Source organism: Kribbella jiaozuonensis (genome assembly GCF_005233875.1).
Classification (GTDB): Bacteria; Actinomycetota; Actinomycetes; order Propionibacteriales; family Kribbellaceae; genus Kribbella; species Kribbella jiaozuonensis.
Genome location: NZ_SZPZ01000004.1, coordinates 113,251 through 168,969, shown reverse-complemented (window position 1 = coordinate 168,969; position 55,719 = coordinate 113,251). Strand labels below are relative to the sequence as shown.

Genomic DNA, 55,719 nt, shown 5'->3' with positions numbered 1-55,719 from the left:
GCCGTGGCGAGGTCAGGGGATCGCCCTACTGATCCACGACGAACTTCTCCGCGATCGCCCCGAGGAGCAGGTCTCGTTGCTCGTCAACGCGCTCAACGGCGACGGGAAGGTCAAGGCGCTGTACGAGTCGTGGGGTTACGAGCCGATCAGCACGCAGCAGCCGTCGGTGGACGGCCCGGTTTTGACCGCCATGCTCCGCCGGACTCAGCCTGCGGCCGGAGGCGTTGAGTAGCGTTGAGAAGCATTGACTACTGTGTGTAGCTCATGCGTTGAGCAGGCATGGAGAAGCCAGATGTGGACGGTGTGGGTGAGGATCCGCAGATTCGGGTGAGCCTGCCGGGCAGGTCCCCGGTGCTGTATCCGCAAGCTGCTCGTGTGTTGCGCCGGATCGTTCTCCGACTGGCCCGGTCGAAGCGCAGGAGGGCATCTTGAGCGGCGACGAGTGGGCGACGCTGGACGAACTGCTTGGTCTCGAGGCACTGGCAGCCTGTCCGACTAGTCAGGTCGGGATCGGACGGTTGGCCTTCTATGGACGTTGCTCGACTGAAGACAACCAGGATCCGCGGACCTCGCTGGCGTGGCAGATGGGGGAGGCAAGTCGCTTCGTTGAGCCGCTCGGCGGCGAGATCGTGGAGCAGTTCTTCGACATCGGGCAGTCTCGGTCGTTGCCGTGGGAGCGTCGCGGTGAGGCCGGCAGGTTGCTGCAGGAGTTGAAGAACCCGCAGCGTGGCTGGGATGGGCTGGTCGTGGGCGAGGCGACCCGTTGCTGGTACAGCAATCAGTTCAGCTTGACCTGGCCGAAGTTCCATCGGTACGGCGTCGCGCTGTGGATCCCGAGTCTCGGTGGGCGGTTCGATCCCGAGAACACGGTGCACGACATGGCGATGACGATCACGGGCGGCTTGTCGAAGTCGGAACGGCAACATGTACAGCGCCGGGTTCGGGCCGCGATGGCGGCGCAGGTCGTGATGGACGGGCGGTACCAAGGCGGTCGAGCGCCGTACGGATATGTGGTCGTTGACGCAGGCCCCCATCCGAATCCGCGGAAGGCTCAGGAGGGTTATCGGCTTCGGGCGCTGGCTGTCGACGAGGAGGCGGCGGCAGTTGTCGAGCGAATCTTTGAGCTCTATCTCGGTGGGTTGGGGCTGAAATCAGTCGCCGAGACGCTCAACCGCGAAGGTGTTCCCTGCCCGTCTGCCCATACTCCTCAGCAGAACCGGCATCGGAGGGGCGATGGCTGGCAGCACAGCACCGTGAAGGCGATCCTCGAGAATCCGCGGTACACGGGGTTCGCTATCTACGGCCGGTGGCGGAAGGTCGAGGAGTTGCTGGATCCCGACGATGTCGCGGCGGGACATGTTGTGCGGTTCCGGCGTTCGCCGCAGTCGAAGATCGTACGGTCGCGCGAGCCGGCGCACCCCGCGATCGTGTCCGTCGACGTCTTCACGCGGGTTCAGTTGGAGATCCGTGCTCGTCGAGGTGCGGATATGGCGGCCCGGGCGTCCCAGCCCCGGACGCGGGTCGGGCCGAAGTCGGCGTACCTCTTCAGAGGAGCGATTTGCTGTGAGACGTGCGGGCGCAAGATGGAGGGCGCTCGGCGCAAGCATGGGGTGTTCTACAGGTGTGCCGCGAGGACGCTGGTCCCGGGATCGAGCGCAGCCTTAGGCCATCCGCCGACCGTCTACGTCCGCGAGGATCAACTCTCCCGCGGCGTGAATGAATGGATCGCAGGTCTCTTCAGCCCCGACAATCTTGATGAGACTGTTGCAGTCCTCGTCGGCGCCCAGGACGTCGAGGATCCTGCGGAGGCGACCGAGCGAGTCTTCCGGGAACGGATCGCTGCGGCGGAAGCGAACATGAACAGACTGCAACGGGCTTTGGAGGCTGGTTGGGATCCCGAGACCCTGACGAACCAGTACAACGCGGCCGTGGCCGAGAAGAAGGCTGCTCTGGCCGGCCTTGAGGCGCTTGAGCCTGCCGAGCGTCTGAGTCCTGCTGACATCCGCGGCATGGTTGAAGAGCTGGGCGCAATGAAGACGGTGCTGGATCAGGCCGGTCGAGCGGATCTGGCCGAGCTGTACGGCGCCTTGGCGCTGGAAGTGTCCTATAACCACAAAACGCGGGTGGCTGATGTCTCCATCAGTCCAACCCCGCGTGTGGTTAGCATGCGTGTCCGAGGGGGGACTTGAACCCCCACGCCCCGTAAAGGGCACTAGCACCTCAAGCTAGCGCGTCTGCCTATTCCGCCACCCGGACGAGTGGTCTGCACCGGGGTGCGGTGCTGACCGGAGAACAGTAGCAAACTCCAGGGGTGGAATTCACATCGGGCGGGTGGGGGTGGTGACGGAGTGTTGGGGGCGGGGTAGTTTCGGGTTCAAGGAGAAGGGTGGGGTGGGATGACGGAGATCGAGCTGGGTGCGATCGAGGCTGAGCGGGACCGGATCCGGAGTGCTTATCTGAAGCCGGGTGGGGTCAGTTCGGCGCGTGGGTTGCATCACACCGCGTTGTTGTGTGCGGACGTCGAGCGGACCGTCAAGTTCTACCAGGACGTGCTCGGGTTCCCGCTGACCGAGATGGTCGGGAACCGGGACTACGAGGGCTCGACGCACTTCTTCTTCGACATCGGGAACGGGAACCTGCTGGCGTTCTTCGACTTCCCGGGGCTGGATCTCGGGCCGTACGCCGAGGTGCTGGGCGGGCTGCACCACATGGCGATCTCGGTCGAGCCGGAGCGCTGGGGGCAGCTCAAGGAGAGCCTGACCGCGCACGGCGTCGAGTTCCAGGAGGAGAGCGGTACGTCGATCTACTTCCGCGACCCCGACGGGGCGCGGATCGAACTGATCTCGGATCCGCTCGGGGAGATGTACGGGCTGAAGGTCCTCTGAACCGGCTGAGCCGCTGAGCCGTTGACCAGGCGATGGGTCGGCGGGATCCTCGTCTCGGGGTGAGACCGGCGTCGGGCTGGGTCTTGGGGTGGTGGGGCGGCGATGGGGCAGCGAAGTCCGTTGGTGACGTTGGCGGCGACGGCCGTCGGGCTGGTCGCGTTCATGGTGGTCAACAGCACCCAGACCGGCAATCCAACCCAGGCGAGCAACCCGGCACCAACAGTGACGCCGGTGGGAACAGTCACCCCCTCCGCGACCCCGCAGACGCCGAGCAAGCCTGCCACGACAGCGCCGGCCAAACCACCCGCGGTCTACGCGGGCCGGACCAACGAACGCGAGGCCTCGCTGGCGATCGCGACGAAGGGCGAGCGAGCCGCGGCGTACGTCTGTGACGGCCGGAGCCTCGAAGCCTGGCTGACCGGCACCTACCGCAACGGTCGGCTCGTACTGCGTTCCAAGACCGGCGAGCGCCTGACCGCCGCCGTCGCCGGCAACACCGCCAGCGGCGCCTTCACGCTCAGTGGTCGCACGCTGCGGTTCGCGATCGCGAAAGCCGGCCCACCCGCCGGCCTGTACCGCGCACGGAACTCCACCAGCACCATCGGCTGGATCGTCCTGCCCGACGGCAAGCAGGTCGGCGTCGACAACGACGGTACGCCGGCCCCCGCCCCGCCCCTCGACACCACCACCCGTGCCGCGACGGTGAACGGCGTACCCGTGACAGCCCAAGCAGTCAGCGGAGATGAGGCGTTCTGATGAGCACCGCACAGGTCCAACACGCGACCAGGATCGCGGTACCGCTCGCGGTCGGCACTGCCGTCGCCGTAGCGCTCGGTGTCTACGGCCGCCTCCACGACCCGGCCGGCGTCGCGATCAACCTGGCCGGCTTCTCCAGCTTCCAATCGGTGAAGACCTGGCTCGCGACCGTCGCTCTCCTCTTCGGGATCGTGCAGCTGATCTCGGCCATGTCGCTCTACGGCCGCCTGCCCACCCGCCCGTGGGTCGCGCCGCTGCACCGCTGGTCCGGCCGCATCGCCGTGGCGTTCACCCTCCCGGTGGTCGCGCACTGTCTCTACGCACTCGGCTTCGAGTACGGCGAACCGCGCATCCTGATCCACTCCCTGCTGGGCTGCTTCTTCTACGGCGCGTTCGTCGCGAAGATGCTGACCCTCAGCCGAACCGACGCCCCCAAATGGCTCCTGCCCGTCGTCGGCGGGGCCGTGTTCACGGCGCTGGTCGGCCTGTGGCTGACCTCGTCGCTCTGGTTCTTCACAACGTTCGGAGTGATCCGATGACACAGCAACCTGGCCGCCGGACGGTCCTGGCCGTCGCGATCGGAGCGACCGCCGCCGGCTGCTCGAAGTACGGCGAACCGAAGAACCCACCATCGCAGACGGCACCCGCGAACGCCGTACTCGGGAAGACCGACGAGATCCCGGTCGGCGAAGGGAAGATCTTCGACCAGAACCAGGTCGTCGTCACGCAACCGGTCAAAGGCACGTTCAAGGCGTTCAGCTCGACCTGCACGCACCAGGGCTGCCAGGTCACGACTGTTGCCAACGGCACCATCGACTGCCCCTGCCACGGCAGCAAGTACTCCGTGAAGGACGGCTCGGTCGTCGCCGGGCCCGCGCCGCGACCGCTCCCGCCGAAACAGATCACCGTCTCCGGGGACTCGATCACGCTGGTCTGACCGACCTCGGGATGCCATCACCGGGGCGGTGAGAGAGGATGGTCGGCATGACGACCTCCAGCGACCGTACGTCGTACACGCCCGATGCCGAGGTGGTGGAGCTCTGCAGTGAACTGATCCGGATCGACACCACGAACTACGGGAACGGCAAGAGCAACGGGGAGCGGGTCGCGGCCGAGTACGTCGCCTCGAAGCTGGACGAGGTCGGCATCGAGTCGACGATCTACGAGTCGGAGCCGGGGCGCGCGACACTGGTCGCCCACTGGGACGGCGAGGACCAGAATGCGGACCCGTTGCTCGTGCACGGGCACCTGGACGTCGTACCGGCGGACCCGAAGGACTGGAAGGTCGACCCGTTCTCCGGCGAGATCTTCGACGGCTGCGTGTGGGGTCGCGGCGCGGTCGACATGAAGGACTTCGACGCGATGGTGCTGTCGGTCGTCCGGGCTCGTCAGCGCGCGGGCGTGAAGCCGCGGCGGCCGGTCCGCCTTGTGTTCACCGCCGATGAAGAAGCCGGCGGTGTGTACGGCGCGCAGTGGCTGATCAACAACCACCCGGACACCGTCGCCGACTGCACTGAGGGCATCGGCGAGGTCGGCGGCTTCTCGATCACGGTCAAGGACGACCTGCGCCTGTACCTGATCGAGACGGCCGAGAAGGGTATGAACTGGATGCGGCTCAAGGCCCGGGGTACGGCGGGCCACGGGTCGATGGTGAACAACGACAACGCCGTCACCAACCTGGTCGAGGCGGTGACCCGGATCGGCGGGCACGAGTGGCCGCTGCGGGTCACGCCGACGGTGCGGGAGTTCCTGAAGACGCTCGAGGACGTGCTCGGGACCGAGCTGGACCCCGATGACATGACGGCGACGCTGGCGAAGCTGGGCAGCTTCAGCCGGATGTTCGGCGCGACGATCCGCAACACCTCGAACCCGACGATGCTGAACGCCGGTTACAAGGTGAACGTGATCCCCGGCGACGCCGAGGCGCACATCGACGGACGGTTCCTGCCCGGGTACGAGGACGAGTTCTTCGCGACGATCGACGAGCTGCTCGGCGACAAGGTGCAGCGCGAGACCGTCGTACAGGACATCGCGTTGGAGACCGAGTTCAGCGGCGGGCTGGTCGAGGCGATGAAGGCGTGCCTGGCGGCCGAGGACCCGCAGAGCCGGACCGCGCCGCTGCTGATGTCGGGTGGTACGGACGCGAAGTCGTGGAGCCGGCTCGGGGTGCGGTGCTTCGGTTTCGTACCGCTGCAGCTGCCGCCGGACCTGGACTTCATGGGCATGTTCCACGGCATCGACGAGCGGGTCCCGACGTCGGCTCTCGAGTTCGGCTCGCGGGTGCTGGACCGGTTCCTGGACCAGGCCTGAGCTCGCGCCGGCGGCCTGAGAAGCTAGGAACGTGATCGCAGACAACGCCAACGACGAGCTCGCCCGGCTCCGCAGCAGCATCGACAACATCGACGCCGCGCTGATCCACCTGCTGGCCGAGCGCTTCAAGTGCACCCAGCAGGTCGGTGCCCTCAAGGCCAGCACCGGAATGCCGCCGGCCGACAAGTCCCGCGAACAGGCTCAGGTCGCCCGGCTCCGCGCGCTCGCGGCCGAGTCCGGTCTCGACCCGGTCTTCGCCGAGAAGTTCCTCGCCTTCGTCATCGCCGAGGTCATCCACCACCACGAACGCCTCGCCGAGACCCGCGCCGCGGACTAGCCGGTCTGAGTGATCGTCGGTACGGCGAGCAGCCCGGAGTTGAGGTAGTCGGCCGCGTGCTCGATGTGCTGGAGGTCGAAGCGGTGACCGAACTCCGCGGTGACGTCTTCCGCTGCCCTGAGAAGGTGCTGGTCGGCGGACAACGCGTTGGCGGCCGTGTTGTGTACGACGATGCGTAGATCGTTGGCACCCGGTCGCGCGGCGTCGGTGATGTCGACGCGGTACGGCGGGGCCCAGACGGTGCCGCAGCGGGTGTCGTTGAGGTAGATCTCGGCGGCAACGCCTACCGGCGGGGTGATCAGGGCGCGGTAGGAGTTGGGTGGGAGGTAGGGCTCACTGTCGGCGTCGACCGGTGTGCCGGGGCCGAGGTCGAGGAAGAGTCGGCCGTCGGTGTCTGGTAAGTGAAGGTCGGTCTGGTAGGTCGCGGAGCCGGAGTAGGTCGCGAGTTCCGGGGTGTCTTCCCAGCGGTGGGGGATGGTGACCGGACGGATGTTGTTGTCAAAGGCAACCGACCATTCGCCCAGAGCTGCTTCGACAACATCGGACGGCTCGGCTGTTGCAGAGGTGGTCGTCTTGGTGAGGACCGCTGACTCGTAGGGATGCAGGGTGAGGGAGCGGGTGACGTCGTTCGAGGTCCAGCGTTCCATCGGCTCGTCGAAGGTGAGGGTTCGGGCTTCGGGGCCGGTGTTGGCGACGAAGTAGATGTCGCCGTCGTCGAGGCGGCGGTGGACCACGCCGACGTCCTGCTGCGGGGTGAATGGCGCCGGCGGGAGGTGCTCGGCGAGCGTGGCGATGTCGGTGACGACCGTGCCGCCAGCCGCGCGGACCGCGTCGAGCCAGCGCGTGGTCTCCGCGGGCGTGGTGGTTCCGTCCGGTACGACGACCAGCGGGACGTCGGCGGGATCGACGACCGAGACGGCGTCGTCATCGATCAGGTCGTAGTCGAGTCCCGCCTCGCGGATCGTGCGGGGGATGCTTTCCGGGATCAGTCGGCGGGCGACGCGGTACAGGTTGTTCGGCTCGCTCAGGCCCGTCTCGGCGTACGCGTCGGAGGCCGGGATGTAGATCTTGACCGGGCGGACCGGCGTACCTTGCTGGAGGAGCCAGGACAGGCGGTGGAGGGACGCGAACAGATCCGTTGCCAGCGGCCACCATGGGTTGCGGTCGTCGAGGGCGCCGGCCGCGTAGAAGATCCAGCCGAGGCCGGGGCCGTTGGACGGTGAGTACGGCCAGCCGTGGCCGATGAGCTGGTTGACGCCGGACAGGAAATGCTCGTGCGCCTCGCCCTGGAGATCGAGCGGCGTCGCGCGGAACGACGGCGAGTGCACCCAGGTCCACACCTCCGCCGACACCACCGACCGGCCGTAGATGTTGGCAGCCGACGACGCCCACCGTGTCTCCGGGATCCGCGTCCACCCCCAGCCCTCGCCTTCGAAGATGTCCGCGAACCGGTAGCTGCTCATCGTCGCCGGCGGCTCGCCGTAGCTCTGGATGCGGAACGGTACGCCGTACCCGGCCGCCCACTGCTGGAACACCTTCAGGAAGTTGTCCTCGTACAGCTCCGACAACGTCCGCCCGAAGTCGATCCGCAGTTGCCGCGACTCATCGGTGTCGACGAGCAGCTCGTACAGCCGCGGCCGCAGCTCGTACCCCCGGCGCTTGGCGAACTCGTCGAAGATCCCCGGCGTCCAGTCCGCGCCGTACACCTCGAGGCTGTCGCAGAACACCGACCCGAGCAGCTCAGGCGTCGCCGCCTGCAGCAACGGCTCCGCGACGCGGCGAATGTGCTCCGAGGCCGCGGTCGCCGAGTAATGGTCGAGCGTGTGCCCCTCGGCGCCCGCAGCCGTCCGCTTCACCTGCTGCCCGGTGACCCGCGACGTGGCGATCAGCACCTCACGCGGCTGACCACCGGCCGGGACGTGGATGATCCCGTCGCGCACCGGCACCTCGACGTACGACGACCCGTCGCCCACGAAGGCTGCGACGAACTCATCTCCCGGCCAGGCCTCGACCACAGGTACGTCGTACGCCGCGCCGCCGATCCCGCGCCGATCCCAGCGCAGCTGCCGCGCGGCGTGCTCGGGCCCGATGTGGCCGCCGCCGTACGACCAGCCGCTGCCCAGCGTCACGTCGAACCGCAGCCCCAACGAGTGCGCCGTCCGAGCCGCATGCCCGACCAGCTCGAGCAGCTCGGGCGAACCGAACGGTGCCGTCACCGGACCCATCGGATAGACGAACGCGACCTCGACCCCGCCGAGTCCGGCCGCTGCCATCGCGTGCAGCTCCCGGTCCAGCTCGTCCCGCGTGGCCGACGGACCGAACCACCACCAGCGCATCATCGGCCGCCCCTCGGGCGGCGGGTTCCGGAACTGTCGTCGTACGTCGTCGACGGTCGCCATACCCTTCACCCCACAGCGGAGGCGACCCGCGGTCAACGACGATGACCACTACCGGTCAGATTTGCTCACGCCTGACGTCAGCAGGTACTGCCCGACGGCGTACGTCGACATCGTCAGCGCGCCGCGTCCCGGGAAGTCCCGCCCGGACATCCGCAGCGCGATCAACGCATCCGAGACCAGGAACAGCGCCCCGCCGAGACCGCTCCGCGAGTTGTGCCAGCGCGACGCGACCGCAGTTGCCGTGAGCAACAACGCGTACGCCGCCACCGGCACCCGCTGGCCACCGAGCCCGGGAGACAGCACCGCGATCAAGGCAGCCCACAACGCCGCGAACGCCGCGAGCACCCGCCACGACCGCTGCGCCGGATTGGCGAGGAACACCGCGAGGTAGCACGCATGTGCCGCCGCGAACGCCGCCATTCCGGCGAGCTGCGCATCGGTCTCCAGCAGCAGATCACCGGCGGCCGACGCGAGCAGCGCCGCCTGGATCAGCGGCGGCGCGTCCTGCGTGCGCGACCACTGCCAGAGCAACGGCATCAGCGTCGCCTTGCTGGCCTGTTTGAGGATGTTGACGTCGAGGGCAACAGCCGCGACCTGCACGACCGTCGCACCCCAGAACCCCGCCAACACCCGTCGCCCGCGCGCCAACCGCCCCAGGTTCATGCGTCCGAGTCTGCCTGCTCCTGGCCGGCGACTCACCGGTGTTCACGACAAGTTCAATGTCGCGCGCAATTGGGGGAGGTGTTTGATCAGGGCGCGCGGCGGGGTTGGCGTGGTGACGATGGAGAGGGTGAGGCGGTAGGTGAAGGGGGAGGCGGCGAGGTGTTCGCCGGGGCGGAGTTCCGCGGCGAGGGCGCTGCGCGGGACCAGGGCCAGGTGAGAGCGGCGGCGGGCGATGGCGACCGTCGTGCTGAGCGTGACGCCGCGGCGGGGGATTGCGCCGAGGGCGGCGAGGCGGGCGTGGATCTCCTCGGTGCCGCGATCATAGGTGGAGAACACGATCGGGCGGTCGTTCAGCGGCTGACGGCCGCGGCCCGGTGGTCGGGCTCCGGGCGGGATGAACAGGACGAGGTCGTCGCGACCGACGCGGCGGGCGACGGCGCCGCGGGGGAGGGTCATCTGCTCGGCGATCGCGATGAACGCGGCGTCCATCGTGCCTTCGGCGACGCGTTCGACCAGGAACTGGCCGTGGTCGACCTGCTGCTGGATCTCGAGGTCGGGCAGGTCCGAGTCAAGGACCGGGAACAGGATCGGGGCGAGGCTGGCGAACGTGCCGATCACGAGCTGCTGACCCACGGAAGCCGCGCGGGTGGCGTCGTACACCTCCTCGAGGTGGCGGAGGATGTGGTCGGCGCGGCGGCTGAGCTCGGCGCCGGCTGGTGTGGGGCGCGCGCCTCGGGTATCGCGCTCGAAGAGCTTGGTGCCGCAGAGGCGTTCGAGGCGGGCCAGGCGTTGTGATGCCGAGGGTTGCGAGATGCGGAGCTCGCGAGCGGCTGTGCCGACTGCGCCGGTGCGGGTGACGGCCTGGACCAGCCGTAGGTCCTCGACCGAGGGTAATGAGGCCATAGGTTCAGCCTATGGCAAGCAGTCAACGATCAGCGGCTACCTGCGGAGTGGTGGAAAGCCAAGAATCAAGGGTGTGAAGGCGAGATTCGAGGCGTTGGCGTTGCTGGCCGGCAGCGGTACGGCGGACTTCGCGATGCGGATCACGCAGGTCGCGTTGCCGTTGGTGATCCTGCGGGAGACCGGGTCCGTTGCGGCGACGGGGTTGGTCGGCGGCGCGTCCGGCATACCTGTGCTGTTGTCGCCTTGGTGGGCGCGGAAGGCGCGGCAGTGGGTGGACTCCGGGCCGCGGCTGGCCCTGGTCGCGCTGGTGACCGCGATCGCGTTGGCGTCGGTCCCGGCGGCGGCCGGACTTGGGTTGCTGACGCCGGAGTTGTTGGTGTTCAGCGGTTTGCTGCTGGGCTGCGGTACTGCGCTGGCGGATCCGGGCCGGTCCGCGTTGCTGGCCGACACGGGGGATCGGTGGGGTCCAGATCGCGCGGTCCTGCTGCTCACCTGGCAGGACGGCCTTCGCCGGGTCGGCATGCTGATCGGACCGACGGTCGGTGCGCTGGCGGTGTCGGCCGGGTTCACGAACCGGCTGCTGTGGATCGAGGCGGTGGCAGTCGTCGGCGCCGGGCTGCTGGCCTGCACAGTGCCCGCCCAGCGAGTGGTTGTTAGAACAGTTGAGGTCCCCTCCATTCGGGGCAGCCTCAAGGGTCGTCCAGAGGTGCTGTACGGCTGGCTGATCCGTGGGACCGGGTGCGTGACCTGGTTTGCGTTCACGTTGGGTTTGTCAGTGCTGGGAGAGCAACGCGGCCGGCCGGGCATCTACCTCGCCGCCGGTATGACGGGGTACGGCGTGGGCTCGCTGATCGGGACCGCGATCTCACTGGCCGTCGTACGCCGGATCCCGCCGGTCGCCTGCGCCGCGATCGCCTGGTCCTGGAGCGGACTGTGCTGGATCGCGATGGGTTTGTGGTCGACCCCGGCGGTGGTCGCCGTCGCGGGCGCGTTCTCCGGCGTGACCGTGGTGGTCGGTATCGCGGCCATCTCGGTCATCATCACCAGGTCGTCGGCCGGGGCAGAGCGACGTACGTTGCTGAGCGGGCAGGCGGTGGTCGTCAGCGCGAGCAGTTCGGCGGGGTTGCTGATCGGCGGACCGATCATCGCGACGGTCGGCGCGCAGGTGACGCTGGTCGGTGCTGGGACGCTGACGGCGTTAATCGCTGGACTCGTGCTGCTGCGGTGTCAGACTGCACTACATGCCAGGGATCGCGATCACCACGTTGGCCGAGCGGCCTGAGTACCTCGAGCGGATGTACGAGTTCGCCGACACCTGGCCCAAGTTCATGTTCAACGACCCGATCGGCAACGCGCTGATGGGCCAGGTCGCGGCGAACTTCCCTGACCAGTGCCTGGTCGCGACCGAGGACGGCGAACCGGTCGCGCACGGCCGGAGCATCCCGTTCGTCTATCCGGACGAGAACCGCACGAAGCTCCCGGCCGACGGCTGGGACCGGGTCCTGCAGTGGGGCTTCGCCGACAAGCGCAACGGCCGCGAGCCGAACGTATCGAGCGCTCTCGAGATCCTGATCCGCCCGTCGCATCAGGGCCGCGGCCTGTCCCACGCGATGCTCGACGCGATGCGCCAAGCCGTGAAAGCCAAGGGCCACACCACCCTCTACGCCCCGGTCCGCCCGAACGGCAAGGCCGACCCGCACCAGTCGATGACGGAGTACATCGAGCAACTGCGGCCGGACGGTCTACCGGTTGATCCCTGGCTGCGCGTCCACGTCAAAGCCGGCGGCAAGATCATCCAGGTCGCACCACGGTCGATGGTCATCACCGGAACACTCGACGAGTGGCGCGACTGGACCGGCCTCCCGTTCGACACCACCGGCGACGTCGTCGTACCCAAGGCGCTCGTCCCCGTCCACGTGGATGTCCGCCACAACCACGCCGTGTACGTCGAACCGAACGTCTGGGTCCAGCACGACCTCTAACGCGCGAGGCGGCTGAGGAGAGCCGAGGCGGCGCAGATGCCGGCGATGGCCGCGACGATGAGGACGCCGAAGTCGAGCCAGTAGTTGGTCGGTTGGCCGATGAGGAGACCGCGGAGTGCGCTCACCTCGTAGGTCAGGGGATTGGCGTGGCTCAGCACCTTCAGCCAGCCGGGCATGATCGCGATCGGATACAGCGCGCTGGACGCGAAGAACAGCGGCATCGTGATTGCCTGGCCGATGCCCATCAGCCGATCGCGGCGCAGTACCAGACCGGCGATCGTCATCGAGAGGCACGAGAAGAACGCTGCACCGAGTACGACGACCACGAGCACCGCGAGCAGCTTCAGCGGGTTCCAGGTCAGGCTGACGCCGAGCAGCGCGGCGACGATGATCACGACGATCGCCTGCGAGATGGTGCGGACGCCGGCCGCGAACGCCTTACCTGCAACGAGTGCGGAGCGCGGGCTGGGCGTGACGAGGAGCTTGGTGAGGATGCCGGCGTCGCGTTCCCAGATGATCTGGATGCCGTAGAAGATCGCGACGAACAGCGCGGACTGGGCGATGATGCCCGGCGCGAGGTAGTCGAGGTACGGGACGTTGCCGGTCGGGATCGCGCGGATCCGGCTGAAGGTCTGGCCGAAGATCACCAGCCAGAGGATCGGCTGGATCGCGCGGGTGATGAGCTCGGTCCGGTCGTGCCGCAGCTTCTGCAGCTCGACCAGGCAGAACGTGCCGATCCGCGAGAGCAGCCGGAGCGCCGCTCGCGGCCTCGACTCAACCCATGCGCTGGGCGGTGCGACGGGTGCCACGGACATCGCGCAGGCCTCCCTTCTCCGAAGCCGCGAGGCTTTCGCCGGTGTGGTGCCGGAACACGTCCTCGAGGCTCGCCTCGGGACCCAGTTCGGCCTTGAGATCGGTCGGTGTGCCGACGGCGCGCAGCCGGCCGAGATGCATCAGAGCAACCCGGTCGCAGAGGACGTCGGCCTCTTCCATGTAGTGCGTGGTCAGCAGCACGGTCATCCCGTACTTGTCCTGCATGTCCTGCACCCGCGCCCACACCGAGTCCCGCGCGACCGGGTCAAGCCCGACCGTCGGCTCGTCGAGCACGAGCAGCGCGGGCCGGTTGACCAGCGCCTGCGCGAGCTCGAGCCGCCGTACCATGCCGCCGGAGTACGTCGACGCGAGTCGATCCGCTGCATCCGTCAGATCAACGATCTCGAGTACTTCGGCCACGCGGGCCGCCCGTTCACGCCGCGGTACGTCGAACAAGCGCGCGAACCAGGACACGTTCTCGCGACCGGACAGCGCGCCTTCGATCGACAACTGCTGCGGGACGTAGCCGAGCAGGCGGCGTACCGACATCGCGTCCGTACGCACGTCGAGGCCGAAGACCCGGACCGTGCCGGACTGCGGCGGATACAGCGTGTTGAGCACCCGGAGCGTCGTCGTCTTGCCGGCGCCGTTCGGCCCGAGCAGACCGAAGCACTCGCCGGGGGAGACGGTCAGGTCGAGGCTGTCGACCGCGAGATGGTCGCCGAACTTGTGACTCAGCCCGATGATCTCGGCGGCCGGCGCCGGCTGTGCTGCGGTATCCGCACTCATACGCGCTCCTTCACGTCCTGCTCGGATGGGGTGAGCCGTTCGGCGAGTACGCCGAGAATCGGCAAGGCGGCCCGCAATGCGTCACGGTCGGCGGGTCCGAGTCCGTCGAGGGCTTCGTTGACGAGCGCGGCGCGGCGGTCGCGCCAGGCCTCGACCTGCTCGCGGGCCGGCTCGGTCAGCGTCAGGCGGGCGATCCGGCGGTCGCTCTCGTCCGACGTACGCAGCAGCATGCCGCGCTCGGTGAGCTGACCGACGAGGGTCGACACGGTGTTCGGAACCAGGCCGAGCTCGGCGGCCGCCTCGGCGACGGAGATGCCCGGGTTGCGCCGTACGAGCCGGATCAGCTCTGCCTGCGAGCCGGTCAGCGTGCTCAGCGCCAACGGTCGGCCCGCGGATCGGCGGAGGCGGCGGCGCACCAATCCGATCGCGGCGAGCAGGTCCTCGGCGAGAGTCTCGGTCACGGTTCCGAGAATACCTCTGTCGCAGAGATATTTCATCGGGAGAACCCCAACTAATCGGGGTACCTGGCCGGACCTGGCCCGCGCACGATCGAGGCATGAGCACAACAGAGAGCAACAAAACCGTCGTCAAGGACTTCATCGACGGACTGTTCACCAAAGGGGACCTCGGCGCTGTGGATACCCACCTGGCCGAGGACTTCATCAACCACGACCCGCCGTTCGGGGTCACGCCGGACCGGGAGGGGATGCGGGACGCGGGGAAGATGATGCGGGCCGCGTTCCCGGACTGGCACAGCGATACGCACGCGCTGATCGCGGAGGGGGATGTTGTCGTCGAGCGGTTCACGGCCGGCGGGACGCAGCGGGGTGAGGTGCTGGGGGTGCCGCCGAGCGGGAAGGCGGTCAGCCTGCCGGGGATCAACATCTGGCGGCTGCGGGACGGGCTGATCGTCGAACGCTGGGGGCTGCTCGATGACCTCGGGTTCCTGCGGCAACTCGGCGTAGCATCCTGATTATGGGGGCGGGGGATCGCCTTGAGGTGCTGATCCAGCGTTGTTATGCGGGGCTGGGTGCCGATGAGTTGCGGTCCGAGGTGCTCGGGCGGCTGCGTGGTGTGCTGTCAGTCGACGCGACGTTCTTCGCGACGGTTGATCCGGCGACGGTGTTGTTCACGTCGGCGATGGTCGACGAGCCGCTCGGGGCGGTCACGGAGCAGTTCATCGCGAACGAGTTCGGGCAGGACGACGTGAACAAGTTCGCCGTACTGGCCGGCGGCCGGGATCCGGTCCGGTCGCTGGGCCAGGCGACGAAGGGCGACTGGGGGAGCAGCCCGCGGTACGCCGAGGTGATGCGCCCCCTCGGCCTCGGCGACGAACTCCGCGCCGCCCTGATGTCGAACGGCCGCTGCTGGGGCGTCCTCTGCCTCCACCGCGAAACCGCCGAATCCGGCTTCGCCGACCAAGAGATCCAACTGGTACGCCGCCTCGCACCCCACCTGGGCGAGGGCCTCCGCCTGGGGCTCCGATGGAGCCCCGCGGAGGTGGCACCGGAGCCGGACCTCGGCACCGGGCAGGGCTCGGCCGCAGAACGCGGGCTGACGTCAGCCGCGCGGCCTCGGTCCGCGGTCGGTCCTGGAGTGGTGGTGCTCGACCGGATGCTGCGGATGCATTCGCTGACGGCTGAGGCGGAGTACTGGATCTCGGAGCTGGGGGCGGTGGAGCGGTTGCCGGTGGCTGTGTTGTCGGTGGCTGGTCGGATGCAGCTCGGCGGGGTGACCGCGCGGGTGAAGGTGAGGACTCGCGGTGGGGAGTGGTTGGCGCTGCAGGCCTCGCGGCTGGGGGACGACGGGCAGATCGTGGTGGTGATGGAGCCGGTGTCACCGGCTCAGCTGGGGTCCTTGCTGCTCGATCTGCACGGGCTCACGCCGGCTCAGCAGCGGGTCACCGAGTTGCTGTTGCGCGGCTACTCCACGCGGCAGATCGTCGAGCGGTTGTGTCTGTCACCCCACACCGTGCAGGAGCACGTGCGGGCGTCGTTCGACAAGGTCGGCGTCGGGAGCCGACGGGAACTGGTGAGTGCGTGGCTCAGAGGGTCCGCATCACACGGATGATGCGGCGGCGGAGCCAGACGCGGCGGGTGCCGTCGGGATAGCGGCGCAGACGGGCCAGCTCCCACCCGCCGTACTCCGCGTGCTCGGTGAGCAACCTGCGCACCGCACCGCGGGACTCCGTCCTGGACACCTCGAACTGCTGCAGCTCGTATTCGGCCATCCGCACCTCCTGCCACATTCAACAATGCAGCCTGAACAACAACAACCTCAAGAAACATCCTCCAACGCCGCCGAAATCGCGGGCGGCAGGGTGAGCTCCTCTACTCCCAGCACCGACTTCAATTGCAACGCAGTCCGGGCTCCGACGATGGCCGCCGACACGCCGGGCCGGTCCCGCACCCAGGTCAGCGCGACCTCGAGCGGGGTCCAGCCGAGCCCGTCCGCTGCCCGGGCAACCGCTTCCACGATGCCCGAAGACCGCGCGTCGAGGTAGGGGTCGACGAATCTGGACAGATGCTGAGACGCCGCCCGCGAGTCCGCCGGGATGCCCGTGCGGTACTTCCCGGTCAACACGCCGCGGCCGAGCGGGGACCACGCCAGTACGCCGATCCCGAGCCCGGCGGCGGCGCGGAGCGCGTCCACCTCGGCGTCCCGGGCGAGCAGCGAGTACTCCACCTGGTTCGACACCGGGACCGCGCGGCCCGGCCACGCCTGCTGCCAGGTGACGGCCCGGGCGGACTTCCAGCCCGCGTAGTTCGAGATCCCGACGTACCGCACCTTGCCGGAGCTGACCGCGTGATCGAGCGCGGAGAGCGTCTCCTCCAGCGGGACGTCGTCGGACCAGGTGTGCAGCTGCCAGAGGTCGATGTGGTCGACGTTCATCCGACGCAGCGAGCCCTCCAGATCGCGCAGCAGGGCGCCGCGGGAGGTGTCGGTGATCCGCTCGCCCCGGCGGACGCTGAACCCGGCCTTGGTCGCGATCACCAGGTCGTCACGGTCGACCACGTCGCCGAGCAGCGACCCGATCAGCAGCTCGCTGTCACCGTCGCCGTACGCCGCGGCCGTGTCGATCAGCGTCCCGCCCGCGGAGACGAACGCCGCCAGCTGCTCGCGCGCCTCATGCTCGTCGGTGTCCCGGCCCCACGACATCGTGCCCAGGCCTAGCCTGCTCACCGCCAGTCCACTGTGACCGAGATAGCGCTGCTGCATGACCCGAGCCTATTGCGGGCCACCGACAACCTCTCGCTAGGCTCGCCAGTCATGCGACTCGGACTCAACATCGGCTTCGTGTACGGCGGCGACGATCACCTGGACCACCTGAGGCTGGTGAAGGAGGCCGAGGCACTCGGTTTCGCGGTCACCTGGGCCGCGGAGGCGTACGGCTCGGACGCGGCGACCCTGCTCAGCTGGATCGCCGCCCAGACCACCACGATCGACGTCGGCGCGGCCGTTTTCCAGATCCCGGCCCGGACGCCGGCCATGACCGCGATGACCGCGGCCACCCTGGACCGGCTGTCGAACGGCCGGTTCCGGCTGGGTCTCGGCGTGTCCGGACCGCAGGTTTCGGAGGGGTGGCACGGCGTCCGGTTCTCTCAGCCTCTGCTCAGGACGCGTGAGTACGTTGACATCGTGAACGCGGCTCTCCGGCGGGAGACCGTCGCGTACGAGGGGAAGTACTTCACGTTGCCGCTGCCCGACGGACCGGGCAAGGCGCTGAAACTGACGGTGCGGCCGATCCGCGACCATGTGCCGGTGTACCTGGCGGCGGTCGGTCCGAAGAACCTCGAGCTGGCCGGCGAGATCGCCGACGGCTGGCTCGGCATCCTGAACGATCCTGCCTATCTGGGAGAGCAGTTGACGCACATCAAGGCGGGCCGCCGAAGGAGTTCGGCAGAGCCCCGTCAGCAGGACCTCGACGGCTTCGACGTCGTGGTCACGACCCCGCTGATGACGGGTGACGACATCCAGGCCGCGGCCGACCCGGTCCGTGGGTACGCCGCGTTGTACATCGGCGGCATGGGCAGCCGGGAGAAGAACTTCTACAACGCGCTCGCGGTCCGGATGGGGTACGCCGAGGAGGCCAAGCAGATCCAGGACCTGTACCTGGACAGGAAGCACCGCGAGGCGATGGCCGCCGTACCGTTCGGGTTCCTGGACTCGATCTCGCTGCTCGGTTCGAAGGAGCGGATGGCGGACAAGCTCACGGCGTACGCCGAGGCCGGGGCGACGACTGTCGCGCTGACGCCGTTCGCGTCGACGGTCGAGCAGCGGATCGCCGACCTGCACACCGCCGCGGAGGCGCTGGAGCTGGCCGGGGTCGCTGGCTGATGACGATCTGGGACTCCATCATCCTCGGCATCGTCGAGGGCCTGACCGAATTCCTCCCGGTCTCCAGCACCGGGCACCTGACCATCGTGTCGAAGATGCTCGGACTGAAGATCGACGACCCGTCGATCACCGGCTTCACCGCGGTGATCCAGGTCGGCGCGATCGCCGCCGTCGTCCTGTACTTCTGGAAGGACATCTCCCGGATCGCGGTCGCGTGGGTGCGTGGGCTGGCCAAGCCCGAACACCGCGGCGAGTTCGACCACCGGATGGGCTGGTACGTCATCGTCGGCTCGGTCCCGATCGTGATCGTCGGCTTCCTCGCCCGCGACCTGATCTCAGGTCCCCTGCGCAGCCTGTGGTGGGTGGCCGCGGCCCTGATCGGCTGGTCCATCGTCATGGTCGCCGCCGAACGCCTCGGCACAAAGGAACGGCCGCTCACCCGCATCACGTTCGTGGACGCGTTGGTCATGGGCCTGGTCCAATGCCTCGCGCTGATCCCCGGAATCTCCCGCTCCGGCGCCACCATCTCCGCCGGCCTCTTCCGCGGCCTGGACCGGGTCGCCGCCACCCGCATCTCTTTCCTGCTAGGCATCCCGGCCCTGGTCGGCGCTGGCGTCTACGAACTAAAAGACGCCCTCCACGGCAACGTCGGCGCGGTTCCCCTGCTGGTCGGCACAGTCGTCAGCTTCATCGTCGCCTACGCCTCAATCGCCTGGCTCCTCCGCTTCGTAGCCAAACACACAATCGAGGTCTTCGCCTTCTACCGGGTCTTGCTCGGCATCGTCCTGGTAATCCTCCTGGCCACCAGCACCATCACAGCTACTTAAGCTGTACTGCGGACTTCGCGGGAGTCGGCGACATCTGACGAGGTGTCGCCGGCCCTGCTGTTTATCTGAGGCACGCCCCTCGGTCCGATATGCCGGCTGCCGGTGCATCCGACGGCTCGTTCCCCCGAGCAGCCCACAGCACAAGCCCACCAACGCGAGCGCGCCCCGGCGCATGCCTGCCCGGCGACACGAGCAGCCGAAGGTGCGGCGCCCGCCGCGCCACGCGAGCGGTCCACGCCACGGGTTCGTGGCCGCGGGTTCACCCCCCGGGGAGCGGGTCGCCTCGATGGCGCGAGTAGGCCGCATCGCGAGGCGGTCGCACCGCGCGGCAGCGCGAGATCGCGAGCGGCAGCTCGCAAACCCCGGCGATAGCCGGAAAAGGATGCTCCGGGCGATGAGCCCGGGGGTGGGTGGCGCGCGTAGCGGGCGCGCCGAGGAGCGGGGCGACGAGAGGCGGCCGCGGAGCACGTCGGTGGCGCGCGAGCACGCGGGGGATTACAGCCAGCCGACCTTGCGGAAGAAGCGGTACATGGTGGAGCAGACGACGGCCATCAGGAGGAGGACGCCGTAGTAGCCGAAGTGCCAGCGGAGTTCTGGCATGTTGTCGAAGTTCATGCCGTAGATGCCCGCCAGCATCGTGGGGACCGCAGCGATCGCGACCCACGCGGAGATCTTGCGCATGTCGTCGTTCTGCTGGACCGAGACCCGGGCGAGGTGTGCGTTCAGCGCCGACTGGAGCAGGGTGTCGATCGACTCGGTCTGGTCGGAGACCCGGCTGAGATGGTCGGCGACGTCGCGGAAGAACGGGCTCGCCTTCGGCCCGAGCCCGGCGACCCCGTGCGCGAACTCCTCCATCGGCTCCCGCAGCGGATCGATCGCCCGCCGCATCTCGAGCACCTCGCGCTTCAGGCGGTAGATCCGCTCCGCGTCGCTCGTCCGCTCGGGGGAGAACACCGAGCTCTCGATCTCGTCGACGTCGATCTCGACCTGTTCGGCGACGGTCTCGTACTGGTCCACGATCGCGTCGCAGATCGCCCACAGTACGGCGGCCGGCCCATGCCCGAGCATCTGGGCGCGCTCCTCGAGTTCGTGCCGCGTGGTGGCGAGCTCACCGCCTTCCCCGTGCCGCACCGTCACGACGTACCGCTGCCCGATGAACGCGGTCACCTGCCCGGTCTCGACCGCGTCGCCCTCGTCGACGTACCAGAGCGTCCGCAGTACGACGAGGATCATGTCGCCGAACCGCTCGACCTTCGGCCGCTGGTGGATCTGCAGCGCGTCCTCGACGGCCAGATCGTGCAGGTCGAACAGCCGTTGGACCCGCTCCATCTCGGCGTCCGACGGGTCGTGCAGCCCGATCCACCCGAACGATTCGTGGTCGTCGTCGATGGCCTGGGCAACGGTCTCGGGGTCCTTGGGCAGGTCCCGCCGTTCCCCCTCGGCGTACACCCCGCAGTCGACGATCACAGCACCCATCATGGCACTCCGACTTGTCGGACCGGATAACGTGCACACCATGCCCACGGTGATTCTGGTCCGCCACGGTCGTAGTGCTGCGAACACATCCGGCACGCTGGCTGGTCGTACTCCCGGTGTGAAGCTGGACGAGACCGGCGTCAAACAGGCCGAGGCGGTCGCGCAGCGACTGGCCGACCTGCCGCTGGCCGCGATCGTCACCTCACCCCTCGAGCGGTGCAAGCAGACCGCGGCCGCGATCGCCAAGCAGTACGCCGAACACCACCCCGACCAGCACCCCGCGTTGCGTCCGGCAACCGACCGCCGACTGACCGAGTGCGGGTACGGCGACTGGACCGGCAAGAAGATCGCGACCCTGGCCAAGGACCCGCTGTGGGCCGTCGTCCAGCAGCACCCATCCGCGGTCACGTTCCCGAACGGCGAGTCGATGCGGGCGATGCAGCAGCGCGCGGTCGACGCGATCCGGGCGCACGACGCGGCGCTTGCGAACAGCCATGGCAACAACGCGATCTGGGTCGCGGTCTCGCACGGCGACGTGATCAAGGCGATCGTGGCGGACGCACTCGGCCAGCACCTGGACACGTTCCAGCGGATCGTCGTCGACACCGCCTCGACCACGATCATCACCTACACCGCGACCCGGCCGTTCCTGGTCCGCCTGAACGACTCCGGCAGCGAGTTGGCGTCGCTGGTCCCTAAGCCGACAGCGAAAGGCAAGCCCAAGAAGCAGTCCTCGGACGCGGTCGTCGGCGGACGGTAATAGGGTCTAGATATGGCGCGAGTGGTACATACCTACGACGACCCCGAGCGGTTCGTCGCCGGCACCGTGGGGGAGCCCGGTGCGAGGACGTTCTTCCTGCAGGCCCGGGCCGGGCAACGGCTGACGTCGGTCGCGTGTGAGAAGGAACAGGTGATGGCGCTCGCGGAGCGGCTCGACGTGATGCTCGACGAGGTCGCCCGGCGGTTCGACCGCGACCCGGTGACGCTGACCTCGGCGGACGACACCGCGCCGCTGGAGCAGCCGATCGAGGAGGAGTTCCGGGCCGGCACGATGACGCTGGCCTGGGAGGCCGACGCCGAGCGCGTGGTGATCGAGGTGTTCGCGGTCGTCACCGGTGAGCAGGCCGACCTCGAGGAGACCGACCCGGTCGCCGCCGCGATGGAGTCCGACGACGCCGAGGTGTTCATCGTCCGGATCACGGAGGAGCAGGCCAGGGCCTTCGCCCGGCGTGCCGTCGCGCTGGTCGCGTCCGGTCGCCCGAGCTGCCCGTTCTGCGGCCGGCCGATCGACGCCGACGGCCACATCTGCCCCCGGGCCAACGGCTACCGCAGGCATCTGCCGGAATGACGATCGATCCGGAGCTCCTCGCTCTCGGCGAACTGTCGTTGCACGGTCGCCTCGTCGCGGCGTCGAACGGCACGTACCAGGGCTCGGTCAGCCTCAACGGCGAGACCGCGACCGTGGTCTACAAACCGGTCGAGGGCGAGCGGCCGCTGTGGGACTTCCCCGACGGCACGCTGGCCCAGCGCGAGTTCGCGGCGTACGTCGTCTCCGAGGCGCTCGGCTGGTCCGTGGTGCCGCCGACCTTGTTGCGGGACGGGCCACTCGGCGTGGGCATGGTCCAGCTCTGGATCGACGAGGCCGAGCTCGGGCCGGGGGAGACCGAGCTGGTCGACATCGTGCCGCAAGGTCGCGTGCCGAAGGGCTGGGTCGGCGTACTCGAGGCGCTCGACGGCCGCCACAACCCGGTCACGCTCGTGCACGCGGACAACGAGGCGCTGAAGCGGATGGCCGTATTCGATGCCGTGGTCAACAATGCCGACCGCAAGGGCGGCCACGTGCTGAACCCGGGCGACGGCCGGGTGTACGGCGTGGACCACGGCGTCACGTTCAACGCCGACGACAAGCTCCGCACGGTGCTGTGGGGCTGGGCCGGCGATTCGATCCCGGCCGACCTGCTGGACGACGTACGCCGGTTGGCCGATCAGCTCGCTGGTGGCTTCGGGCAACAATTGTGCGAGCTGATCACCACGGTCGAGCTGACCGCGACCCGCGAGCGCTGCGCGACGCTACTGAAGACCGGCACCTTCCCGTACCCGAGCGACGACTGGCCCGCGATTCCCTGGCCCGCGTTCTAGACCGTCGGCTCGACGCTCACGTTGCCGATCCGGCCGAGGTCGTCGAAGGACGCGAGGACGACGCTGCCGTTCGGCGCCGTACCGCGGATCGCGTCCGGGCCTTCGTCGTACTGCAGGCCGAAGTGCTGGAAGTACCCGCGGACGACCTGCCGATGGTCGGACGGGAACACACTTACCGCCGTCATCAGCAGCCGCGGCGTCGCGATCGCGTCGAACCCGGCCAGCGGCAGCTGCTCGTCCGCGACATGCAGGTACACGTGCCCGAGACCCTCGTTGATCGCGGTCGACCAGACCCCACGACCACCGAGTACGGCGCCTGCGGTGATCGCGAGCGTGATCGCGGCCTGCGCCGGTTGCGGGAACCCGCTCAGGTCCAGGCTGCCGGTGGTGAACTCGTCGATCCCGTGCCTGCCGCCGAACTGCCGGATCGCCTCGGTCGGCGCGACTGCCGGCGCGTCCGGGCCGAAGCCCGGGTTCGCCCAGCCCCACAGCCAGGTGTTGTCCTGGTGCGAGAAGCTGCCGAGCAACGAGACGCCGCCGAGCGCGGTCCGGTCGCCGGTGAGCGTCCGCGCGTCGAGGTCGGCGTGCAACGAGCCAGGGCCGACCACCTCGTTGAAGAGGTCCTGTTGCTGGATCGCGGCCGCGGCGATCCAGCCGCCGTACGCCTGGAAGTCGGAACTGAAGTCAGCGCTCATCGCTGGCGACGCTAGCGGGACCAGGGGGCCAGCCGATGGACGGACCACGGATTGGAACCGTGTCGCGTCATTGAAAATCGGACTGGCATAAGCTCCGACACATGCAGGCGTGGACGAAACCAGACATCCCGGTCGTACCCGGGCCGGCCCGGCGGCTGCGCCTCTACGACACCGCTTCCCGCGGCCTGGTCGAGGTGCCGCCGACCGACAGCGCCACCGCGCGGATGTACGTGTGCGGCATCACGCCGTACGACGCGACGCATATGGGCCACGCGGCGACGTACGTCACGTTCGACCTGATCAACCGCCTGTGGCGGGACAGCGGGTACGACGTCCACTACACGCAGAACATCACTGACGTCGACGATCCGCTGCTCGAGCGGGCGACGGCGACCGGGGTCGAGTGGACCGACCTGGCGGCGCAGGAGATCCAGCTGTTCCGCGACGACATGACCGCGCTGCGGGTGATCCCGCCGCAGAACTACATCGGCGTGGTCGAGTCGATCGACCTGGTCTCGGACGCGGTCGAGGACCTGCGCCGGGCCGGCGCGGTGTACTCCGTCGACGGCGACCTGTACTTCGCGGTGAAGACCGACCCGCTGTTCGGCGGCGTGTCGAACTACGACCGCGAGACGATGACCGAGCTGTTCGCGGAGCGCGGCGGCGATCCGGACCGCGAGGGCAAGCAGGACCCGCTGGACAGCCTGCTGTGGCGGCACGAGCGGCCGGGGGAGCCCGCGTGGGACTCGGCCCTCGGACGCGGCCGGCCGGGGTGGCACGTGGAGTGCTCGGCGATCGCGCTGAAGTACCTCGGGATGACGTTCGACGTCCAGGGCGGCGGGACCGACCTGATCTTCCCGCACCACGAGATGTCGGCCAGCGGTGCGCAGGTCGCGACCGGCGAGCACCCGTTCGCCCGGGCGTACGTGCACCAGGCGATGGTCGGGCTCGACGGCGAGAAGATGTCGAAGTCCAAGGGCAACCTGGTGCTGGTGTCGAAGGAGCGGCTGGCGGGCGCGGATCCGATGGCGATCCGGCTGGCGCTGCTCACCCACCACTACCGCACGGACTGGTTCTGGATGGCGTCGGACCTGACCGACGCGCAGGCCCGACTGGATGTCTGGCGCGGTGCGATCGGTCGCGGTTCCGGGCCGGACGGTGCTGCCGCGGTCGACGCTCTACGGGCGGCACTGACGAACGACCTGGACACCGTGGCCGCACTGGCCGCGGTGGACGCCTGGGCGGAGAGCGAGGGCGACGATCACGAGGCGCCTGCTCTCATCGCCCAGGCAGTGGATGCCTTACTGGGCGTGAAGCTGTAGAAGAACAGGCCGTCAGCCGGTGACGGCCTGGTGGGTCTTCACCGGGGTCGGAACCGGCGCGGCCGGCGGGGTGTCGAGCTGCGGCGGGGCCGGGTTCGCCGGCTTGGGGGTCGGCTTGGGCTTCGGCTTCGTGGCCGGCTTGGCGCAGGTGGCCGAGGCCAGGTTGATGACCTCGGCGCCGCCGCCGAGGTTGATGCTCAGGCCGGTGATCGTGAACGAGCCGTCCGAGTGCTTGCCCTGGCTGTTGACGCTGATGGCCGCCAGCGGGTTCGACGGCAGCGACGCGCCCTGCTTGGTGCTGGGGAGCTTCAAGGTCTGACCGAGTAGCGTCACCGCGCCGAGGTCGACGCCGCCGGAGTCACCCGAGCAGTAGACGTTCAGCGAGTCGATGGCCAGCAGCGAACTCGGCGGGTTGAGCAGCAGGTTGCACAGGTCGGGGAGGTTCTTGACCGGCAGGTCCTTCGTGCTCAGCTGCGGCAGCGGCAGACCCAGGTCGGGCAGCGCGATATCCGGCAGCGGCAGGTCGTCCGCGCCGGTCTTCGGCAGGCTCGCACACTGCTGCTTCAGCTCCGGCGGGATCTGCACCTGGCTGAGGATGTCCGGACCGACCACGATGTCGAACAGCTCGACCGAGGCCGAGTCGTTGCCCGCGGTCGCCGTACCGGCGCGGACCGAGATCAGCGGGTTCTTCGGGAGCTCCAGCGCGGAGGTCGTCTGCCGCTTGCCGTCGAGCGATTCGGCGTACGGCGTCTTCGCGATCGGCACCTGGCCCTCCGCGCTCACGGCGTACGCCGACGAGGGCCGGGCCGCGGCGTTGCCGGCCGGCGCACTGGCGACCAGGCTGAACGTCACGACGCCTGCCACGGCCGCGGCCGTGAGAATCGTCGGAGCCAACTGTCGTCGCATCGGAATCTCCTTATTTGCTGTCGATCAGGACGAGCGTCCCGAGCGGAACCTTCTGCAGATCGGCGAGGGCGGTCTTCGGCACCCGGACGCAACCGGCACTGATCGCCGCCCCGAACACGTGGGGATTCGGCCAGCCGTGGATCGCGACCGTACCAGGCCCGCCACCGAACGTGTCCAAGGTGGGACTGTGCGCACCCAACGGGAGCACGATCGGCGACGCCGACCGCTTGTGGTCGATGATCGAGCCGAGCAGGAACGTCCGGCCGGGCGGCGTCGGCGTCTTCTTCGCGCCGACCCCGGCCTTCCAGGTGCCCAGGCTCTTGTTCTTGTCGAACAGCTCGATCGTCCGTGAGCTGGTGTGCACGCGGATCAGGTACGACGAGAAGGCCCGGTCGAGGTCCTCGTCCTGGAGCCAGCCCGTCGAGCGGTTCGGCTTGGAGGGGAGCAGCACCCGGACCCAGCCGTCGGTCTGCTCGACCACCGGCAGCCAGGTCGGACCGAACTGGGTCGGGCCGACCTTGCCGAACGCGTCGGCGTCCGGTGCCGTGAACAGCGCGGCCTCGGCGCGGGGGTGAACGACGAGCCCGCTGGTCCCGGTGAACGGCTGCGTGTCGAGCGGTGCGGTCGCGATCGTGGTGGCGGTCGTCGAGGCCGTCAGCGTGGTGAGGTCGACGGTGACGTGCTTCGTCTTGTTGCCGAAGATGCCGACCGCGGCGACGATGCCGAGCAGCAGGAGCACGGCAAGGGCAGGGATCGAAGTACCGCCCCGCTCGTTGCGCATCTCGTTACTCCCCGTGCTCCCGGTGACGGCGCGCCGTCACCCCCCAGTTATCCGGACGAGAATAAACCCATTAGTAACAACGCGCCATGCCCACCCGGGTTACGTGGTCAGGTAGTGCGCGGCGATCTCGTCACTCGTCGTCAACCAGACGTCGCTCTGCGCGGCAATGTACTCCAGCGCGAGGTTCAGGTACTTCGCCCGGAACGGCTGCCCGATCACGAACGGATGCAGCGCGAGCGCCATCACCCGGCCGCCCTCTTCGCGCAGTACGTCGTACTGGTCCTTCACCATCTGCAGGAAGTCGGGGCCGGACAGGCCGCGGAGGAACAGCCCGAGGTCGTTGAGCTCGAGCGTGTACGGGACGCTGAGCATGCCGGGGACGTTCAAGCGGTACGGCTGGTCGTCGTTGGTCCAGTCGAGGACGTACTGGTAGCCGAGTTCGCCGAGCAGCTCCGGGGTGTTGTGGGTCTCGGTCAGCGCCGGCCCCATCCAGCCCTTCGGACGCTTGCCGGTGGCGGTCTCGATCGTCGTCGTGATGTCGGTGAGGATGCGGCGTTCCTCGTCGGGCTCGTAGCCGGTGTGCAGGATCGAGTTGGTCTGGCCGTGGGCGAGCCACGCCCAGTCGCGTTCGACGCCGGCCTTGATGATCTGCGGGTTGTGCTCGGCAACCATCGAGTTGACCAGAGCGCTCGCGCGGACGCCGTGCCGGTCGAGGATGTCGATGGTGCGCCAGATGCCGACGCGGGAGCCGTACTCGCGCCAGCCCTGGTTCAGCGCGTCGGGTTTGACGTCGAGCGGCCAGATGCTGGTGGAGGGTTCGTCGGGCAGGAAGTGTTCGATGTTGAGCCCGACGTAGAAGGCCACACGCTTGCCGTCGGGCCATTCGAGGGCGGGTCGTTCGGTGATCGGGCTGTAGTCGTAGAGCGTCATACGAGGACGGTAAAGTCTGACATGAGTGTCAGGTTCAAGTCCTGGAGGCGACGTGCGGATCGGGGAGCTCGCGGAGCGGGCCGGCGTGAGTGTCCGGTCGCTTCGGTACTACGAGCGCAGGGCCTGCTCGTGTCGGAGCGAACCACCGGCGGCCAGCGTGAGTACGCCGAACGAGCCGTCGACCGCGTCATCTTGATCCAGGAGCTGTTCGCGGCCGGCCTGCACAGCAAGAAGATCGCCGAGCTGCTGCCGTGTATGCGGGACCCGGACGGCGGCCCGAACGAGAGGGCCACACCCGAACTCGTCACCGAACTCACCGCCGAACGGGACCGCATCGACCAGATGATCGCGGACCTCACGACGTCCCGCGCCGTACTCGACGACGTCATCACCACCGCAACGCGGGAGATGCCTGCTTAGTCGCTCGGGTGGTTCTTGTTGCGCCGCCTGAGGTACCGCTCGAACTCCGCCGCGATCGCCTCGCCGGTGGCTTCCGGCAGGTCGGCGGTGTCGCGCTGCTCCTCGAGCGACTGCACGTACTCCGCGACCTCGGGGTCCTCTTCGCTGAGCTCGTCCGCTCCGCGCTGCCAGGCGCGGGCCAGCTCCGGCAGCTCGCCCTCCGGGATGGCCAGGTCGAGCAGCGCCTCGATCTTGCCGAGCAGGGCGAGTGAGGCCTTCGGGCACGGCGTGCCGGCGATGTAGTGCGGGATCGCGGACCAGATCGAGACCGACGGAACGCCGAGCGTGGTGCAGAGATCGGCGAACACACCGGTGATGCCGGTCGGACCTTCGTACGTCGACGCCTCGAGGCTCCACGACGCCGTCAGCTCCGGGTCCGACGACGTTGCCGAGACCGGGATCGGCCGGGTGTGCGGCGAGTCCGCGAGCAGCGCGCCGAGCACGACGACGATCTGCGCGTTCGACTCGTCGACGATCTCCAGCAGCTCGCGGGAGAACGCCCGCCAGCGCATGTTCGGCTCGATCCCGCGGATCAGCAGCACGTCGCGGCCGGTGTCGTCGGGCCGGGCCAGGTAGATCCGGGTCGTCGGCCAGGTCAGCCGCCGTACGCCGTCCTCGTCGAGGCCGACCTGGGGACGGTTCACCTGGAAGTCGTAGTAGTCCTCGGGGTCGATCGCCGTGACGAGCTCCGCGTCCCACTCGTCCACGAGATGGTCGACCGCTCCGGTGGCCGCCTCGGCCGCGTCGTTCCAGCCCTCGAACGCGGCGATCACGACCGGGTCCCTCAGGTTCGCGAGGTCAACCACTCGCAGGCCCCCTGTCGTCTCTGTAGGCAATCCGGCGGGAAACCGGACTGCCAGCCTACGTGTTCCGGCCCGGCCGTGTGCCCGGTTTCACGCGCAGCGGAACGTGTCGGTGAGACCCGAAATGTCCGGACCTGACGTGACCAGGGAGAATGGGCACGAGCTGATCGGTGGAGACGGCCATCGACGACGTGTGAGGAGCGGTAGTTGCCGGCCCTGCAAGCGGTGCTGTGGGACATGGACGGGACGTTGGTCGACTCCGAGAAGGTCTGGGCGGAGGTGCAGCTGGAGCTGCTGGCCGAGCTCGGCGCGACCTGGACGATCGAGGACTGCATGTCGCTGATCGGCAGCGACCTGCGCGACGCCGTCCAGGTCTGGATGGCGCGCATCCCGGCCGGTGTGATCACCGCCGAGGAGCTGGCCGACCGGATGTTCTCCGAGGTGATCGAGGCGCTCCGCAAGGACGTCACGTTCCAGCCCGGTGCGCTCGAGCTGCTGCAGGCGTTGCGCAAGGAAGACGTGCCGTGCGCGTTGGTCTCGGCGTCGTACCGGCAGATGATCGACGCCGTACTCCTGCACCTGCCGCCGGATCCGTTCGACGTGATCGTCGCCGGTGACGAGGTGACGCTGGGCAAGCCGAACCCGGAGCCGTACCTGACCGCCGCCGCCAAGCTCGGCGTCGACCCGGCCAACTGCGTGGTGATCGAGGACTCGATGACCGGCACCCAGGCCGGTACGGCGGCCGGCGCGTACGTCGTCGCCGTACCGCAGTGGATCACGATCCCCGAAGCGTCCCGCCGGCTCGTGGTCAAGTCGCTCGAACCGCTCACCCCGGAGTCCCTGCGCGCTCTGCTCCATTGACCGGCTACCGTCACTTGGTGCCCTCGGGGGCGTTGTTCGGGTAATGGCTGGGGAGAGTGAGACGGTGAGCAAGTGGGTGCGCCGCATGTCGGCGGCCGTGGCAGTGGGCGCCCTGGGGGTGTCCCTGGCTGCCTGCGGTCAGCCGGACGACAATGCGCCGCACCCGGGGGAGTCGTCGCCGAAGCTGATGCTGCTGAAGGTGGCGACCACCGACCCGATCTCGTCGCTCGACCCGGCCGGGTCGTACGACGTCGGCTCGCGCACCGTCCAGGCGAACCTGTACCAGACGCTGCTGACGATCCTGCCCGACAGGCCGACGCCGGTGCCGGACGCCGCGGACTGCCAGTTCGACTCGCCGACGACGTACACCTGCAGCCTGAAGGAACACCTGACCTTCCCGAACGGGCACGAGTTGACCTCGTCGGACGTGAAGTTCAGCTTCGACCGGATGATCCGGCTGAAGACGCCCGGGGGAGCGGCGCACCTGTTCTCGTCGGTCAAGTCCGTGAGTACTCCGGACGACCTGACCGCGGTGTTCAACCTGACCACCCCCGATGCGCGCCTGCCGTACCTGCTGACCATCACCGCCGCGTCGATCGTCGACGAGCAGTCGTACCCGGCGAACCAGCTGCTCGACACGAAGGCGATCGGCAGCGGGCCGTACCAGCTGGCGGCGTACAAGCCGGGTGCTGAGGTCAGGCTCGCCAAGTTCGCGGCGTACAAGGGTCCGCGAGCGGCGCAGAACGACGGCGTGACGATCAGCGTGATGAAGGACTCGACCGCGCTCTACCAGGCCGTCACGAACGGCAAGGCGGACGTCGCGTACCACGGGTTCGGGCCGAGCCTGCTGGACAAGTTGCGCAAGTCCGACCAGGTGCAGGTGGTCGAGGCGAACTCCGCGGAGATCCGGTTCTTCGCCTTCCAGATGAAGTCGCTGCTGGCCCGCAAGCCGGCCATCCGGCAAGCGGTCGCCCAGCTGATCGATCGCCCGTCGATCGCGAAGAAGGCGTACGGCGACCACGTGTCGCCGCTGTACTCCGTCGTGCCGCCCGGGTTCGGCGGTCAGACGGACGCGTTCAAGACCGAGTACAAGCAACCGAGCAAGACGGCGGCCGCGGCGATCCTCAAGGCCGCGAACATCGCCGCGCCGGTCCCGCTGACGGTCGGCTGGACGCCGACGCAGTTCGGCACCGGCGCGAAGGCCGAAGTACTCGAGCTGAAGCGTCAGCTGGAGGCGTCGGGGTTGTTCCGGGTGACCCTGCGGAGCGCGGAGTGGCCGCAGTTCCAGCAGGCGGCGAAGGCCGGGGCGTACGACCTGTACCAGTTCGGGTGGATCCCGGAGTACCCGGACGCCGACGACTACCTCGCGCCGTTCGTCACCGACGTACCGTTCCAGAACGGGTACCGCTCGGCCGCGGCCACGAAGCTGCTGCAGCAGCAACGGACCGAGCAGAACGGGCTGAAGCGCGACGAACTGATCGGTCAGCTACAGACCGTGATCGCGCGAGAGGTGCCGGTGATCCCGAGCTGGCGGGGCCGGGTCGCCGTGGTGGCCCGCAACGACATCGAGAACGTCCAGCCGGCCATCGACGCGCTGTCGTTCCTCTACCTGTCCGGATTACGGCGCTGAAAACCGCCGAATACCGCCCTGATCACGGCACTGACACAAAAATGCCATGGCAGTAACGGTTGGCGAGGTCCCGGCGACCGAGGGTGCGACACCGTGGTTTACTGCGGAACGTCCACGATACGGGACGATTTCCTGACGATCACGATCGGGCAACGCAGCACTTTCCGCGTTTGACTCCGCGCTGTAATGGCGGCAGGTTAAGGCCGCAGCCATACGGGATTTCGTTCCTGTTCAAACCGAACCAGGCAGGGGTACCCATCGCGTGAGCGCGCCACTCGAGGTCGAGCCCGGAGCATCGTCGGCCCAGCCGGACGCCATCCTCGAGGGCGTCGGCAAGATCGAGGGCCGGTCGCTCTGGCAGATCTCCTGGATGCGGCTGAAGCGCGACAAGATCGCGATCGCCGGCGGCATCTTCGTGGTCTTCCTGATGCTGGTCGCGATCTTCGCGCCGCTGCTGTGCAAGCTCGTCGGGGTGACCCCGAACGACTTCCACCAGGACCTCGTCGACGCCTCCCTGCAGACCCCGATCGGCAAGCTCGGCGGGATCAGCTGGGACCACCCGTTCGGCGTTGAGCCGGTGAACGGCCGCGACATCTTCGCCCGGATCGTCTACGGCGCCCGGATCTCGCTGCTGATCGCGTTCCTGGCGACGCTGCTGTCGGTGGTCATCGGCGTTGTGATGGGCATCATCGCCGGGTACTTCGGCGGCTGGGTCGACACACTGATCAGCCGCTTGATGGACATCTTCCTGGCCTTCCCGCTGGTGCTGTTCGCGCTGGCGCTGGTCGGCGCCATCCCGGACTCGGTCCTCGGGCTGACGGGTGACCCGCTGCGGGTCGCGCTGATCGTCTTCATCATCGGCTTCTTCAGCTGGCCCTACATCGGCCGGATCATCCGCGGGCAGACGCTGTCGCTGCGGGAGCGGGAGTTCGTCGACGCGGCGCGCAGCCTCGGCGCGCGCCGCCCGTACATCCTGTTCACCGAACTCCTGCCGAACCTGATCGCCCCGATCCTGGTCTACGCCACGCTGCTGATCCCGACCAACGTCCTCTTCGAGGCCGGCCTGTCGTACCTGGGTGTGGGTGTCCGCCCGCCGACGGCCAGCTGGGGCGACATGCTGTCGATCGCCGCGAAGTGGTACCAGGTCGACCCGATGTACATGGTTCCGCCCGGCCTGTCGATCTTCATCACGGTGCTGGCCTTCAACCTGTTCGGCGACGGACTGCGTGACGCGTTGGACCCGCGGTCGCGATAGGACTTCTCTCCAACCAGGGAGCCTGGGCTCTCACGAAAAAAGGGGTGCAACAAGAGATGAGATGGAATCGCATCACGACGGCGACCGCCGTCAGTGCGGCCGTCGCCTTGAGCCTGGTGGCTTGTGGGGGACCCAAGGCCACGCCCGGAGGGTCCGGGAGCGCTGGGGCCTCGGCCAAGCCGGAGTTCAACGCGGCCGTCGGCAAGGTGTACAACCCGAGCGACAAGAAGGGTGGCACGCTGCGGATGGCGATCACCCAGAACTGGGACTCGACCGACCCGGGTGACACCTACTACGGCCTGTCCTGGAACCTGGTTCGCAACTATGTCCGGCCGCTGATGACGTTCGCGGCGAAGCCGGGCGCCGAGGGTGCCAAGCCGGTGCCCGACCTCGCCGAGGCCGCGGGCGTGCCGAGCGACGGCGCGAAGACCTGGACCTACAAGATCCGCAAGGGCGTGAAGTTCGAGGACGGCACCGAGGTCACCTCGGCCGACGTCAAGTACGCCGTCGCCCGGTCGCTGGACAAGACCACGCTGCCGAACGGCCCGACGTACTTCAACGACTTCCTGCTGGACATCCCCAAGGGCTACAGCGTCTACAAGGACCCGAGCCTGTCCGGGGTGGCGAAGGCGATCACGACGCCCGACCCGAACACGATCGTGTTCCACCTGAACAAGCCGTTCTCGAGCTTCGACTACTTCGCGCAGCTGCCGTCGACGGCCCCGGTGCCGAAGGCGAAGGACACCGGTGCGAAGTACAAGGAGCACCCGGTCTCGACCGGCCCGTACAAGTTCGAGAGCTACAACGCGAACACCGGCCTGAGCCTGATCCGCAACGACCAGTACGACGCGTCGACCGACCCCGACTCGGGCCGTAAGGCGCTGCCGGACAAGATCACCGTCGCGTTCAACGTCGAGGGCACCGACATCGACAACCGGCTGCTGGCCGGCGACCTCGACGTCGACATCGCCGGTACCGGCGTGCAGCCGGAGACCCAGGCGAAGATCCTGGCCGACCCGAACCTGAAGGCGCACGCCGACAACGTGCCGGCGCCGCGGCTGAACTTCACCGTTCTGAACAGCCAGGTCGCTCCGCTGGACAACGTGAACTGCCGCAAGGCCGTTCTGTACGCCGCCGACCACGAGGGCTACCAGCGTGCGTACGGTGGTCCGATCGGTGGCGACATCGCGACGAACCTGATGCCGCCGGGCGTGACCGGGTCCGAGAAGTTCGACGACTACGGCTTCGAGACCGACAAGAACGGCAACGTCGACAAGGCCAAGCAGGCCCTGCAGGCGTGCGGCCAGCCGAACGGCTTCGCGATGAACATCGCGTACCGCGCCGACCGGGCCAAGGAGAAGGCGGTCGCCGAGACGCTGCAGCAGTCGCTGAAGCGGGTCGGTATCAACCTGACCACCAAGCCGTACCCGACCGGTGACTACACCAAGCTGTACGCCGGCAAGCCGGACTTCGCGAAGGCGAACAAGCTCGGCCTGATCGTCTACAGCTGGGGCGCGGACTGGAACGACGGCTTCGGCTTCCTGAGCCAGATCGTCGACAGCCGGGTCATCCGGGACACCGGTGGTAACACCAACCTGGGTATCCGCATCCCCGAGGTCGACAAGCTGATCGACCAGGCGATGTCCACCACCGACGAGACCGCCCGTAACAAGTTGTGGGTCGACGTCGACAAGAAGGTCATGGAGCAGGCGGCGGCGCTGCCGGGCATCTGGGCCAAGGGCCTGCTGTACCGCCCGGACACGGTGTCCAACGTCTTCACCAACGACGGTCAGAACATGTACGACTACGCCGCGATCGGTGTCGCGCAGAAGTAGTTGCTCTGACCAACCATCATTTCGCCAGCAGAGGTAGGTGAAGGCTGATGGTGGCCGGTGATCAGCGATGATCACCGGCCACCACGCCGCGCACGGTGCTCGCATATCTGATCCGCCGGGTGATCGGGGCAGTGGTCCTGCTCTTCATCGTCACGGCCGTCACGTTCTCGATCTTCTTCCTGGTTCCGAAGCTCGGCGGCGCGACCGCCGACGACCTGGCCTCGCGTTACGTCGGCAAGAGCGTCGGCAAGGAGCAGATCCACGAGACCGCGGTGCGGCTCGGCTTCACCGATCCGCTCTACGTGCAGTACGGCCGGTTCGTCAAAGGCCTGGTCGTCGGGTCTGACTACAACTACGGTCCGGCCACCGAGCACTGCCCGGCGCCGTGCTTCGGCTACTCGTTCCTGACCCAGACGCCGGTCTGGCCGGACCTGGTCGCGCGAATACCGGTCACCGCCTCGCTGGCGGGTGGTGCGGCGTTCATCTGGCTGATCACCGGGGTCGGCACCGGCATCATCTCGGCACTGAGACGTGGCTCGGTCCTGGACCGATCACTGATGACGGTGGCACTCGCCGGTGTGTCACTGCCGATCTTCTTCACCGGCCTGCTGTCGCTGTCGATCTTCAGTTACGGCCTCGGCTGGACCGTCCAGGGCGGTACCAACCCGATGGACGAGACCAATCCACTGTGGTGGGCCTACGACCTGATCCTGCCGTGGGTCACGCTCGCGTTCCTGTACGCCGCGGCGTACGCGCGACTCACCCGGGCCGGCATGCTCGAGACGATGAACGAGGACTTCGTCCGGACCGCCCGGGCCAAGGGCCTGACCGAGCGGGACGTGGTGATCAAGCACGGCCTGCGGTCCGCGCTGACGCCGATCCTGACGATCTTCGGTCTGGACCTGGGCCTGTTGCTCGGCGGCGCGATCCTGACCGAGACCACGTTCTCGCTCCCCGGCCTCGGCCAGTACGCCGTCATCGCCCTGCAGGCCAACGACCTGCCGAAGGTGCTCGGCGTGACGCTGATCGCGGCGTTCTTCATCGTGGTCGCGAACCTGGTCGTTGACCTCCTGTACGCCGTTGTCGACCCGAGGGTGCGGATCTCGTGACCGAGCCGAACGAAGCGGTACAAGACGCGGTACAAGACTCGGTCCAGCGGGTGGAGCGCGGCGAGGCGTTCCTCGACGTACGCGACCTCAAGGTGCACTTCCCGACCGACGACGGTCTGGTCAAGTCGGTGGACGGGATCTCGTTCAAGCTGGAGCGGGGCAGGACCCTCGGCATCGTGGGGGAGTCCGGCTCCGGCAAGAGCGTGACGAGCCTGTCGATCATGGGCCTGCACCCGCCGGGTGTGGCCAGGATCAGCGGTCAGATCTTCCTGGACGGACAGGACCTGGTCTCGGCCAGCCGCGAAGAGGTCCGGTTGCTGCGCGGCAAGCGGATGGCGATGATCTTCCAGGACCCGCTGTCGGCGATGCACCCCTTCTACACGGTCGGCCACCAGATCGTCGAGGCGTACCGGGTGCACAACCAGGTCAGCAAGCAGGTCGCGCGGAAGCACGCGATCGAGATGCTCGACCGGGTCGGCATCCCGCAGCCCGACCGGCGCGTCGACGCGTACCCGCACCAGTTCTCCGGCGGTATGCGGCAGCGCGCGATGATCGCGATGGCGCTGTCGTGTGACCCGGACCTGCTGATCGCCGACGAGCCGACCACGGCCCTCGACGTCACCGTGCAGGCGCAGATCCTGGACCTGATCCGGGACCTGCAGCGCGAGTTCAACTCGGCCGTCATCATCATCACCCACGACCTCGGCGTGGTCGCGGAGCTGGCCGACGACATCCAGGTGATGTACGCCGGTCGCGCGGCCGAGTACGGCACGGCCGAGGAGATCTTCGACGAGCCGCAGCACCCGTACACCTGGGGTCTGCTCGGCTCGATGCCGCGGATCGACCGGGAGCGCAGCGAGCGGCTGATCCCGATCAAGGGCACGCCGCCGAGCCTGATCAACGTCCCGACGGGCTGTGCGTTCAACCCGCGCTGCAACTACGCGCACCTGAACGGCGGCGCAAGCGAGACCGACCGGCCGGAGCTGCTCGACACCGGCAACGGCCACATGGTCGCCTGCCACCTCTCCCCGCAGAACCGCCAGCAGGCGTGGGAGACCGACATCAAGCCGAAGCTGTGAACGGGACGACTGTGACCACTACTGACGCCGAATCCACTCCAGCCGTACCGAAGATCGGCGAGGAGATCCTCTCGGTCACCAGCCTCGTCAAGCACTTCCCGATCCGCAAGGGCGTCCTGCAGCGCCAGGTCGGGGCGGTCCAGGCGGTCGACGGTCTGACCTTCAGCGTTACCCGCGGCGAGACGTTGTCGCTGGTGGGCGAGTCCGGCTGTGGCAAGACCACCACCGGCCGGCTGCTGACCCGGCTGCTCGAGCCGACGTCCGGCGAGATCATCTTCGAGGGCCGCGACATCAGCCACCTGCGCGAGGGGCAGATGCGTCCGCTGCGCCGCGACGTACAGATGATCTTCCAGGACCCGTACGGTTCGCTGAACCCGCGGCACACGGTCGGCAAGATCGTCGGCGCGCCGTTCAAGCTGCAGAACGTGAAGACCGAGCACGGCGTGAAGAAGGCCGTGCAGGAGCTGCTCGAGCTGGTCGGTCTGAGCCCGGAGCACTACAACCGGTACCCGCACGAGTTCTCCGGCGGTCAGCGCCAGCGCATCGGCATCGCCCGGACGCTCGCGCTGCGGCCGAAGCTGATCGTCGCGGACGAGCCGGTGTCGGCGCTGGACGTGTCGATCCAGGCCCAGGTGGTGAACCTGCTCGAGGACCTGCAGGAAGAGTTCGATCTGACGTACGTGATGATCGCGCACGACCTGTCCGTCGTACGGCATGTGTCGGACCGGGTCGCGGTCATGTACCTCGGCAAGATCGTCGAGCTCGCCGACCGGGTCGACCTGTACGAGAAGCCGATGCACCCGTACACGGTCGCGCTGCTCTCGGCGGTCCCGGTGCCGGACACCAAGCGGAAGGCCAAGCAGGAGCGGATCCGGCTGCAGGGCGACGTCCCTTCGCCGATCAATCCGCCGCCGGCCTGCCGGTTCCACACCCGCTGCTGGAAGGCCCAGGACATCTGCAAGTCCGTCGAGCCGCCGCTGGTCGAGCTGGCCCCCGGCCACCAGACCGCGTGCCACTTCCCGGAGAACCAGCCCACGGACAAGCCTGCCGCGCAGGTCGATCAGTAGACGTCGTAGATCGACGCACCGGTCGGCATCGCGAACGGCAGAATCCGCGGTGCCGTCGTGCTGAAGGTGTACGTCGAGAACTCCGGCGCCACGACTGTGTGCGCGCCGGTCTCGGCGTTGATCGTGAGCAGGTCCACGACATCCGAGCGCACTCCGGCGGCCGTGAAGGTCGTGTTGTCGAGCCACTGACCGAACAGGAACTTCGCATACGTGCCGGGCAACCGGCCGACGGTCCGGGTGGTCACACCGAACAGTTGGAGGTCGGACCAGACGGGCTGATCGCCCATGCGGGCGTCGGCGGGCTGGGTCACGAGGTAACGGGCGTCGGGTGACAGGAACGCCTGCTGCCCGGTGAAGGTGGTCCTGGTTCCACTGGTGAGGGTCGGGCCGACCCTCAGTGTGTGGCCCATGATCGGTTGCACGAGCGGTTGCTGGTAGACGAGTTGGCCCGCAGTCACGGTCCGGACCGCGTTCGGGGCTACGTTGGCGATCAGGTCGCCTCTGTTGGTCCCGAGGTTCCAGCGGTAGAGGCCTTTGAGCGTGCCGAAGTACGCGGTGTTGCCGTCGAGCGCGACGATCGTCGGACTGAACGCGAGGCTGACGTTGGGCGGGATCGCGTTGCCGATCGGGGTCCGGACGAGCTCGCGCTGCTCGGCGACGTCGTACACCACCGATTCGGCGTGGTCGTTGAAACCTTCGACCCAGGCGACCAGGTTGCCGCGGTGGTCCGCCGTCAGGCTCCACGCGCCTTTGCCGGTCGCGCGGTCGGCGACGTGGATGTTGTTGCCTTCATCAAGGAAGACGAAGCCGGCGTCGGTCTGTACGAAGGCGTTGATCCGGGTGGACTGCGTCGTGATCACGTCGGCGCCGTAATGAATCTTGTTGCCGACCGCAAATGTTGCCGCCCGGCGCTCGACGTAGGGAGCCGGCCGGACCGGTTGGGGGCGCCGGGAGCGGATCAGGGTTGCGCCGCCGACGGCAACCGCCGCGGTGGCGACGGCGCCGCCGAGGACGGTCAGGGCGCGGCGGCGGGAGATCTGACGATTGCCTGCCGCAACAATGCCGTCCAGGTCCAGCGGCGGTGGTTCGAGGTTGTCGGCGCGCTCGGTGAGGGTGTCCCGGAGTAGGTTCGTCATTCCGTCATTCCTGCCTTCAACACCACGTCGGACCGGAGCTTCTTGAGTGCGTCGGAGACCTGGCTCTTGACGGTCCCGACGCTGCAGCCGAGCACCTCGGCGGTCTGGGTCTCGGTGAGGTCCTCGTAGTACCGCAGTACCAACGCCGCTCGTTGTCGCGGTGGGAGCTTCTGTATTTCGTGCCACAGCCAGACGCGGGCGGTCACGTCATCGGGGTCGGTCGGCCGGTCAGGTACGTCGTCGTTGGGGAGCTCAGCCCGCCAGGACTTACGGCGCCACCAGCCGATCGCGGTCGTGGTGATGACGCGGCGGGTGTAGGCCTCGGCGTTGTTCGGGTCGCGGAGGCGGTGCCAGCCGACGTACGTCTTGACCAGGGCCTCCTGGACGAGATCCTCGGCCAGGCCGCGGTCTCCGGCCAGCAGGTAGGCGTACCGATAGAGCGCGCCGTGCCGGCTGGTCGCGAAGTCGGCGAAGCTCATCTGGTTCCCCTCGGGTCGATCTACCCTCCCTGACGTGGGGACGCCGTCAAAGGGTTGGGTGTTGCGGCGAGAAGGGTTCGGGCGATCAGGGTGTGACCGGCCGCGTTCGGGTGGTCCCCGTCGGAGGCGAGCAGGCTGGTGATGTCGGTGCTGTCCTCGAACGGGGTGTAGATGTCGACGTACGTCGCGTCGTCCGCCTGGGCCGCGGCGGCGATCGCGGCGTTGGTGCGGACGGTGAGCTGGTCGCTGGCGATCCGGCCGCTCGGGGTGTACTGGCGTTTGGCGACGTCGCCGTCCTTGAAGACGTTCCAGTACCCGGTCATCAGGATCGTGGTCGGCAGGTTGGCGCGCAGGACGTGGATCCGGTCGAGGATCTTGCCGAGGTTGACCTGGAGCTGCTCGAACTCGTCCGACACGCAGTCGCCGGTGCACTGGCCGCTGGTGACGTCGTCGTGGTGGTCGCCGAAGTCGTTCGCCCCGATGGTGATCAGTACGACGTTCGCCGCGGCGGTGGCCTGCTCGGCGGGGGAGTTGCGCTGGTTGAGCAGTTGCAGCAGACCGTTCGAGTCGAGGCCGGCGACGCCGAGGTTGTTGACGAGCACGGGTACGTCGGAGCGGTCGTGGAGCAGGTCGCCGTACATCTGGGGGAACGCTGCGCAGTTGCAGTTGTGGCCGGACGTGACCGAGTCGCCGAGGGCGACGACCCGGACCTGACCGGCAGCCTGCGGCTGCGGCCGGAGGACCTCGCTGATCGTGTCGGCGCTGCTGATCGCGGTGACGATCAGGAGAACGACCAGACCGATCGCGAGTCGTCGGAGTGTCTGGATCACGCCGGTTTCGTGTGCCTCGTTTCGTGACGCGGGCCCGCCGGGAGCGCGAGTTGGTTCGCGAGCCAAGGATAGGCCGTCGCGAACGCCGGAGCGGCGAACTGCCACACGTGCGTGCCGGGCGAGATCTCGACCCGGGACCAGATGCCGACCTTCGCCGCGGCGGTGGACAGCTCTTCCGACTCGTGCTGGTGCCGCAGCTCCTCGGTGCTGGTGAGGAAGAGACCGTTGACGTTCGTGTACTTGCCATGGGCACGCATCACGAGCAGCGCCTCGTTGGCCTTCTCGAGCGCCACGTTGCCGCCGTACAGGTCGTGCAGGCTGGCGGCCGGCGTGCTGGTGTACGGCGCGAGGTCGCCGGAGATGTCGATGAAGTGGTCGAAGACGTCCGGGTGCTCGACGACGAGGTCGAGGGAACAGGTGCCGCCCATCGAGAACCCGGCGACGGCCCACTGCCGCGGGTCGTGCGAGGCGCCGAACATCTTCTCGATGAAATGCGGGATGTCCTGGTCGAGGTGGTCGGCGGAGTTGCCCCGCGGCCCGTTCACACACTCGGTGTCGTTGTCGAACCGCGAGGTCGCGTCCGCGAAGACCAGGATCGGGGCGTATCCGTGATGCCGGTGCGCGTACGCGTCGGACACCTGCACGGCGTTCCCGAGCCGCACCCAGTCACCCGGCCCACCCCGCTCCCCGCCGATCAACTCGACGACAGGCAACGCCGGCCGCCGCTCCCCGCGGAACCAGATCGGCGGCAGGTAAACCAGCTCCTGCCGATGCTTGAAATGGCTGTACGTCGCCGGGATGTTCACCGCGACCAACCGCCCCACCGGCGGCAGCTTCGTCGTACCCGCCGTGTGGGCGAGACCCGACATCGACACCTGCCCCGGCAATGGTGTGTCGGTCCAGTCGTTCACCGCCGAGTCGATCGTCGGGTAATACCCGACGAACCGGTTGATCTGGTTCGCACACACCAACCCCGCGAGCGCCACCGCAACCACCGCCGTACCCCGCCGCCACCACCCCGCAGTCCGCCACCCGACCGCGAGCACGATCACCCCTGCCAGCCCCACCCCGAACCACAACCACACCGAGAACGGCAACGGATCCGTCACCCCCGCCAACTTGGCCCCCGGGTACGCCGCCACCAGCGTCAGCAACCCCGCCCCAACCCCCACCAACGGCACCACCCGCCCCCGCCACCGCCGATCCCGCCACCCCACAGCCGCCACCAACACCCCCGCCGCAACCACCTCAAGCCCCGCCGGAAACCATCCCCCAAGCAGCGAAACGCTCATCCAACCCCTCCAGAAACCGAGTTGATCCACAGGCGAGACGCCGAACAACAGCACCCGGTTGGCATGTTCCGTTGAGTGATCAGGAGATTACCGTGTGTCGCAGCTCATAAGCCGGGGATCGTCGTTCGACAATGTCGAACGGCGGGCGTTGTCACGTCTGGTTATCGCTCCTAGATTCCAGCCAGCCGTGGTCGTCACGGCGGGGAAGGGAGGTTCGGTATGGCTACGACCGAAGCGGTCAAAGCGAAAACCCTTCTGGGGGAGTGTTCCGCGGAATTCGCGGGCACGTTCATCCTGATCCTGTTCGGCGTCGGGGTGGTGGCGCAGGTGGTGGCCGGCGGGATCGGTGACCACGACTCGATCGCCTGGGCCTGGGGTATCGGCGTGACACTGGGCATCTACGTTGCGGGCCGGATGACCGGCGCGCATCTGAACCCGGCGGTGACGGTCGCCCTCGCGGCGTTCCGCGGCTTCAGCTGGCGGAAGGTACTGCCGTACGCGCTGTCGCAGTTCCTCGGGGCGTTCGTGGCGGCTCTGGTGGTCCGCTGGAACTACACCGAGGCACTGCACAAGGTCGACCCCGGTCTGACCATCAAGACCCAGGGCGTGTTCTCCACGCTCCCCGGCAACGGCAGCCTGGACCTCGGCGTCCACATGTGGGGCGGCTTCCGCGACCAGATCATCGGTACGGCGATCCTGATGATGGTGATCCTGGCCATCACCGACCTGCGCAACACCGCCCCGGCGGCCAACCTGGCGCCGTTCATCGTCGGCCTGCTGGTGGTCGGTATCGGCATGGCCTGGGGCACCAACGCGGGGTACGCGATCAACCCCGCCCGTGACTTCGGGCCGCGGGTAGCGTCGTTGATCACGGGGTACGGCGGAGCGTTGAAGGATCAGTTCGGGGACCTGTATTTCTGGGTGCCGATCGTGGCCCCGATCCTCGGCGCGCTGCTCGGTGCGTTCCTGTACGACCTGCTGGTCGGACGGAACCTGCCGATCGCGGACGAGGACGAGGAACCGGGCCGCATCCCGGAGGAGAACACGAGCGCATGACACCACCCCTGTGTGAGGAGAGGACTTTCCATGGCTGACTTCGTCGGTGCCGTCGACCAGGGCACCACGAGCACCCGATTCATGATCTTCGACCACTCCGGCAACGCGGTGGGTATCCACCAGCTGGAGCACGAGCAGATCCTGCCGCAGGCGGGGTGGGTGGAGCACAACCCGCTGGAGATCTGGGAGCGGACCAGCTCGGTGATCCGGACCGCGCTCAACGCCAACAACCTGCACGCGAGCGACCTGGCCGCGCTCGGCATCACCAACCAGCGCGAGACCGCGGTGGTGTGGAACCGCAAGACCGGTCGTCCGTACTACAACGCGATCGTCTGGCAGGACACCCGGACCGACCGGATCGCCTCCGCGCTGGAGCGCGAGGGCAAGGGTGACGTGATCCGGCAGAAGGCCGGTCTGCCGCCGGCGACGTACTTCTCGGCCGGCAAGGTGCAGTGGATCCTGGAGAACGTCGACGGTGTCCGCGAGGCCGCCGAGGCCGGTGACGCCGTGTTCGGCAACACCGACACCTACCTGCTGTGGAACCTCACCGGCGGCACCGAGGGCGGCGTCCACATCACCGATGTGACGAACGCCAGCCGGACGATGCTGATGAACCTCGAGACGCTCGACTGGGACGACGAGCTGATCAGCTTCTTCAACATCCCGCGGCAGATGCTGCCGGAGATCCGTCCGTCGTCGGACCCGAACATGTACGGCGAGACGCTCGCGAACGGCCCGGTGGGCGGCGTCGTGGCGCTGACCGGTGACCTCGGCGACCAGCAGGCGGCGACCGTCGGTCAGGTCTGCTTCAACCCGGGCGAGGCGAAGAACACCTACGGCACCGGTAACTTCATGCTGCTGAACACCGGCACCGAGCTGGTCCGGTCGAAGGCCGGCCTGCTGAGCACGATGTGCTACAAGTTCGGCGACGAGGCGCCGGTCTACGCGCTGGAGGGTTCCATCGCCGTCACCGGGTCGGCCGTGCAGTGGCTGCGCGACCAGCTCGGCATCATCTCCGGCGCCAGTGAGATCGAGACGCTGGCCCGGACCGTCGAGGACAACGGCGGCGTGTACTTCGTGCCCGCGTTCTCGGGCCTGTTCGCGCCGTACTGGCGGTCCGACGCACGCGGGGCGATCGTCGGGCTGTCGCGGTTCAACACCAACGCTCACCTGGCGCGCGCAACACTGGAAGCGATCTGCTACCAGAGCAAGGACGTCACCGACGCGATGGAGAAGGACTCGGGCGTGACGCTCGACGTACTGAAGGTCGACGGCGGTGTGACGGCCAACGAGCTGGCCATGCAGATGCAGGCCGACATCCTCGGCGTACCGGTGAGCAAGCCGGTCGTCGCGGAGACCACGGCGCTCGGTGCGGCGTACGCGGCCGGTCTCGCGGTCGGGTTCTGGAAGACCAAGGAAGAGCTCGTCCAGAACTGGAACGAGGACAAGCGGTGGACGCCGCAGTGGGACGACGACCAGCGTGCCAAGGGGTACGCGGGCTGGCAGAAGGCGGTCCAGCGGACCCTCGACTGGGTCGACGTCGACTGATCGAGCACGAGTAACTGCAATCGGAAGGAACAGCACAGTGGGCGTAGTGGCTCTGTCACCGCAAGCGAGGGCCGACGCGATCGACGCGATGGCCGACGGACGCGAACTGGACGTCCTGGTGATCGGTGGCGGGGTGGTCGGCACCGGGTCGGCGCTCGACGCCGCGACCCGGGGTCTGACCACCGGACTGCTGGAGGCCCGCGACTTCGCGAGCGGCACCTCCAGCCGGTCCAGCAAGCTGATCCACGGTGGCCTGCGCTACCTGGAGATGCTCGACTTCCGACTGGTGCACGAGGCGTTGCAGGAGCGCGGTCTGCTCCTGCAACGCCTGGCACCGCACCTGGTCAAGCCGGTGCCGTTCCTGTACCCGCTCCAGCACCGCTGGTGGGAGCGGTTCTACGCCGGCTCCGGCGTCGCGCTGTACGACGGTATGGCGGTCAGCTCGGGGTACGGCGCCGGCCTGCCGATCCACCGGCACCTGACCCGCCGCGGCGCGATGCGGCTGGTCCCGTCGCTGAAGAAGTCAGCGTTGATCGGCGCGTTGCAGTACTACGACGCCCAGGTCGACGACGCCCGTCACACGATGGAGCTCGCGCGCACGGCAGCGTCGTACGGCGCGCACGTCGCGAACCGGGTGAAGGTGACCGGTTTCCTGCGCCAGGGCGAGCGAGTCACCGGCGTGCAGGCGAAGGACCTGGAGAGCGGGCGCGAGTTCGAGGTCCGGGCGAAGCAGGTCGTGAATGCGACCGGCGTCTGGACCGATGACACGCAGGCGATGGTGGGGGAGCGCGGGCAGTACCACGTCCGCGCGTCGAAGGGGATCCACCTCGTCGTACCGAAGGACCGGATCCAGTCCAGCACCGGGATGATCCTGCGGACCGAGAAGTCCGTGCTGTTCATCATCCCGTGGGGCCGGCACTGGCTGATCGGGACGACGGACACGGACTGGCATCTCGACAAGGCGCATCCGGCCGCGACGAGCAAGGACATCGAGTACCTGCTCGACCACGTGAACGCCGTACTCACGACGCCGCTGACCCGTGAGGACGTCGAGGGCGTGTACGCCGGGCTGCGGCCGCTGCTCGCCGGTGAGTCGGAGAGTACGTCGAAGCTGTCCCGTGAACACGTGGTCGCGCACGCCGCGCCCGGCCTGGTGGTTGTTGCCGGGGGCAAGTACACGACGTACCGGGTGATGGCCAAGGACGCGATCGACGCGGCCGCGGCCGCGCTCGACGGACGGGTGCCGAAGAGCGTCACCAAGAACATCCCGCTGGTCGGCGCCGACGGGTACCACGCGCTGTGGAACCAGCGGCACCTGATCGCGCAGCGCTCCGGTCTGCACGTGGCCCGGATCGAGCACCTGCTGAACCGGTACGGCGCGCTGGTCGACGAGGTACTCAAGCTGGTCGAGGAGGACCCGTCGCTGGGCGAGCAGTTGCCCGGCACGCAGGACTATCTGAAGGCCGAGATCGTGTACGGCGCGAAGGCCGAGGGTGCTCGTCACCTCGACGACATCCTGGCCCGGCGGACCCGGATCTCGATCGAGGCCTGGGACCGTGGAGTCGGCGCCGCCGAGGCAGCGGCCCGGCTGGTCGCCCCGATCCTCGGCTGGGACGAGGCGACGATCGAGCGCGAGGTCTCGTTCTACACCAAGCGCGTCCAGTCCGAACGCGACTCCCAGGACCAGCCCGACGACGAGTCCGCCGACAAGGTCCGCCTCGAGGCTCCCGACATCGTCTCGCCGGCCTGACGGACCGCCCCGGGGACTAGAGCTCCTGGTCCTCGGGGCGGATCCAGTTGAAGGTGCGCTGGACAGCGGCCTGCCAGTTCGCGTACTCCGTCTTGCGGCGGGCCGGATCCATGTGCGGCATCCACTGGCCGGCGCGGTGCCAGTTGCTGCGGAGTCCTTCCAGGTCCGGCCAGTACCCGACGGCCAGCCCCGCGGCGTACGCGGCGCCGAGTGAAACCGTCTCGGTCACCATCGGGCGTACGACGCGAACGTCGAGCAGATCGGCGAGGAACTGCATCAGCAGGTTGTTCGCGGTCATCCCGCCGTCGACCTTGAGCGCGGTCAGCGCGATACCGGAGTCGGCGTTCATCGCGTCGACGACCTCGAGCGTCTGGAAACCGGTCGCTTCGAGGACCGCCCGCGCAAGATGCCCCTTCGTGATGTAGCCGGTCAACCCGGCGATCACCCCGCGCGCCTCACTCCGCCAATGCGGTGCGAACAGGCCGGAGAACGCCGGCACGATGTACGCGCCGCCGTTGTCCTCAACGGTCCGCGCCAGCGTCTCGATCTCGGCCGCAGTGTGGATCATCCCGAGCCCGTCCCGGAACCACTGCACCAGCGACCCGGTCACCGCCATCGAGCCTTCCAGCGCGTACGACGCCGGGTGGTCACCGATCTGGTACGCGACCGTGGTCAGCATCCCGTGCTTCGACCGGACGATCTCCTGCCCGGTGTGCAGCAACAGGAACGATCCCGTGCCGTACGTGCACTTCGCCTCACCGGCGCTGAAGCAGGTCTGCCCGAACAGTGCAGCCTGCTGATCACCGAGCGCCGCGCCGATCCGGACTCCGGGCAGTACTTCGGTCGCCGTCGCGAACACCCCGGACGACGGCCGGATCTCCGGCAGGATCGCGCGCGGTACGTCGAACGCCTCGAGCAGCCGGTCGTCCCATTCGAGCGTCTCGATGTTCATCAGCATCGTGCGGCTCGCGTTGGTCACATCGGTGGCGTGCAGTCCGCCGTTCGCGCCGCCGGTGAAGTTCCAGATCAGCCAGCTCTCCATCGTCCCGAAGCGGATCTCGCCGCGCTCGGCGCGCTGCCGCAGCCCGGGCGTGTGGTCGAGCATCCACTTGATCCGTGGCGCCGAGAAGTACGTCGTCAACGGGAGACCGCACAGCTCCGCGAAGCGGTCCGCGCCTTCGGTGCCGGAGAGCTCGGTGACGAGCCGGTCCGTCCGGGTGTCCTGCCAGGTCACCGCGTGGCCGATCGGCTGGCCGGTCAGCCGGTCCCACAGCAGGCTGGTCTCGCGCTGGTTCGCGATGCCGATGGCAACGACCTGGGACGGCGAGGCGCCGATCTGCTTGATCGCTGCGGGCACCACGCGGGTGACGTTGTTCCAGATCTCGCCGGCGTCGTGCTCGACCCAACCCGGCCGGGGGAAGAGCTGATGGTGCTCACGCTGCGCCACCGACACCAACCGCCCGCGCCGATCGAACAGGATGCACCGGGTCGAGTTCGTCCCCTGATCCACCGCAGCCACATACTGCTCAGCCATCAATCCACCCCCCGATCATGCTCATGCTTCCGCCCGTAGGTCGCGGGCGATGGCCTCCGCGGTGGCGCGGACCATCGTGACCAGGTCGGCGCGGTGCCGCAGACGGCTGTCGCAGATGCGTTCCACCCGGCCGGCCAGGCCGACCGCGCCGACGACCAGGCCGCCGAGTCCGCGGATCGGCGCGGCGATACTCGCGAGCTCGACGGTGTATTCCTCGAACTCGCTGGCCCAGCCCCGCGCGCGGACTGCCGCGAGCTCCTCGGCCAGCCGGGCCGGATCGGTGATGGTCCGGGTCGTGAACGCCTCGAGTTTCCGCGGCCGGGAGGCGCCGCTGGCGTCGTACGCGAGAACCGCTTTGCCCAGTGCGGTCGCATGCGGCGGCAGCGTCGTACCGACGTCCAGATCCTGGTCGCTGTCGTCGGGCCGGAAGACATGGTGAACGACGACGACCTTGCCCTCGACCAGGCGGCCGACGCGAACGACCTCGCCGCTGCGGGACGCGAGTGAGTCGGCCCAGTTGATGGCGCGGCTGCGGAGCTCGTTCGGGTCGAGGTAGCTCTCGCCGAGCCGGCCGAACGCGTCGCTGAGGTGGTAATGCGCGCCGCTGTGGTCCTGCTCGACGAAGCCGACCTGGTGCAGAGTGCGGAGGATCCCGTGCACGGTCGTCTTCGCCAGCCCGAGTGCGTTGCCCAGGTCGGCGACCCCGAGCCCGTCAGGCGCGGCGGCGAGGAGTCGCAGCACCGCCGCGGCCCGCTCGATCGACTGCACAGTCCCCGGCACAACGGCAGATTACCTGTGAATCACTGGTATGGCTTCACCTCAGGAGTTCACTGCAGTACTCACTCTGAAGCGATTGCTCGCAACACATTCAGACGTGCAGCACGGCGTGACGGCCAAACAGCAGCGAGTACGCCGAACAGCATCGCCGCCGCCACCGCTGCCACCAGCTGCAGCACCGGGATATCGCGGACATTGAGCCCGTTGTCGACCATCGCGGACTGGATCGCGGCCGCGACGCCGACACCGAGCGCCAGTCCCAGCAGCGATCCGAACATCGTGATCGCGATCGATTCGACCCGCAGCATCCGGCTCAGCTGCGGCGCGTCCATCCCGACCGCCCGGAGCAGGCCGATCTCGCGGGTGCGCTCGACCACACCGAGTCCGAGCGTGTTCACAATGCCGAGCAACGCGATCAGGACCGCGAGCACGAGCAGGAACCCGACAGCGGCGAGTACGCCGTTCACCGGCTCGCGCGCGGCGGCGGCGTACGCCTGCTGGTCGCGGACCTGCATCGACGGGTAGTCCGTGGCCAGATTGCCGAGAATATCGGCCCGGACCTGGCCGACTTGGTTGCCGTCAGCAACTTCGACGTACAGGAGGTTGTCGCTGGTCGTGCCGCCGATGGTCTGGTACGTCGGCAGCGAGACGATCACCGCGTTGAGCTGCCGGTTCGGCCCGAGGATCCCGCCGACGGTGAGCTTGTGGGTGCCGGCCGCGGTGGCCAGCTCGAAGGTCTTGCCGACGGTGACGCCGAGCGTTGTCGCGAGGTTCCGGGGGAGGAGGGCCTGGCCGGAGCCGAGCGCGGCCGCGGAGCCGGAGTCGAACGTGGTGGTGATCGGGCCGTCGAGCGTGCCGTCGCTGACCCCGGTCACCTGGACGTTGGTCTTTCCGACCTTGCCGGTCTCCGTCCGGACCCGGTGGACGGACCGGACGCCGGTGACCTTCTCCGTCCGGTCGCCGACCTGGGTGCTGAACGCGGGCGTGCCGTCGGTGGTGATGAGGATCTGCGAGGTGCCGAGTGCGTCGGCGATGTTCTGGTTGATCGAGGCTTTCGCCGAGGCGGCGATCACCATCAGGCCGCAGATCAGCGAGACCGAGATCATCAGCGCCGACGCGGTGGCCGACGTACGGCGGGGGTTCCGCTCGGCGTTACGGCGGCCGAGGGTGACCGGCGCCTTACGGCCGAACGGGTACATCAGCCCGCGGACGACGTACCGGCTGAGGAGCGGACTGAGCATCACGATGCCGATGACGGCGGTGCCGGCCCCGAGAACGATGAGTACGACGCCCGGCAGGCCGCCGGCGTTCAGGCCGATCGCGTACAGCAGGACGGCCATCAGCAGCACGAAGGCGCCGATCAGGATGCGTACGAGCAGCGAGCGTTCCGCGACGGTGACGTCGTCGCGCATCGCGGCGATCGGCGGGAGCTTCCCGGCCCGGCGCGCAGCCGGCGCCGCCGCGGCGACCGTGACGCCGATGCCGATGATGTAGCAGGCGATGATCGTTGTCGGGGTGACCTGGAGCGAGGCGGTCGGGATGCGGAGGTCGAGCGTCTCGTACGTGAATCTGATCGCGACGGCCACGCCGATACCGATCAACAGGCCCAGCGTGGAGCCGAGGAAGCCGATGACGGCGCTCTCGACCACGATCGAGCTGGTGACCTGACCGCGGGACGCGCCGATCGCCCGCAGCATCGCGAGCTCGCGGGACCGTTGCGCGACGACCATCGCGAACGTGTTGACGATCAGGAACGTGCCGACGAACAACGCGAGGCAGGCGAACAGCACGAGCACGGTGCTGAAGCCGCCGAAGGTGGTGTCGAGATCGTGCTGGCCGTCGGCCGAGACCTGCTTCGCGGTCCGGACCTTTACGGAGTCGCCGATGGTCGTGGAGATCGCCTTGCTGACGGTGTCGGCGTCCGAGCCTGGCTTGAGTGCGACGGTGATCGACGTCCAGCCCGCCTTGCCCAGCAGCAGGCGCTGAGCCGTCGCACCGTCGAAGCTGACCAGCGGCGCACCGGCCGCGGCGCCCGCAACAGCTGGAGTGGTCGTCCCGGTGAGGGTCGCGCTGAGAGCCTGGGTGGGCGTGACGATCCTGACCTGGTCACCGATCCCGTAGCCTGCGCGGCTCGCGGTCGACTCGTCGAGCGCCAGCTGGCTGCCACCGAACGGTGGAGTGCCGTCGACCAGCTTGAACGGCGCGGTCGCGGCATCGCGAGGCCAGGCGGCTCCGAAGCTGGTCAGCCCGTAGTTCTCGATCTTCTTGCCGTCCGGGCCGAGGATCTCGACATCGCTGACCATCAGCTGCGGGATCGCGCTCGCCACCCCGGGGACGGCGGCGACGCGGTCCGCGACCTCGGACTGGAACGTCGCGGGGCGGTCCGTGCCGGTCTCGATCGGGGACGACGGCGTGACGGTGATATCCGCCGTACTCACCGCGAAGTTCTTCTTCAGGGCGTGCGAGAGGGTGTCGGTGAAGACCATCGCACCGCCGGCGAACGCGACGCCGAGCGTGACGGCGAGGGTGCACAGGACGAACCGGAGCCGGTGCGCGAGGACCGAGCGGAGGCCGAGCTTGAACATCAGCCCGCCACGTGTTCGGCAGGCAGCGTCGTTTCGAGCTTCTTCATGGTGTCGAGCACGGACTCGGCGGTCGGGTCGAGCAGCTCGGACTGCAGCGTGCCGTCGGCCAGGAAGAGCACACGATCGGCGTACGACGCGGCGGTCGGGTCGTGCGTGACCATGACAACGGTCTGGCCGAAGTCGCGGACGGAGCGATGGAGGAAGTCGAGAACGTCCGCGGAGGAGCGGGAGTCGAGGTTGCCGGTCGGCTCGTCGGCGAACACCACATCCGGGCGGGAGACGAGCGCGCGGGCGCAGGCGACCCGCTGCTGCTGGCCGCCGGACAGCTCGGACGGCTTGTGGCTCAGCCGGTCGGTGAGGCCGATCGCGTCGATGACCGTGGTCAGCCACTCCTGGTCGGGTTTCCGTCCGGCCAGGTCGAGCGGGAGCGTGATGTTCTCGAGCGCGGTCAGGGTCGGCACCAGGTTGAACGCCTGGAAGACGAAGCCGATCCGGTCCCGGCGCAGGTGGGTCAGCTGCTTCTCGGGCAGCGCGGTCAGGTCGACCTCACCGAGGAACACCTTGCCGTCCGACGGCTGGTCCAGCCCGGCGAGACAGTGCAGCAGCGTCGACTTCCCGGAGCCGGACGGCCCCATGATCGCGGTGAACCGGCCCTTCCCGAAGTCCGCACTCACGTCGGCCAGCGCGTCCACCCGCGTCTGGCCCCCGCCGTACACCTTCCACACCCCGACCGCCCGAACGGCAATCTCATTCATCAATCGGGTCGCAGCTTCGTCCGTCGTTGACAGCGGAGAAGCAGCGACTCCCTCCCTCCGAGGTGGTCGCAGAATTTGTCGGCGGTCGCTGATTGGCTACCAAGCGTGTCTCGCTTTCGCTTGGATCCCACACCTGCGCAGGTTACTGGCTTACTCGGTCACTGCGCGCACGCGCGGTATGTGTGGAACCTCGCCACCGAGCAGTGGTCGATGAGAAAGCCCGGCCAGCGAGGGATTCCTGGGTACGCCGAGCAAGCCAGGCAATTGACCGCGGCGAGGGCTGCATTCGGCTGGCTGAGGGCTGGCTCGCAGATCGTCCAACAGCAAGCGTTGCGGGATTTCGAGCAAGCTCGCAGGAATTACATTGCCGGCACCCACGGCCGTCCGACCTGGCGTCGGATGGGACAGCACGAAGGTTTCCGCGTGGCCGGACCGCAGGCGCAGCGGGTCGAACGAATCAACCGCAAGTGGGCACGAGTCTTGGTCCCGAAGCTCGGCTGGGTCCGGTTCCGGGTCAGCCGCAGCGTGCCGGCGGCGAAGTCGTACCGGATCACCTGTGATCGCGTCGGTCGGTGGCACATCGCGTTCGCCGTCGTGCCTGCATCGATTCCGGCACCCGGAACGGGGAAGGTTGTCGGGATCGATCGCGGCATTTCGGTCTCCGTGGCGCTCTCGACAGGTGAGTTGCTCCACTGCCCGGGGATCCGCGACTCCGAGCACGACCGGCTGGTCATTCTTCAACGACGCCTGGCCAGAGCACGTCGCGGCTCGAAGCGCAGGCAGCGGGTCAAGAGCGCTATCGCGAAGATGTATGCCCGATCCGTCGATCGCCGGAGGGACTGGATAGAGAAGGTATCGACGGACATTGCACGTCGCTTCGACCTGATCCGGGTCGAGAACCTGCGGATCCCACAGATGGCGCGGCGACCGCGCCCGATACCGGATCCTGCCCTGCCTGGTGGCTACCTGCCGAACCGGCGTCGCAACAAGGCAGCGCTGAACCGTGCCATCCTCGCCAGCGGCTGGGGGCTTCTGGTGCGGCGGCTCGAGGACAAAGCTCCAACCAGAGTCGAGCGGGTTCATCCCGCCTATACGAGTCAGACATGTTCGCGCTGCGGCCACCGCGCACCGGAGAATCGTGAGAGCCAAGCGTTCCGGTGCCGGTGCTGCGGACATCGCAACCATGCTGATGTGAATGCAGCGATCAACATCGCCGCCGGACGGGCGGTCAGAGCACGCAGAGACAGGTCAACGCGGATGTCAGTGAAGCGTGAACCTCAACTCACTACTTCTGTGTAGACGGGTTGGAATCCCCGCCGTACGGCGGGGAGGACGTCAAGCGACGAACCGTATCGAAGGGTTCATCCCTGTCGGGTGGAGGGGATCAGCCGTCGACCGTGATCAGGTCGATGCCGGCCGACTCGGCGGCGACCTCTTCGACCGAGCGGGTCGGAAGGGGCGGGGGTGTGCCGCCCCAGGCGGGGCAGATCGCTTTGTGGTCGCACCAGTCGCAGAGCGGGCCCGGGCTCGGCCGCCAGTCGCCGGAGTCGAGGGCGCGGGTGATCGCGACCCAGAGGGCCGAGACCTTGCGCTCGCAGGCGCGGAGGTCGGCCTCGTCGGGGATGTAGCGGACGATCTCGCCGTTGCCCAGGTAGACCAGTTGGAGCATGGCCGGCACGACACCGCGCAGCTTCCACAGCACCAGCGCGTAGAACTTCATCTGGAACAGGGCCTTGGCCTCGAAGAACTCCGACGGCGAGCGACCGGTCTTGTAGTCGACGACCCGGATCTCACCCGTCGGCGCGACGTCGAGACGGTCGACGTACCCGCGCAGTACGAGACCTGAGTCCAGCGCGGTCTCGACGTACAGCTCGCGCTCGGCGGGCTCCAGGGCGTTGGGGTCTTCGAGCGTGAAGTACTTCCCGAGCAGTTGGTGCGCCTCGGCCAGCCACTTCGCCAGCTCTTCACCGTCCGCATCCTCGGCGAACAGCTCGGCGACCTCCGGCTCCTCCTCGAGGATCCGTTGCCACTGCGGCTCGAGCAGCTCCGCAGCCTGCTCCAACGTCCGCTGCCCGCGCGGCAGGTCGAACAGTCGCTCAAGGACCGCATGCACGACGGTGCCGCGCACCGCGGCGGCCGACGGCTTCTCCGGCAACCGGTCGACGACACGGAACCGGTACTTCAGCGGGCAGCTCATGAAGTCCGCGGCTCGGGACGGCGACAACGCCCCGCGCGGATGCACATGTGGATCGACTGCAGCTGCAACGCTCATACCGAAACCCTAGGCACAACCACCGACACTTCGCGCGCACCCCACTCCGCCCTGTGGAAAACCCAGCAAACTCCCAGCCGCCTTTCGGCCGACCATCGGCCGGACGCGCCACCCTGGACGTATGAACCGCCACCCACCGCCGAACCACGACCGCGGCCTGTCGTACGACCTCGCCACCCTCCACCGCCGCCGCTTCCTGGGGCTGGTCGCAGGCGCCGGCCTGATCGCGGTCGCGGGCTGCTCGTCACCTTCGACCACCTCGACCAGTGTCGATGAGATTCCGCAGGAGACCGGCGGTCCGTTCCCCGGCGACGGCTCCAACGGGCCGAACGTGCTCAACCAGTCCGGCATCGTCCGAAGCGACATCACCAAGTCCTTCGGCACAGCCTCCGGTCAGGCGAACGGCGTACCGCTCTCCGTCGAGCTCACCGTCCTCGACGCCGGCAAGAACAGTCCGCTCGAAGGCGCCGCGATCTACCTCTGGCACTGCGACGCTCAAGGCCGCTACTCGCTGTACTCCGACGGCGCGGCCGACGAGAACTACCTCCGCGGCGTCCAGGCCGCCGATGCCGCCGGCAAGGTCACGTTCACCACGGTCTTCCCCGCCGCGTACCAAGGCCGTTGGCCGCACATCCACTTCGAGGTCTACTCGAGCCTCGACGACGCGACCAAGGCCGGCCGGATCACGCGCACCTCGCAGCTCGCGCTCCCGAAGGACGCCTGCAGCACGGTCTACGGCACCGACGGGTACCACGGAAGCGCGCAGAACCTGAGCCGGACGTCGCTGGAGAACGACAACGTGTTCGGCGACGACGACGGCGTACATCAGCTGGCGGCGGTGACGGGAGATGTCGATCAGGGATACATCGCGACTCTCACGGTGGGTGTGTAGCACGGAGTTACCGACGGCAAAGTAGGTTTGGCTTGATGCCAGACTCGCGTGATCCCCAGAACCCCGCCCAGCAGGCCGGTCCACCACCGCCCGGCACCTGGGTGCTCGGTCGTATCCGCGGGATCCGGCTGACGATGCGATTCACGTGGCTGCCGGTCGCGATGCTGCTCGCGGTCGGGTTCGCCGCGATCATCGGTCAGCAGTTCCCCGAACTGGGCGGCTGGCGGTACGCGGCGGCGTTCGCGTTCGTGGTCGCGTTCACGCTGTCGATCCTGGTCCACGAGCTGGCGCACGCGCTGATGGCACTGCGGTTCGGCATCGGCGTCTCCGAGATCAACCTCGGCTTCTTCGCCGCCGGCACGCATATCGAGGGCGAGCGGAAGTCGCCGCTCGAGGAGTTCGCCGTTTCGGTGGTCGGCCCAATCGCATCGCTGGTCGTCGGCGGGCTCGCGTACCTCGGGTCCCGGGCGTTCGACGAGGGTGTCGGGTACGTCGCGCTGTGGGAACTGGGCATCGCCAACCTGATCGTCGGCGTCACCAACCTGCTGCCCGGCCTGCCGCTGGACGGCGGCTGGGTACTGCGGGCGATCGTCTGGAAGTTCACCGGCAACATGCACACCGGCACCATCGTCGCCGCGTGGGCCGGCCGGCTGCTCGCGATCTCGGTGCTGGCCGTGCCGGTGCTGCTCGAGGAGATCTGGGGTTGGCAGCCGTCGATGATCGATTTCATCATCGCGCTGCTCGTCGGCTTCTTCCTCTGGACCGGCTCGACCGCGTCCCTGATGCAGGCCCGGCTCCGGCGCAAGCTGCCCAGCCTCCAGGTCCGCACACTGGCCCGCCGCGCCGTCGCCGTACATTCCGGTACGCCGATCTCCGAAGCGGTCCGGCTCGCGGGTCAGACCCAGGCCGGAGCGGTCGTGGTGATCGACGGCGAGGGCAAACCGCACGCGCTGGTGTCGGAGAACGCGGTCGCCGCCGTCGCCCCGAACCAGCGGCCGTGGACCACGGTGAGCGAGGTTTCGACCGCCATCGGCGCGGGCCACATCATCGGCGTCAACGACACCGGCGAGGAGATCCTTGCCACGTTGCGCGAGCATCCGGCCTCGGAGTACCTCGTCCTCGACGCGAGCGGCGCGGTGTACGGCGTACTCGCGACCGCGGACGTGGAACGCGCCTTCCGCTCGCGCTGATTACTCGGTTGTCGTGACCGAAAGTTAAGGTGAGCGCCTTATGGCTGACTTGCGTGACTTTCCCGACCAGGCGTTCTCCGGGGTCCATCACGGACCGCTGCAGGAGGGCGAGTGGATCACTCTGCAGGACTCGAAGGGCCGCCGGCACTCGGTCAACCTGGAGCGCGGGAAGATCTTCCACACGACCAAGGGCGGGATCGCTCACGACGAGCTGATCGACGGCCCGGACGCGGTCGTGATCAGGTCCAAGGGCGGTGTCGAGTACCTCGCGCTG

The 55,719-nt window shown here is 68.2% G+C and carries 55 protein-coding genes, 1 tRNA gene and 1 pseudogene (2 of these 57 cut by a window edge); 33 read left to right on the top strand and 24 right to left on the bottom strand.

Annotated features, from left to right (window positions below):
- Together FDA38_RS26895 and FDA38_RS26890 are read left to right on the top strand one after the other, a co-directional pair.
- Window positions 1-232 carry the 3' portion of a GNAT family N-acetyltransferase gene (locus FDA38_RS26895; RefSeq protein ID WP_137256923.1) on the top strand. It extends 326 nt beyond the left edge of the window, so 232 of the gene's 558 nt are visible here — the last part of the coding sequence; its start codon lies off the left edge, out of view; it ends in the stop codon at window positions 230-232.
- 196 nt (window positions 233-428) lie between these two features.
- Entirely contained in the window at window positions 429-2,189 is a 1,761-nt protein-coding gene (locus FDA38_RS26890) for a recombinase family protein (RefSeq protein WP_202877844.1), read from the top strand.
- Here the strand turns inward: FDA38_RS26890 and FDA38_RS26885 are convergent.
- Window positions 2,171-2,256: transfer RNA gene (locus FDA38_RS26885), tRNA-Leu, on the bottom strand. The genes FDA38_RS26890 and FDA38_RS26885 overlap by 19 nt on opposite strands.
- Before the next feature lie 140 nt (window positions 2,257-2,396).
- Between FDA38_RS26885 and FDA38_RS26880 the strand changes: the two genes are divergently transcribed.
- From FDA38_RS26880 to FDA38_RS26855, 6 genes are all read left to right on the top strand, one after another.
- Entirely contained in the window at window positions 2,397-2,885 is a 489-nt protein-coding gene (locus tag FDA38_RS26880) for a VOC family protein (RefSeq protein WP_137256921.1), read from the top strand.
- A 102-nt stretch (window positions 2,886-2,987) separates the two neighbouring features.
- Window positions 2,988-3,641, top strand: a complete 654-nt coding sequence (locus FDA38_RS26875; RefSeq protein ID WP_137256920.1) for a hypothetical protein — start codon at window positions 2,988-2,990, stop codon at window positions 3,639-3,641.
- Window positions 3,641-4,180 carry a DUF6529 family protein gene (locus tag FDA38_RS26870; RefSeq protein ID WP_137256919.1) on the top strand — a complete coding sequence of 180 codons (540 nt, stop codon included), beginning with the start codon at window positions 3,641-3,643 and terminating at the stop codon, window positions 4,178-4,180. The genes FDA38_RS26875 and FDA38_RS26870 overlap by 1 nt, the downstream gene beginning before the upstream one ends.
- Entirely contained in the window at window positions 4,177-4,578 is a 402-nt protein-coding gene (locus FDA38_RS26865; protein ID WP_137256918.1) for a Rieske (2Fe-2S) protein, read from the top strand. The genes FDA38_RS26870 and FDA38_RS26865 overlap by 4 nt, the downstream gene beginning before the upstream one ends.
- Window positions 4,579-4,625: 47 nt before the next feature.
- A complete protein-coding gene (locus FDA38_RS26860) occupies window positions 4,626-5,951 on the top strand; it encodes a M20/M25/M40 family metallo-hydrolase (protein WP_137256917.1) in 1,326 nt (441 codons plus the stop codon).
- 31 nt (window positions 5,952-5,982) lie between these two features.
- Window positions 5,983-6,288: a chorismate mutase gene (locus tag FDA38_RS26855; RefSeq protein WP_137256916.1), complete on the top strand. Its 306-nt coding sequence runs from the start codon at window positions 5,983-5,985 to the stop codon at window positions 6,286-6,288.
- Here the strand turns inward: FDA38_RS26855 and FDA38_RS26850 are convergent.
- From FDA38_RS26850 to FDA38_RS26840, 3 genes are read right to left on the bottom strand one after another with little or no spacing between them, the layout of a single operon-like run.
- The gene (locus FDA38_RS26850; RefSeq protein ID WP_137256915.1) at window positions 6,285-8,687 is read right to left on the bottom strand and encodes a glycosyl hydrolase; all 2,403 of its coding nucleotides are present in this window, start codon (window positions 8,685-8,687) and stop codon (window positions 6,285-6,287) included. The genes FDA38_RS26855 and FDA38_RS26850 overlap by 4 nt on opposite strands.
- A 48-nt stretch (window positions 8,688-8,735) precedes the next feature.
- On the bottom strand, window positions 8,736-9,350 hold the full coding sequence (locus tag FDA38_RS26845) for a lysoplasmalogenase (RefSeq protein WP_137256914.1): 615 nt from the start codon (window positions 9,348-9,350) through the stop codon (window positions 8,736-8,738).
- Between the two features lie 42 nt (window positions 9,351-9,392).
- On the bottom strand, window positions 9,393-10,253 hold the full coding sequence (locus tag FDA38_RS26840) for a LysR family transcriptional regulator (protein WP_137256913.1): 861 nt from the start codon (window positions 10,251-10,253) through the stop codon (window positions 9,393-9,395).
- 73 nt (window positions 10,254-10,326) lie between these two features.
- Here FDA38_RS26840 and FDA38_RS26835 point away from each other — a divergent pair, with 73 nt between their 5' ends.
- Both FDA38_RS26835 and FDA38_RS26830 read left to right on the top strand, forming a co-directional pair.
- Complete coding sequence (locus tag FDA38_RS26835) at window positions 10,327-11,535, top strand: MFS transporter (RefSeq protein WP_137256912.1); 1,209 nt, start codon at window positions 10,327-10,329, stop codon at window positions 11,533-11,535.
- On the top strand, window positions 11,495-12,235 hold the full coding sequence (locus tag FDA38_RS26830; RefSeq protein ID WP_137256911.1) for a GNAT family N-acetyltransferase: 741 nt from the start codon (window positions 11,495-11,497) through the stop codon (window positions 12,233-12,235). The genes FDA38_RS26835 and FDA38_RS26830 overlap by 41 nt, the downstream gene beginning before the upstream one ends.
- Here the strand turns inward: FDA38_RS26830 and FDA38_RS26825 are convergent.
- Genes FDA38_RS26825 through FDA38_RS26815 form a run of 3 tightly spaced genes read right to left on the bottom strand, consistent with a single transcriptional unit; the run spans window position 12,232 to window position 14,298 of the window.
- Entirely contained in the window at window positions 12,232-13,050 is an 819-nt protein-coding gene (locus FDA38_RS26825) for an ABC transporter permease (RefSeq protein WP_137256910.1), read from the bottom strand. The genes FDA38_RS26830 and FDA38_RS26825 overlap by 4 nt on opposite strands.
- Entirely contained in the window at window positions 13,010-13,837 is an 828-nt protein-coding gene (locus tag FDA38_RS26820) for an ABC transporter ATP-binding protein (RefSeq protein ID WP_137256909.1), read from the bottom strand. Before FDA38_RS26820 ends, FDA38_RS26825 begins: the two co-directional genes overlap by 41 nt.
- Window positions 13,834-14,298 (bottom strand): MarR family winged helix-turn-helix transcriptional regulator, encoded by a 465-nt coding sequence (locus FDA38_RS26815; protein ID WP_233714959.1) that lies wholly within the window; start codon window positions 14,296-14,298, stop codon window positions 13,834-13,836. The genes FDA38_RS26820 and FDA38_RS26815 overlap by 4 nt, the downstream gene beginning before the upstream one ends.
- Before the next feature lie 95 nt (window positions 14,299-14,393).
- On the opposite strand from FDA38_RS26815, the gene FDA38_RS26810 reads away from it, so the two are divergent.
- Window positions 14,394-14,810: an ester cyclase gene (locus tag FDA38_RS26810; protein WP_137256907.1), complete on the top strand. Its 417-nt coding sequence runs from the start codon at window positions 14,394-14,396 to the stop codon at window positions 14,808-14,810.
- 2 nt (window positions 14,811-14,812) lie between these two features.
- Window positions 14,813-15,907, top strand: a complete 1,095-nt coding sequence (locus FDA38_RS26805; protein WP_137256906.1) for a LuxR C-terminal-related transcriptional regulator — start codon at window positions 14,813-14,815, stop codon at window positions 15,905-15,907.
- On the opposite strand, the gene FDA38_RS26800 is transcribed toward FDA38_RS26805, so the two are convergent.
- Together FDA38_RS26800 and FDA38_RS26795 are read right to left on the bottom strand one after the other, a co-directional pair.
- Window positions 15,882-16,067, bottom strand: coding sequence for a DUF5703 family protein (locus tag FDA38_RS26800; protein ID WP_130448421.1), 186 nt, complete (start codon window positions 16,065-16,067; stop codon window positions 15,882-15,884). The two genes, FDA38_RS26805 and FDA38_RS26800, sit on opposite strands and share 26 nt — an antisense overlap.
- 47 nt (window positions 16,068-16,114) lie before the next feature.
- The gene (locus tag FDA38_RS26795) at window positions 16,115-17,056 is read right to left on the bottom strand and encodes an aldo/keto reductase (protein ID WP_137256905.1); all 942 of its coding nucleotides are present in this window, start codon (window positions 17,054-17,056) and stop codon (window positions 16,115-16,117) included.
- 51 nt (window positions 17,057-17,107) lie between these two features.
- Here FDA38_RS26795 and FDA38_RS26790 point away from each other — a divergent pair, with 51 nt between their 5' ends.
- Both FDA38_RS26790 and FDA38_RS26785 read left to right on the top strand, forming a co-directional pair.
- Window positions 17,108-18,175 (top strand): LLM class F420-dependent oxidoreductase, encoded by a 1,068-nt coding sequence (locus FDA38_RS26790; RefSeq protein WP_137256904.1) that lies wholly within the window; start codon window positions 17,108-17,110, stop codon window positions 18,173-18,175.
- Entirely contained in the window at window positions 18,175-19,002 is an 828-nt protein-coding gene (locus FDA38_RS26785) for an undecaprenyl-diphosphate phosphatase (RefSeq protein WP_137256903.1), read from the top strand. The genes FDA38_RS26790 and FDA38_RS26785 overlap by 1 nt, the downstream gene beginning before the upstream one ends.
- Window positions 19,003-19,497: 495 nt before the next feature.
- On the opposite strand, the gene corA is transcribed toward FDA38_RS26785, so the two are convergent.
- The gene (gene corA, locus FDA38_RS26780) at window positions 19,498-20,478 is read right to left on the bottom strand and encodes a magnesium/cobalt transporter CorA (RefSeq protein WP_137256902.1); all 981 of its coding nucleotides are present in this window, start codon (window positions 20,476-20,478) and stop codon (window positions 19,498-19,500) included.
- A 40-nt stretch (window positions 20,479-20,518) separates the two neighbouring features.
- Here corA and FDA38_RS26775 point away from each other — a divergent pair, with 40 nt between their 5' ends.
- Genes FDA38_RS26775 through FDA38_RS26765 form a run of 3 tightly spaced genes read left to right on the top strand, consistent with a single transcriptional unit; the run spans window position 20,519 to window position 22,617 of the window.
- The gene (locus FDA38_RS26775; RefSeq protein WP_137256901.1) at window positions 20,519-21,238 is read left to right on the top strand and encodes a histidine phosphatase family protein; all 720 of its coding nucleotides are present in this window, start codon (window positions 20,519-20,521) and stop codon (window positions 21,236-21,238) included.
- Window positions 21,239-21,250: 12 nt separating this feature from the next.
- Window positions 21,251-21,826, top strand: a complete 576-nt coding sequence (locus tag FDA38_RS26770) for a DUF3090 family protein (protein WP_137256900.1) — start codon at window positions 21,251-21,253, stop codon at window positions 21,824-21,826.
- Entirely contained in the window at window positions 21,823-22,617 is a 795-nt protein-coding gene (locus tag FDA38_RS26765; RefSeq protein ID WP_137256899.1) for an SCO1664 family protein, read from the top strand. The genes FDA38_RS26770 and FDA38_RS26765 overlap by 4 nt, the downstream gene beginning before the upstream one ends.
- On the opposite strand, the gene FDA38_RS26760 is transcribed toward FDA38_RS26765, so the two are convergent.
- The gene (locus FDA38_RS26760) at window positions 22,614-23,312 is read right to left on the bottom strand and encodes a DUF6882 domain-containing protein (protein WP_137256898.1); all 699 of its coding nucleotides are present in this window, start codon (window positions 23,310-23,312) and stop codon (window positions 22,614-22,616) included. The two genes, FDA38_RS26765 and FDA38_RS26760, sit on opposite strands and share 4 nt — an antisense overlap.
- Window positions 23,313-23,413: 101 nt before the next feature.
- Here FDA38_RS26760 and mshC point away from each other — a divergent pair, with 101 nt between their 5' ends.
- The gene (mshC, locus tag FDA38_RS26755) at window positions 23,414-24,634 is read left to right on the top strand and encodes a cysteine--1-D-myo-inosityl 2-amino-2-deoxy-alpha-D-glucopyranoside ligase (RefSeq protein WP_137256897.1); all 1,221 of its coding nucleotides are present in this window, start codon (window positions 23,414-23,416) and stop codon (window positions 24,632-24,634) included.
- 12 nt (window positions 24,635-24,646) lie between these two features.
- Here mshC and FDA38_RS26750 read toward each other — a convergent pair whose 3' ends face one another.
- The 3 genes from FDA38_RS26750 to FDA38_RS26740 all read right to left on the bottom strand — a co-directional run bounded on the left by FDA38_RS26750 (window position 24,647) and on the right by FDA38_RS26740 (window position 27,251).
- A complete protein-coding gene (locus tag FDA38_RS26750; protein ID WP_137256896.1) occupies window positions 24,647-25,540 on the bottom strand; it encodes a hypothetical protein in 894 nt (297 codons plus the stop codon).
- Between the two features lie 10 nt (window positions 25,541-25,550).
- Window positions 25,551-26,321 carry a L,D-transpeptidase gene (locus FDA38_RS26745; protein WP_137256895.1) on the bottom strand — a complete coding sequence of 257 codons (771 nt, stop codon included), beginning with the start codon at window positions 26,319-26,321 and terminating at the stop codon, window positions 25,551-25,553.
- Between the two features lie 99 nt (window positions 26,322-26,420).
- Window positions 26,421-27,251, bottom strand: a complete 831-nt coding sequence (locus FDA38_RS26740) for a polysaccharide deacetylase family protein (protein ID WP_137256894.1) — start codon at window positions 27,249-27,251, stop codon at window positions 26,421-26,423.
- Between the two features lie 25 nt (window positions 27,252-27,276).
- Between FDA38_RS26740 and FDA38_RS26735 the strand changes: the two are divergent.
- Window positions 27,277-27,671 (top strand): annotated as a pseudogene (locus tag FDA38_RS26735) (MerR family transcriptional regulator).
- Here FDA38_RS26735 and FDA38_RS26730 read toward each other — a convergent pair.
- Window positions 27,668-28,516, bottom strand: coding sequence for a PAC2 family protein (locus FDA38_RS26730; RefSeq protein ID WP_137256893.1), 849 nt, complete (start codon window positions 28,514-28,516; stop codon window positions 27,668-27,670). The pseudogene FDA38_RS26735 and the gene FDA38_RS26730 sit on opposite strands and share 4 nt — an antisense overlap.
- 204 nt (window positions 28,517-28,720) lie before the next feature.
- On the opposite strand from FDA38_RS26730, the gene FDA38_RS26725 reads away from it, so the two are divergent.
- The 7 genes from FDA38_RS26725 to FDA38_RS26695 all read left to right on the top strand — a co-directional run bounded on the left by FDA38_RS26725 (window position 28,721) and on the right by FDA38_RS26695 (window position 37,349).
- Window positions 28,721-29,374, top strand: coding sequence for an HAD family hydrolase (locus FDA38_RS26725; RefSeq protein WP_233714957.1), 654 nt, complete (start codon window positions 28,721-28,723; stop codon window positions 29,372-29,374).
- A 64-nt stretch (window positions 29,375-29,438) separates the two neighbouring features.
- Complete coding sequence (locus FDA38_RS26720; protein ID WP_233714956.1) at window positions 29,439-31,004, top strand: ABC transporter substrate-binding protein; 1,566 nt, start codon at window positions 29,439-29,441, stop codon at window positions 31,002-31,004.
- Between the two features lie 262 nt (window positions 31,005-31,266).
- On the top strand, window positions 31,267-32,259 hold the full coding sequence (locus FDA38_RS26715) for an ABC transporter permease (RefSeq protein WP_137256892.1): 993 nt from the start codon (window positions 31,267-31,269) through the stop codon (window positions 32,257-32,259).
- A 56-nt stretch (window positions 32,260-32,315) separates the two neighbouring features.
- Window positions 32,316-34,094: an ABC transporter substrate-binding protein gene (locus tag FDA38_RS26710; RefSeq protein WP_137256891.1), complete on the top strand. Its 1,779-nt coding sequence runs from the start codon at window positions 32,316-32,318 to the stop codon at window positions 34,092-34,094.
- 95 nt (window positions 34,095-34,189) lie between these two features.
- A complete protein-coding gene (locus FDA38_RS26705) occupies window positions 34,190-35,203 on the top strand; it encodes an ABC transporter permease (RefSeq protein WP_137256890.1) in 1,014 nt (337 codons plus the stop codon).
- 50 nt (window positions 35,204-35,253) lie between these two features.
- Window positions 35,254-36,282 (top strand): ABC transporter ATP-binding protein, encoded by a 1,029-nt coding sequence (locus FDA38_RS26700; RefSeq protein WP_202877925.1) that lies wholly within the window; start codon window positions 35,254-35,256, stop codon window positions 36,280-36,282.
- Window positions 36,283-36,293: 11 nt separating this feature from the next.
- Window positions 36,294-37,349, top strand: coding sequence for an ABC transporter ATP-binding protein (locus FDA38_RS26695; RefSeq protein WP_137256888.1), 1,056 nt, complete (start codon window positions 36,294-36,296; stop codon window positions 37,347-37,349).
- Here the strand turns inward: FDA38_RS26695 and FDA38_RS26690 are convergent.
- From FDA38_RS26690 to FDA38_RS26675, 4 genes are read right to left on the bottom strand one after another with little or no spacing between them, the layout of a single operon-like run.
- Window positions 37,343-38,485: a hypothetical protein gene (locus FDA38_RS26690; protein WP_137256887.1), complete on the bottom strand. Its 1,143-nt coding sequence runs from the start codon at window positions 38,483-38,485 to the stop codon at window positions 37,343-37,345. The genes FDA38_RS26695 and FDA38_RS26690 overlap by 7 nt on opposite strands.
- Window positions 38,482-38,964, bottom strand: coding sequence for a SigE family RNA polymerase sigma factor (locus FDA38_RS26685; protein ID WP_137256886.1), 483 nt, complete (start codon window positions 38,962-38,964; stop codon window positions 38,482-38,484). The genes FDA38_RS26690 and FDA38_RS26685 overlap by 4 nt, the downstream gene beginning before the upstream one ends.
- Window positions 38,965-38,984: 20 nt before the next feature.
- On the bottom strand, window positions 38,985-39,794 hold the full coding sequence (locus FDA38_RS42380; protein ID WP_170989878.1) for an SGNH/GDSL hydrolase family protein: 810 nt from the start codon (window positions 39,792-39,794) through the stop codon (window positions 38,985-38,987).
- Window positions 39,791-40,966 (bottom strand): alpha/beta hydrolase, encoded by a 1,176-nt coding sequence (locus FDA38_RS26675; protein WP_137256884.1) that lies wholly within the window; start codon window positions 40,964-40,966, stop codon window positions 39,791-39,793. The genes FDA38_RS42380 and FDA38_RS26675 overlap by 4 nt, the downstream gene beginning before the upstream one ends.
- Window positions 40,967-41,305: 339 nt before the next feature.
- On the opposite strand from FDA38_RS26675, the gene FDA38_RS26670 reads away from it, so the two are divergent.
- The 3 genes from FDA38_RS26670 to FDA38_RS26660 are packed head-to-tail and all read left to right on the top strand — an operon-like array spanning window position 41,306 to window position 45,440.
- Window positions 41,306-42,142 (top strand): MIP/aquaporin family protein, encoded by an 837-nt coding sequence (locus FDA38_RS26670; protein ID WP_137256883.1) that lies wholly within the window; start codon window positions 41,306-41,308, stop codon window positions 42,140-42,142.
- Between the two features lie 30 nt (window positions 42,143-42,172).
- Entirely contained in the window at window positions 42,173-43,690 is a 1,518-nt protein-coding gene (gene glpK / locus FDA38_RS26665) for a glycerol kinase GlpK (protein ID WP_137256882.1), read from the top strand.
- A 37-nt stretch (window positions 43,691-43,727) separates the two neighbouring features.
- Window positions 43,728-45,440 carry a glycerol-3-phosphate dehydrogenase/oxidase gene (locus tag FDA38_RS26660; protein WP_233714955.1) on the top strand — a complete coding sequence of 571 codons (1,713 nt, stop codon included), beginning with the start codon at window positions 43,728-43,730 and terminating at the stop codon, window positions 45,438-45,440.
- Window positions 45,441-45,456: 16 nt separating this feature from the next.
- Here FDA38_RS26660 and glpK (FDA38_RS26655) read toward each other — a convergent pair whose 3' ends face one another.
- Genes glpK (FDA38_RS26655) through FDA38_RS26640 form a run of 4 tightly spaced genes read right to left on the bottom strand, consistent with a single transcriptional unit; the run spans window position 45,457 to window position 51,091 of the window.
- On the bottom strand, window positions 45,457-46,974 hold the full coding sequence (gene glpK, locus FDA38_RS26655) for a glycerol kinase GlpK (protein WP_137256881.1): 1,518 nt from the start codon (window positions 46,972-46,974) through the stop codon (window positions 45,457-45,459).
- Between the two features lie 21 nt (window positions 46,975-46,995).
- Window positions 46,996-47,754, bottom strand: coding sequence for an IclR family transcriptional regulator (locus FDA38_RS26650; protein WP_137256880.1), 759 nt, complete (start codon window positions 47,752-47,754; stop codon window positions 46,996-46,998).
- Window positions 47,755-47,813: 59 nt separating this feature from the next.
- Window positions 47,814-50,336: an ABC transporter permease gene (locus FDA38_RS26645; RefSeq protein WP_137256879.1), complete on the bottom strand. Its 2,523-nt coding sequence runs from the start codon at window positions 50,334-50,336 to the stop codon at window positions 47,814-47,816.
- Window positions 50,336-51,091: an ABC transporter ATP-binding protein gene (locus FDA38_RS26640; protein ID WP_137256878.1), complete on the bottom strand. Its 756-nt coding sequence runs from the start codon at window positions 51,089-51,091 to the stop codon at window positions 50,336-50,338. The genes FDA38_RS26645 and FDA38_RS26640 overlap by 1 nt, the downstream gene beginning before the upstream one ends.
- Before the next feature lie 105 nt (window positions 51,092-51,196).
- Between FDA38_RS26640 and FDA38_RS26635 the strand changes: the two genes are divergently transcribed.
- Complete coding sequence (locus tag FDA38_RS26635) at window positions 51,197-52,390, top strand: RNA-guided endonuclease InsQ/TnpB family protein (protein ID WP_137256877.1); 1,194 nt, start codon at window positions 51,197-51,199, stop codon at window positions 52,388-52,390.
- 85 nt (window positions 52,391-52,475) lie between these two features.
- On the opposite strand, the gene FDA38_RS26630 is transcribed toward FDA38_RS26635, so the two are convergent.
- The gene (locus tag FDA38_RS26630) at window positions 52,476-53,363 is read right to left on the bottom strand and encodes a RecB family exonuclease (RefSeq protein WP_137256876.1); all 888 of its coding nucleotides are present in this window, start codon (window positions 53,361-53,363) and stop codon (window positions 52,476-52,478) included.
- Between the two features lie 121 nt (window positions 53,364-53,484).
- Between FDA38_RS26630 and FDA38_RS26625 the strand changes: the two genes are divergently transcribed.
- The 3 genes in view from FDA38_RS26625 to FDA38_RS26615 are tightly spaced (at most 40 nt apart) and all read left to right on the top strand, a layout consistent with a single transcriptional unit that may run on beyond the window.
- Window positions 53,485-54,255, top strand: coding sequence for an intradiol ring-cleavage dioxygenase (locus FDA38_RS26625; RefSeq protein WP_137256875.1), 771 nt, complete (start codon window positions 53,485-53,487; stop codon window positions 54,253-54,255).
- A 35-nt stretch (window positions 54,256-54,290) separates the two neighbouring features.
- Window positions 54,291-55,445 (top strand): M50 family metallopeptidase, encoded by a 1,155-nt coding sequence (locus FDA38_RS26620; protein ID WP_233714954.1) that lies wholly within the window; start codon window positions 54,291-54,293, stop codon window positions 55,443-55,445.
- Window positions 55,446-55,485: 40 nt separating this feature from the next.
- A protein-coding gene (locus FDA38_RS26615) for a tRNA (adenine-N1)-methyltransferase (protein WP_137256874.1) crosses the window boundary here: on the top strand, window positions 55,486-55,719 show its beginning. The gene runs 735 nt beyond the window's last position; only the first 234 of its 969 coding nucleotides appear in the window; it begins with the start codon at window positions 55,486-55,488; the stop codon falls past the right edge of the window.

Coding starts and splice junctions, on each gene's coding strand:
- FDA38_RS26880 (WP_137256921.1), top strand. CDS start 2,397: ATGACGGAGATCGAGCTGGGTGCGATCGAGGCTGAGCGGGACCGGATC.
- FDA38_RS26875 (WP_137256920.1), top strand. CDS start 2,988: ATGGGGCAGCGAAGTCCGTTGGTGACGTTGGCGGCGACGGCCGTCGGG.
- FDA38_RS26870 (WP_137256919.1), top strand. CDS start 3,641: ATGAGCACCGCACAGGTCCAACACGCGACCAGGATCGCGGTACCGCTC.
- FDA38_RS26865 (WP_137256918.1), top strand. CDS start 4,177: ATGACACAGCAACCTGGCCGCCGGACGGTCCTGGCCGTCGCGATCGGA.
- FDA38_RS26860 (WP_137256917.1), top strand. CDS start 4,626: ATGACGACCTCCAGCGACCGTACGTCGTACACGCCCGATGCCGAGGTG.
- FDA38_RS26850 (WP_137256915.1), bottom strand. CDS start 8,687: ATGGCGACCGTCGACGACGTACGACGACAGTTCCGGAACCCGCCGCCC.
- FDA38_RS26845 (WP_137256914.1), bottom strand. CDS start 9,350: ATGAACCTGGGGCGGTTGGCGCGCGGGCGACGGGTGTTGGCGGGGTTC.
- FDA38_RS26840 (WP_137256913.1), bottom strand. CDS start 10,253: ATGGCCTCATTACCCTCGGTCGAGGACCTACGGCTGGTCCAGGCCGTC.
- FDA38_RS26830 (WP_137256911.1), top strand. CDS start 11,495: ATGCCAGGGATCGCGATCACCACGTTGGCCGAGCGGCCTGAGTACCTC.
- FDA38_RS26825 (WP_137256910.1), bottom strand. CDS start 13,050: ATGTCCGTGGCACCCGTCGCACCGCCCAGCGCATGGGTTGAGTCGAGG.
- FDA38_RS26820 (WP_137256909.1), bottom strand. CDS start 13,837: ATGAGTGCGGATACCGCAGCACAGCCGGCGCCGGCCGCCGAGATCATC.
- FDA38_RS26810 (WP_137256907.1), top strand. CDS start 14,394: ATGAGCACAACAGAGAGCAACAAAACCGTCGTCAAGGACTTCATCGAC.
- FDA38_RS26805 (WP_137256906.1), top strand. CDS start 14,813: ATGGGGGCGGGGGATCGCCTTGAGGTGCTGATCCAGCGTTGTTATGCG.
- FDA38_RS26800 (WP_130448421.1), bottom strand. CDS start 16,067: ATGGCCGAATACGAGCTGCAGCAGTTCGAGGTGTCCAGGACGGAGTCC.
- FDA38_RS26795 (WP_137256905.1), bottom strand. CDS start 17,056: ATGCAGCAGCGCTATCTCGGTCACAGTGGACTGGCGGTGAGCAGGCTA.
- FDA38_RS26790 (WP_137256904.1), top strand. CDS start 17,108: ATGCGACTCGGACTCAACATCGGCTTCGTGTACGGCGGCGACGATCAC.
- FDA38_RS26785 (WP_137256903.1), top strand. CDS start 18,175: ATGACGATCTGGGACTCCATCATCCTCGGCATCGTCGAGGGCCTGACC.
- corA (WP_137256902.1), bottom strand. CDS start 20,478: ATGGGTGCTGTGATCGTCGACTGCGGGGTGTACGCCGAGGGGGAACGG.
- FDA38_RS26775 (WP_137256901.1), top strand. CDS start 20,519: ATGCCCACGGTGATTCTGGTCCGCCACGGTCGTAGTGCTGCGAACACA.
- FDA38_RS26770 (WP_137256900.1), top strand. CDS start 21,251: ATGGCGCGAGTGGTACATACCTACGACGACCCCGAGCGGTTCGTCGCC.
- FDA38_RS26765 (WP_137256899.1), top strand. CDS start 21,823: ATGACGATCGATCCGGAGCTCCTCGCTCTCGGCGAACTGTCGTTGCAC.
- FDA38_RS26760 (WP_137256898.1), bottom strand. CDS start 23,312: ATGAGCGCTGACTTCAGTTCCGACTTCCAGGCGTACGGCGGCTGGATC.
- mshC (WP_137256897.1), top strand. CDS start 23,414: ATGCAGGCGTGGACGAAACCAGACATCCCGGTCGTACCCGGGCCGGCC.
- FDA38_RS26750 (WP_137256896.1), bottom strand. CDS start 25,540: ATGCGACGACAGTTGGCTCCGACGATTCTCACGGCCGCGGCCGTGGCA.
- FDA38_RS26745 (WP_137256895.1), bottom strand. CDS start 26,321: ATGCGCAACGAGCGGGGCGGTACTTCGATCCCTGCCCTTGCCGTGCTC.
- FDA38_RS26740 (WP_137256894.1), bottom strand. CDS start 27,251: ATGACGCTCTACGACTACAGCCCGATCACCGAACGACCCGCCCTCGAA.
- FDA38_RS26710 (WP_137256891.1), top strand. CDS start 32,316: ATGAGATGGAATCGCATCACGACGGCGACCGCCGTCAGTGCGGCCGTC.
- FDA38_RS26690 (WP_137256887.1), bottom strand. CDS start 38,485: ATGACGAACCTACTCCGGGACACCCTCACCGAGCGCGCCGACAACCTC.
- FDA38_RS26685 (WP_137256886.1), bottom strand. CDS start 38,964: ATGAGCTTCGCCGACTTCGCGACCAGCCGGCACGGCGCGCTCTATCGG.
- FDA38_RS26670 (WP_137256883.1), top strand. CDS start 41,306: ATGGCTACGACCGAAGCGGTCAAAGCGAAAACCCTTCTGGGGGAGTGT.
- glpK (WP_137256882.1), top strand. CDS start 42,173: ATGGCTGACTTCGTCGGTGCCGTCGACCAGGGCACCACGAGCACCCGA.
- glpK (WP_137256881.1), bottom strand. CDS start 46,974: ATGGCTGAGCAGTATGTGGCTGCGGTGGATCAGGGGACGAACTCGACC.
- FDA38_RS26645 (WP_137256879.1), bottom strand. CDS start 50,336: ATGTTCAAGCTCGGCCTCCGCTCGGTCCTCGCGCACCGGCTCCGGTTC.
- FDA38_RS26640 (WP_137256878.1), bottom strand. CDS start 51,091: ATGAATGAGATTGCCGTTCGGGCGGTCGGGGTGTGGAAGGTGTACGGC.
- FDA38_RS26630 (WP_137256876.1), bottom strand. CDS start 53,363: ATGAGCGTTGCAGCTGCAGTCGATCCACATGTGCATCCGCGCGGGGCG.
- FDA38_RS26625 (WP_137256875.1), top strand. CDS start 53,485: ATGAACCGCCACCCACCGCCGAACCACGACCGCGGCCTGTCGTACGAC.
- FDA38_RS26620 (WP_233714954.1), top strand. CDS start 54,291: ATGCCAGACTCGCGTGATCCCCAGAACCCCGCCCAGCAGGCCGGTCCA.